At 62.9% G+C, this 44,711-nt stretch carries 43 protein-coding genes and 2 pseudogenes; 17 read left to right on the top strand and 28 right to left on the bottom strand.

Going from position 1 to position 44,711, the window contains the following annotated elements; translation table 11 throughout:
• The 5 genes and pseudogenes from I5W_RS27685 to I5W_RS27660 all read left to right on the top strand — a co-directional run.
• Positions 1–1,179 (top strand): annotated as a pseudogene (locus tag I5W_RS27685) (adhesin); the annotation flags it as partial.
• Between the two features lie 202 nt (positions 1,180–1,381).
• Positions 1,382–2,311 (top strand): amidohydrolase family protein, encoded by a 930-nt coding sequence (locus I5W_RS27680; RefSeq protein WP_044531672.1) that lies wholly within the window; start codon positions 1,382–1,384, stop codon positions 2,309–2,311.
• A gap of 272 nt (positions 2,312–2,583) precedes the next feature.
• Complete coding sequence (locus I5W_RS27670; protein ID WP_026051867.1) at positions 2,584–2,958, top strand: hypothetical protein; 375 nt, start codon at positions 2,584–2,586, stop codon at positions 2,956–2,958.
• Complete coding sequence (locus I5W_RS33785) at positions 2,952–3,530, top strand: Tox-REase-5 domain-containing protein (RefSeq protein ID WP_252717255.1); 579 nt, start codon at positions 2,952–2,954, stop codon at positions 3,528–3,530. Before I5W_RS27670 ends, I5W_RS33785 begins: the two co-directional genes overlap by 7 nt.
• A gap of 5 nt (positions 3,531–3,535) precedes the next feature.
• The gene (locus I5W_RS27660) at positions 3,536–4,258 is read left to right on the top strand and encodes an immunity 52 family protein (protein ID WP_044531669.1); all 723 of its coding nucleotides are present in this window, start codon (positions 3,536–3,538) and stop codon (positions 4,256–4,258) included.
• Positions 4,259–4,367: 109 nt separating this feature from the next.
• Here I5W_RS27660 and I5W_RS27655 read toward each other — a convergent pair whose 3' ends face one another.
• From I5W_RS27655 to I5W_RS27630, 6 genes are read right to left on the bottom strand one after another with little or no spacing between them, the layout of a single operon-like run.
• Positions 4,368–5,699 (bottom strand): MFS transporter, encoded by a 1,332-nt coding sequence (locus I5W_RS27655; protein WP_044531668.1) that lies wholly within the window; start codon positions 5,697–5,699, stop codon positions 4,368–4,370.
• A gap of 59 nt (positions 5,700–5,758) precedes the next feature.
• Positions 5,759–6,700 (bottom strand): hydroxyacid dehydrogenase, encoded by a 942-nt coding sequence (locus I5W_RS27650; protein ID WP_044531667.1) that lies wholly within the window; start codon positions 6,698–6,700, stop codon positions 5,759–5,761.
• Positions 6,697–7,386 carry an RraA family protein gene (locus tag I5W_RS27645; RefSeq protein ID WP_017449942.1) on the bottom strand — a complete coding sequence of 230 codons (690 nt, stop codon included), beginning with the start codon at positions 7,384–7,386 and terminating at the stop codon, positions 6,697–6,699. The genes I5W_RS27650 and I5W_RS27645 overlap by 4 nt, the downstream gene beginning before the upstream one ends.
• A 45-nt stretch (positions 7,387–7,431) precedes the next feature.
• Complete coding sequence (locus I5W_RS27640) at positions 7,432–8,352, bottom strand: SMP-30/gluconolactonase/LRE family protein (protein WP_044531666.1); 921 nt, start codon at positions 8,350–8,352, stop codon at positions 7,432–7,434.
• A complete protein-coding gene (locus tag I5W_RS27635) occupies positions 8,349–9,689 on the bottom strand; it encodes an MFS transporter (protein ID WP_044531665.1) in 1,341 nt (446 codons plus the stop codon). The genes I5W_RS27640 and I5W_RS27635 overlap by 4 nt, the downstream gene beginning before the upstream one ends.
• Before the next feature lie 11 nt (positions 9,690–9,700).
• A complete protein-coding gene (locus I5W_RS27630) occupies positions 9,701–10,648 on the bottom strand; it encodes an amidohydrolase family protein (RefSeq protein WP_044531664.1) in 948 nt (315 codons plus the stop codon).
• Positions 10,649–10,775: 127 nt separating this feature from the next.
• Between I5W_RS27630 and I5W_RS27625 the strand changes: the two genes are divergently transcribed.
• Entirely contained in the window at positions 10,776–11,663 is an 888-nt protein-coding gene (locus I5W_RS27625; protein ID WP_017449947.1) for a LysR family transcriptional regulator, read from the top strand.
• A gap of 167 nt (positions 11,664–11,830) precedes the next feature.
• Here I5W_RS27625 and I5W_RS27620 read toward each other — a convergent pair whose 3' ends face one another.
• A complete protein-coding gene (locus tag I5W_RS27620; RefSeq protein ID WP_044531663.1) occupies positions 11,831–12,931 on the bottom strand; it encodes a hypothetical protein in 1,101 nt (366 codons plus the stop codon).
• 288 nt (positions 12,932–13,219) lie between these two features.
• Between I5W_RS27620 and I5W_RS27615 the strand changes: the two genes are divergently transcribed.
• Positions 13,220–13,873: an HAD family hydrolase gene (locus I5W_RS27615; RefSeq protein WP_044531662.1), complete on the top strand. Its 654-nt coding sequence runs from the start codon at positions 13,220–13,222 to the stop codon at positions 13,871–13,873.
• A gap of 12 nt (positions 13,874–13,885) precedes the next feature.
• Here the strand turns inward: I5W_RS27615 and I5W_RS27610 are convergent, their stop codons facing one another.
• Entirely contained in the window at positions 13,886–14,458 is a 573-nt protein-coding gene (locus tag I5W_RS27610; RefSeq protein WP_252717254.1) for a TMEM175 family protein, read from the bottom strand.
• Positions 14,455–15,153, bottom strand: coding sequence for a YoaK family protein (locus tag I5W_RS27605; RefSeq protein WP_044531660.1), 699 nt, complete (start codon positions 15,151–15,153; stop codon positions 14,455–14,457). Before I5W_RS27605 ends, I5W_RS27610 begins: the two co-directional genes overlap by 4 nt.
• Before the next feature lie 350 nt (positions 15,154–15,503).
• Here I5W_RS27605 and I5W_RS27600 point away from each other — a divergent pair, with 350 nt between their 5' ends.
• On the top strand, positions 15,504–16,124 hold the full coding sequence (locus I5W_RS27600) for a response regulator transcription factor (protein WP_044531659.1): 621 nt from the start codon (positions 15,504–15,506) through the stop codon (positions 16,122–16,124).
• A gap of 44 nt (positions 16,125–16,168) precedes the next feature.
• Here I5W_RS27600 and I5W_RS27595 read toward each other — a convergent pair whose 3' ends face one another.
• From I5W_RS27595 to I5W_RS27565, 7 genes and pseudogenes are all read right to left on the bottom strand, one after another.
• Complete coding sequence (locus I5W_RS27595; RefSeq protein WP_044531658.1) at positions 16,169–16,747, bottom strand: PIN domain-containing protein; 579 nt, start codon at positions 16,745–16,747, stop codon at positions 16,169–16,171.
• Positions 16,747–17,232 carry a helix-turn-helix domain-containing protein gene (locus tag I5W_RS27590; RefSeq protein ID WP_044531657.1) on the bottom strand — a complete coding sequence of 162 codons (486 nt, stop codon included), beginning with the start codon at positions 17,230–17,232 and terminating at the stop codon, positions 16,747–16,749. The genes I5W_RS27595 and I5W_RS27590 overlap by 1 nt, the downstream gene beginning before the upstream one ends.
• Before the next feature lie 120 nt (positions 17,233–17,352).
• Entirely contained in the window at positions 17,353–18,210 is an 858-nt protein-coding gene (locus I5W_RS27585) for an AraC family transcriptional regulator (RefSeq protein WP_252717253.1), read from the bottom strand.
• A 157-nt stretch (positions 18,211–18,367) separates the two neighbouring features.
• Entirely contained in the window at positions 18,368–18,901 is a 534-nt protein-coding gene (locus I5W_RS27580; RefSeq protein ID WP_017449956.1) for a Dps family protein, read from the bottom strand.
• Between the two features lie 5 nt (positions 18,902–18,906).
• Positions 18,907–19,734: an alpha/beta fold hydrolase gene (locus I5W_RS27575; RefSeq protein WP_044531656.1), complete on the bottom strand. Its 828-nt coding sequence runs from the start codon at positions 19,732–19,734 to the stop codon at positions 18,907–18,909.
• Positions 19,735–19,882: 148 nt separating this feature from the next.
• The gene (locus I5W_RS27570; protein WP_044531655.1) at positions 19,883–20,305 is read right to left on the bottom strand and encodes a DoxX family protein; all 423 of its coding nucleotides are present in this window, start codon (positions 20,303–20,305) and stop codon (positions 19,883–19,885) included.
• Between the two features lie 13 nt (positions 20,306–20,318).
• Positions 20,319–22,201: pseudogene (locus I5W_RS27565) on the bottom strand (amidohydrolase).
• A gap of 297 nt (positions 22,202–22,498) precedes the next feature.
• Here I5W_RS27565 and I5W_RS27560 point away from each other — a divergent pair.
• The 5 genes from I5W_RS27560 to I5W_RS27545 all read left to right on the top strand — a co-directional run bounded on the left by I5W_RS27560 (position 22,499) and on the right by I5W_RS27545 (position 25,736).
• Positions 22,499–23,188, top strand: coding sequence for a hydrolase (locus tag I5W_RS27560; RefSeq protein ID WP_044531654.1), 690 nt, complete (start codon positions 22,499–22,501; stop codon positions 23,186–23,188).
• An 84-nt stretch (positions 23,189–23,272) separates the two neighbouring features.
• Positions 23,273–23,428, top strand: a complete 156-nt coding sequence (locus tag I5W_RS30670) for a DUF1427 family protein (RefSeq protein WP_083893644.1) — start codon at positions 23,273–23,275, stop codon at positions 23,426–23,428.
• 21 nt (positions 23,429–23,449) lie between these two features.
• Positions 23,450–23,692 (top strand): DUF1427 family protein, encoded by a 243-nt coding sequence (locus I5W_RS27555; protein ID WP_017449962.1) that lies wholly within the window; start codon positions 23,450–23,452, stop codon positions 23,690–23,692.
• Positions 23,693–23,703: 11 nt separating this feature from the next.
• A complete protein-coding gene (locus I5W_RS27550) occupies positions 23,704–24,102 on the top strand; it encodes a response regulator transcription factor (protein ID WP_044531653.1) in 399 nt (132 codons plus the stop codon).
• A gap of 74 nt (positions 24,103–24,176) precedes the next feature.
• On the top strand, positions 24,177–25,736 hold the full coding sequence (locus tag I5W_RS27545) for an ATP-binding protein (protein WP_044531652.1): 1,560 nt from the start codon (positions 24,177–24,179) through the stop codon (positions 25,734–25,736).
• A gap of 9 nt (positions 25,737–25,745) precedes the next feature.
• On the opposite strand, the gene I5W_RS27540 is transcribed toward I5W_RS27545, so the two are convergent.
• The 4 genes from I5W_RS27540 to I5W_RS27525 all read right to left on the bottom strand — a co-directional run bounded on the left by I5W_RS27540 (position 25,746) and on the right by I5W_RS27525 (position 28,473).
• Positions 25,746–26,648, bottom strand: coding sequence for a helix-turn-helix transcriptional regulator (locus tag I5W_RS27540; RefSeq protein WP_017449965.1), 903 nt, complete (start codon positions 26,646–26,648; stop codon positions 25,746–25,748).
• A gap of 116 nt (positions 26,649–26,764) precedes the next feature.
• Positions 26,765–27,403 (bottom strand): FMN-binding negative transcriptional regulator, encoded by a 639-nt coding sequence (locus tag I5W_RS27535; protein ID WP_044531651.1) that lies wholly within the window; start codon positions 27,401–27,403, stop codon positions 26,765–26,767.
• Between the two features lie 42 nt (positions 27,404–27,445).
• Positions 27,446–28,024, bottom strand: coding sequence for a nucleotidyltransferase family protein (locus I5W_RS27530; protein ID WP_044531650.1), 579 nt, complete (start codon positions 28,022–28,024; stop codon positions 27,446–27,448).
• On the bottom strand, positions 28,024–28,473 hold the full coding sequence (locus tag I5W_RS27525; RefSeq protein ID WP_017449968.1) for a PACE efflux transporter: 450 nt from the start codon (positions 28,471–28,473) through the stop codon (positions 28,024–28,026). Before I5W_RS27525 ends, I5W_RS27530 begins: the two co-directional genes overlap by 1 nt.
• 175 nt (positions 28,474–28,648) lie before the next feature.
• On the opposite strand from I5W_RS27525, the gene I5W_RS27520 reads away from it, so the two are divergent.
• Together I5W_RS27520 and I5W_RS27515 are read left to right on the top strand one after the other, a co-directional pair.
• Complete coding sequence (locus I5W_RS27520; protein WP_017449969.1) at positions 28,649–29,554, top strand: LysR family transcriptional regulator; 906 nt, start codon at positions 28,649–28,651, stop codon at positions 29,552–29,554.
• Between the two features lie 316 nt (positions 29,555–29,870).
• A complete protein-coding gene (locus I5W_RS27515) occupies positions 29,871–30,503 on the top strand; it encodes a disulfide bond formation protein B (RefSeq protein ID WP_044531649.1) in 633 nt (210 codons plus the stop codon).
• A 113-nt stretch (positions 30,504–30,616) separates the two neighbouring features.
• Here I5W_RS27515 and I5W_RS27510 read toward each other — a convergent pair whose 3' ends face one another.
• From I5W_RS27510 to I5W_RS27490, 5 genes are all read right to left on the bottom strand, one after another.
• Positions 30,617–31,687, bottom strand: a complete 1,071-nt coding sequence (locus I5W_RS27510) for a porin (RefSeq protein ID WP_083893643.1) — start codon at positions 31,685–31,687, stop codon at positions 30,617–30,619.
• A gap of 223 nt (positions 31,688–31,910) precedes the next feature.
• On the bottom strand, positions 31,911–32,999 hold the full coding sequence (locus tag I5W_RS27505; protein ID WP_044531647.1) for an ABC transporter ATP-binding protein: 1,089 nt from the start codon (positions 32,997–32,999) through the stop codon (positions 31,911–31,913).
• A gap of 73 nt (positions 33,000–33,072) precedes the next feature.
• Positions 33,073–34,884, bottom strand: coding sequence for an ABC transporter permease (locus I5W_RS27500; RefSeq protein WP_017449974.1), 1,812 nt, complete (start codon positions 34,882–34,884; stop codon positions 33,073–33,075).
• A gap of 126 nt (positions 34,885–35,010) precedes the next feature.
• Positions 35,011–36,117, bottom strand: a complete 1,107-nt coding sequence (locus tag I5W_RS27495; protein WP_044531646.1) for an ABC transporter substrate-binding protein — start codon at positions 36,115–36,117, stop codon at positions 35,011–35,013.
• Between the two features lie 79 nt (positions 36,118–36,196).
• Positions 36,197–37,171 (bottom strand): Bug family tripartite tricarboxylate transporter substrate binding protein, encoded by a 975-nt coding sequence (locus I5W_RS27490; RefSeq protein ID WP_044531645.1) that lies wholly within the window; start codon positions 37,169–37,171, stop codon positions 36,197–36,199.
• 304 nt (positions 37,172–37,475) lie between these two features.
• On the opposite strand from I5W_RS27490, the gene I5W_RS27485 reads away from it, so the two are divergent.
• Together I5W_RS27485 and I5W_RS27480 are read left to right on the top strand one after the other, a co-directional pair.
• On the top strand, positions 37,476–38,150 hold the full coding sequence (locus I5W_RS27485) for a response regulator (protein ID WP_017449977.1): 675 nt from the start codon (positions 37,476–37,478) through the stop codon (positions 38,148–38,150).
• Positions 38,150–39,607: a sensor histidine kinase gene (locus tag I5W_RS27480; protein ID WP_044531644.1), complete on the top strand. Its 1,458-nt coding sequence runs from the start codon at positions 38,150–38,152 to the stop codon at positions 39,605–39,607. Before I5W_RS27485 ends, I5W_RS27480 begins: the two co-directional genes overlap by 1 nt.
• Before the next feature lie 7 nt (positions 39,608–39,614).
• Here I5W_RS27480 and I5W_RS27475 read toward each other — a convergent pair whose 3' ends face one another.
• The 3 genes from I5W_RS27475 to I5W_RS27465 form a co-directional block, all read right to left on the bottom strand.
• Positions 39,615–41,384, bottom strand: coding sequence for a methyl-accepting chemotaxis protein (locus tag I5W_RS27475; RefSeq protein WP_044531643.1), 1,770 nt, complete (start codon positions 41,382–41,384; stop codon positions 39,615–39,617).
• A 209-nt stretch (positions 41,385–41,593) separates the two neighbouring features.
• The gene (locus tag I5W_RS27470; RefSeq protein WP_044531642.1) at positions 41,594–43,234 is read right to left on the bottom strand and encodes an HAL/PAL/TAL family ammonia-lyase; all 1,641 of its coding nucleotides are present in this window, start codon (positions 43,232–43,234) and stop codon (positions 41,594–41,596) included.
• A 47-nt stretch (positions 43,235–43,281) separates the two neighbouring features.
• Positions 43,282–44,544 carry an allantoate amidohydrolase gene (locus tag I5W_RS27465; RefSeq protein WP_017449981.1) on the bottom strand — a complete coding sequence of 421 codons (1,263 nt, stop codon included), beginning with the start codon at positions 44,542–44,544 and terminating at the stop codon, positions 43,282–43,284.
• Positions 44,545–44,711: the final 167 nt, after the last annotated feature.

Raw genomic sequence — 44,711 nt, 5'->3', positions numbered from 1 at the left:
GCGATGATCTCTTCTCACCACCTGGGCAGCTTCTTCGTGGGCGACCAGAAGGATCTGTACCAGGCCACGCCCTCCCCGGACAAGAGCCGCACCGGCATTGATCTGGCCAATATCGGCCTGCTCTACCAGATCGATACCAACCGCCCCAACAAGACCCCGACCATCCAGGTCGGCTATGACGGCGGTCGCGCCGCCGTGGGCGACGTGGTGGCGCTGTTCGAGGGCAGCACCATGCTGGCGCGCAAGGTCTTGACCAGTGACGATGTCGGTCCCGGCAACAAGGCCGTGAACCTGACAGTGGTGCAAAGCCTGGCGCCGGGCGAGCATGACATCGTGGCGCGCTACACCGATACGGCCGGCAATACCGTCAACGGCGCCGCGCAACACGTGTCGGTGCCCGCGGGCAGCGACGTGGTGACCCTGAGCAACCTGGCGGTACGGCATGGCGAACAGGGCCCAGCCTCGGCCCAGGCGCTCAACACCTCCGAGACCGGCTATGCCATGGTGAGCGAGGTCCTGACCTCGCAAGCCTCCGGTCACGCCGCCAGCGGGCCGGTCTTCTCCGGCCGGGTCGGCGGCGGGCGCGACACTGATCGCTACATCGTCACCATCGAGATGGGGGGCAAGGTGCTGGCCTTCGATGAAGTGGCGGCGGGCGATTTCTCCATCAGCATCCCGGCGGGTGCGCTGCCGGCAGGACTGTACCGCGACGTCAACATCACGGCCTCGCTCTCCAGCGGCTCGGCGCTCGGACAAAGCACCACGGTGCAAGGCCTGAAACTGGGCTGGTACTGGGCCCAGCAGTCAGCCGCCGACATCGTGGGCGGGGCCGGCAATGACGACATCCTGCTCGGCGCCACGCGCTTTTCTGCAGCCACCTTCGTCCAGACCGGCGCGGGAGACGATAGGATCATCGTCGGCTCCTTTGGCCGTAGCGCCAACCTGGCCGCGACCGTGACTGATTTCACGCTGGGGGCGGACAAGGTACAGGTGTTCAACCAGAACCTCACCGCGGCCAACCTGTCGAGTTTCGTGACGGCTTCGGCGGGCGTCAATCCCAACGACACGCGCCTGATCATCGATCTGGATGGGGCCGGATCGGGGACGCTGACCTATACGCTGATGTTGCAGAACGTGGTGTACAACAGCGTCAATACGGCCACCATTTTCGGGGTATGACGGCAGCAGGACGGCCTGCAGGGCGTGCCACGAAGCACCGTGGCCGCCCTGCGGCAATCATTCCTGCGAGTTATCGATGGCAAAACAAAAGCAAATAGTCCTCGCTAGCCCGCATCGCTAGACTCCTTGTCACAGACCTGCACGCCCGGCGCTTCACTAGCCGGGCGTGATTGCGTCCGACAACGAAAAACCAAGGAGACTCATGCTAAGCAGAAGACATTTCCTGGCCGGCAGCCTGCTGGCCTGTAGCGGCCTGCGCGCTGCACTGGCGCAAAGCGTTCCCAATTCGGCGGGGCAGCAGCCACCGCGGCTGGCGGCGCCGGCCCTGAGCTGCGACAGCCATCACCATATCTACGATGCACGTTTCCCGGTCTCGCCGCATTGGCGCGGGGGCCGCCCGGATGGCGCCACCGTGGCGGACTATCGCCTGCTCATGGCCAAGCTGGGCATCGCCCGTCACGTGGTGGTGCAGCCCTCTACCTATGGCAGCGACAATCGTTGTCTGCTCGACGCCCTGCACCAGTTCGGCACGCGTGCACGCGGTATCGTGGTCATCGAAGATGAGGTGCCGATGGTGCAATTGCAGGAGATGCACCAGTTGGGCGTGCGCGGCGTGCGCGTCAATTTCCTGTCGCCCCAGACCTGGGGCATCACCACGGTGGAGCGGCTGCGTCGTACTGCCGAAAAGATCGCGCCGCTGGGTTGGCATGTGCAGGTGTTGATGTCGGGAGCGCAGATTGCCGAGCATGAAGCGGTGCTGGCTGGCCTGCCCACGCCGGTGGTGATCGATCACCTGGGCCGCATCCCGCAGCCGGCCGGTCTGGAGCACCCGGGCGCGCAAGCCATCCTGCGCCTGCTGCGGCAGGGACATACCTGGATCAAGCTGTCCGAAGCCTACGCCGATACCTTGCAGGGTCCACCCGACTATCCCGATACCAGCCTGCTGGCACGCGCCTATGTGCAGACAGCACCACAGCGCGCGATCTGGGGCAGCGACTGGCCGCATCCGACCGAAAAGATCAAGCCCGATGACGCTGTATTGTTCGACCTGCTGTCCGCCTGGGCGCCGGATGCCGCCACCCGCGAACAGATCCTGGTGCACAATCCGGCCGCGCTGTTCGGCTTCACCTGATCCCCACCAACGTACAACGAAAAAAGCGACCTGATTCCTAAAATTTCTCGGTCATCAATCCTCGCATATATCCAAGAGACCTCTCGCACAACCCTCCCTTGGGGCAGGAACCAATTCGACCAAATCTTCTCATACCCGACCTGCTCAGCTTGAGCACCCCTTGAGCGAACACTAACTGTTCGGGGGGCGATACTAGGGCCTTCAATTTTTTGGCGATATCGTTGAGTAGCATTTGCTACTCAATGGTCGCCGTGTTCATATCAGTCGTCATCATGCTGACACTCACTGAAGATCAATATAAAAAATTCCTTGCTAGTGATGTTCAGAATTTCATCGCTGCTGTAGCCGATGAATTTCTTTCTGAACGTGAAGATATGCGCGGCAATCCAGGGCGTAGCGAGGTTATCTTGCGTATGCAATCTGCATACGACAATGGCCTTAATCTCGGATTCACGTCTACGGGACACCTTATTTACATGATGTACATGTCTGCTGATTACCCAAAGCTATTTGAGCGGCCGGAGACACAGCGGTATTTAAGCAAATCCGGTGCATTACCTGAACAGCGTCTAGATGAAATGAAATCCGTCTTGCGTCATCTAGGCAGTACGGTCAAGCAGCGGGAAGAAGAGAGCCGAGCATGGTAGCCCTAGCTGCAATCCCACTTGCTTCGGAAGTCCTTGGTTGGCTGGGTGCAGGTGCCGCTGGATATGCAACCGCGGATATCCTGGAACGCAATACACGTGCGAAGAAAGCGCAAAACTCGGAATTGTCAAAAGCGGCGGTTACAACGCTGTCGAAAGAGAAGTGTAGAGACTGTCCGCCAATAAATGGTTTCCTGTCACATCCTAATCACAGTATGTCTGATATCTCCCGAGATTATCAGGCGCGCGTAACGGGTTATGCGCCCGGAACTGAATGGAATTACGAGGACCGGGATTTTGATGGATTTCAACCAGACAAATGCTTGCTTCAAGAGGCTAAGGCGCAGTACACAAACTTCTTTGATGAAAAAACTCTGCGTCCCAAAGCCTGGTATGTAATGAGTGGGAAATACAGGAAACTAATGGACCAAGCTAGAGCGCAGCATCGTATCGTTAGTATGAGTTTTCCGGCCGCATTGAACTGGTATTTCATGGAGAAGACAATGTACCTCTCCATGAAAAGTGCTTTTGCAGAAGACGATCTGATTCGCATCAATTCAATTTATATGCCTTGAGATTTATGGACATCAAGTTTACTTATCGCTATGAGCAAAGCACGCTCCCGGATGTTTCTGGGCAGTTGAAAATGCTGTGGCGTACAGCCGTTTTGTTAGACCAAGTTGGCGTACCTATGGCCGACTGGTGCCCGCCCGCAGATACTCCGGAAAATTCATTGCGCAACAAAGCATTCGATGATGACGGTCCATCTCAAGCTGCATTAGCCATTTTCAAAGAGGAGGACAAAGACCGTGACGAGAAGGATGTTCGCTCAATGGCCGTTTGGAATGGACTTCTTGAAGAGGGCTCAATTTTGATGAATCACACTCTGGTTGTACGTGAATACCCTTCCAAGTCCACCTTCAGCCTCCAATCTACGTCTGTTCCGGCGCTAATGGAAAAGTCGAAGATGATTCAGGTAGTGAAGGGATTGTTGGAGATTTGGCCAGCACCTTTCATTTCCGTCACCGATCCGCCCTATGATGCGATACATAAGGTATTTGACGATCGTCCGGGCGTTGGCTGGATGCTTTATCTCCCCAAAGTGATTAAAGCTTCTCAGGTTCCTGAAGCGCAGGAGTTGATTCCCGTTGAGGACAGCACTGGGAAACAAAAAGGGACTATCGTCGTTAGTATCTTGGACGAGCCCTTTTCGGTGCAAAACGAGGAGCACATCAAGGTGGCTACCTCCATTGAAATCAGGCTCGTAGAGCAGGATTTGCTTCCTCGCCGTAGTGAAATGTGAGCCACATCGTCATGCGGTGGAATTTTGCCTCAAGTGCTAAAGGGGGAGCCTCAAAAAAGCCGCCTGCTTGCGCAAGGCGGCTTTTTGTTTTCTACAGCGCGGCGGCTGATCAATGCGCCGCTGGCTTGGCCGTCGCCGCGACCGTGGCAGCCGGTGTACGCGACTTGCGCGACAGGAACAGCAGGATCGCCACGCTCAATACCGACAGGCCCACCAGCGGCAGCAGCGCCAGCGCGAAGCTGCCGGTGGCGCCCTTGACCCAGCCATAGACGTTGACCATCAAACCGCCGCCAATGAGGTTGGAGACGGCATTGATGCCGGCCAGGCCGGCCGCCACCGAACCGGTCGCCAGCCAGTTGGTGGCCATGGCCCAGAACGGCCCCTTGAAGCAATAGGCACCGATCAACACCAGCGTCAGCATCAACACCACAGGGATCAGCGAGTGGATCAGCGTGGCGCAGGCCAGGCCGCCGCCGATGAGCATGAGCGGGATGGCGGTATGCCAGCGACGTTCGCCGCTGCGGTCCGAATGACGTCCCCACCACACCATCAGCACCGAGGCGATCAGGTAAGGGATGGAGTTGACCAGTCCAGTCTGCATCACCGACAGGCCGAACGACTTGAGCAGCTGCGGCTGCCATACGTTCAGGACCGAACCGGCCGCCGAGGCGCAGGCGCACACCAGCGCCATGCCCCATACATGTGGCTGGCTGAACAGCTTCCACAGCGGGATGTGCTGCTTGGCGGCGCGACTGGCAGCCTCGCGGTTCATGGTGGCCACCAGCCAATTGCGCTGGTGCTCATCGAGCCAGCGGGCCTGCTCCGGACGATCGGTCAGGAACATCAGGCAGACCACCCCCAGCAGCACGGTCGGCAAGCCTTCCAGCACGAACAGCCAGTGCCAGCCGCGCAGCCCGCCGATGCCATCCATCTGCAACAGCAAGGCCGACACCGGCGAGGCCACGAAGCTGGCCGCCGGAATGGCGACCATGAACAAGGCCACCATGCGCGCCCGGTAAGCCGAGGGCACCCAGTAGGTCAGGTACAGCACCACGCCGGGGAAGAAGCCGGCCTCGGCCGCCCCCAGGATGAAGCGCGCCACATACAGCGAATGGGGGCCCTGCACCAGTGCGGTACTGGACGAAATCAGGCCCCAGGTGATCATGATGCGCGCCAGCCACTTGCGGGCGCCAAACTTCTGCAGCGCCAGGTTGCTGGGCACCTCGAAGATGAAATAAGCGATGAAGAACAGGCTGCTGGCAAAGCCGAACATCTTGGGCGAGAGCCCGAGATCCTGATTCATCTGCAGCGCGGCCATGCCGATATTGCCGCGATCGATGAAGGCAAACAGATAGCACAGCATCAGGAATGGCAACAAGCGCCAGGTGACTTTGCGGACGGTTTCCCGCTCTAGCCGCTTTTGGTCTTGGATGGTCTCCATGTCTCTCTCTCGGAAGTGGGCGCCGCCTGTCTCGGCGGCTGGCCCGTGGTCATGATGGATCAGGCAGGCTGGGCCTGGGTGTTCAACACGGCCAGGATGTTGCTGGCCGCACCGGTACCCATGGCGATATAGGCATCCGTGGTCACGCCACCGATGTGCGGGCTCAGGATCGCATTGCCGACCTGCTGCAGCGGATGGGGCGCGGCAAAGGGTTCCTTCTCGAAGCTGTCCAGCCCGGCGGCCAGCAACTTGCCCGAGCCCAGCGCGGCGATCAAGGCTGGCTCATCGATCAAGCCACCGCGCGCGGTGTTGACCAGGATGGCGCCATCCTTCATGCGCGCCAACGACTGGGCATTGATCATATGCTTATTCTCGGCCGTCAGCGGGCAATGCAGCGAGACCACGTCGGAGTCGGCCAGCAGCGTATCGAGATCGACCAGTTGCACGCCCTGCGGTGCTTGCTTGGCATAGGGATCGTAGGCCAGCACCGGCATCTCCAGGGCCACCGCGACCGCGGCCACGCGGCGACCGATGGCGCCCAAGCCGACCAGGCCCAAGGTACGTCCCTTCAACTCCAGGCTCTTGTGGGTGGACTTGTCCCAGTGGCCGTCGCGCATCCGGCGATCCAGCCCGACCACGTTCTTGGCGCAGGCCATGATCAGCGCCCAGGTATGCTCGGCCACGGCCGGGGCATTGGCGCCGGCAGCGGCCTTGACCACGATGCCACGCTGCTGCGCAGCCTGGCTGTCGATGGTGTCGATACCGGTGCCGTGCTTGGAGATCACGCGCAGCGCCGGGCTGGCATCCATCACGCGCGCACTGACACCACCGTAGCGCACGATGATGGCCACCGGCTGGTGCTGTTGTGCCAGCTGCACCAGGTCATCCTCGGTCGGCTTGGCGCCAGCGTAGACCAGTTGGTAGTCGCGCAGGATAGCCACGGCTGCCGGCGCCAGGTCCACGCCGGTGACGATGATCACTTCCTTCTGGGCGGCGCTCACAGCGACTCTCCCTCGGCCAGCACGCCACCCTTGCGCAGCGCACCTTCCAGCCAAGTCGGACGCAGCGGGCCACCGCCACGGATTTCGGTCAGGCGCTTGGTTTCGTCAGCCACCTTCTTGGCCGCTGCGGCCAGCAGCGAGGCCGCCTTTTCACGCTCGACCACCACCACGCCATCGGCGTCGCCCACGATCAGGTCACCCGGCGCCACGGCGGTACCACCCACCGAGATCGGCCAGTTGACGCGACCGGCGATGTTCTTGGTGGGACCGTTGGGATTGGCGCCCACGGCATAGACCGGGAAGCCGATCTCGCGCAGCGCCTCGGTATCGCGCACCGAGCCATAGATGATGATGCCGGCCAGGCCGCTGGCCTTGCACTGCGAGACCATGATCTCGCCCATCAGTGCGCAGGTCTCATCGCCCTTGCCATCGATGACCAGCACATCGCCCGGCTTGGCGATGGCCATGGCGGCGTGGATCATCAGGTTGTCGCCGGGGCGCACTTCCACCGTCAGCGCCGGGCCGGCCACGCGCATGGAAGGCGACAGCGGCGCCACGCGGCTGCACAGGGTGCCACGGCGACCGGCCACGTCGGCCAGGATGGAAGCGGCAAATTCGGAAGCCTGGGCGACGATGGCGGCATCGACACGTTCGAAGTCGCGGATGAAATCGGGTTGCGTACTCATGATGATCCTTTACGGTAAGTTGACTATGCGTGATGACGCCGATGCTCAGGCGTGGGAATACATGGGCAGACCGGCCACCGGTACCTCGGCGCGCAGGATGGAACCGGTCTGGGATTCGGTAATGAACAGGCTCTTGCCATCCGGGCCACCGAAGGCCAGGTTGGTGGTGGAGATACCCGCCGTGGAACGGATGCGCAGCAAGGGTTCGGCGAACTTGGACAAGCGCCAGATGGAACCGAAACCGGTATGTGCGATGTACAGGCAGCTCTCCGCATCCAGCGCCAAGCCGTCGGGACCGGCCATGCCGCCATGCAGGTTGGCAAACACCCCGACCTTGCCGACCACACCGTTGTGATGCAGCGGAATGCGCCAGATCTGCTGGGCCCGCGTGACCGCCACCAGCAAGTGATTGAGCGCCGGATCGTAGACGATGCCGTTGGGGCTGGGGATGGTGTTGATCAGGCAGGTCAGTTGGCCATTGGGGTCCAGCCGATAGACCCGGCCGGTGGCGTCCTGCAAGCCGGTCTGGCCCTGGTCGGTGAAATAGATCTCCCCCTTGGGGCCGAACACCAGGTCATTGACGCCCTTGAAGCCTTCCGAGCCGACCGTCTCCAGCAGCGGCGTGACCGTGCCGGTAGCGGCGTCGAGTTGCACCAGGCCGCGCTTGTAGTCGGTGATGACGATGCGACCGTTCTTGTCGATCTTCAGGCCATTGGGCCAGCCCTCGTATTCGGTGATCAGTTCCCACTGGCCGTCCATGGAAATGCGGAAGATGCGGCCATAGGGAATGTCGGTCACATACAGTCGGCCCTGGCGGTCGAAGGACGGCCCTTCGAGGAAGGAATCGATGGGCAGGCCGCCGCGATTGGCATCGCCCCAGGCATTCTTGCGGGGGGTGCGGAAATGATCCGGCAGGCGGGTGAAGACGGTGGCATCGACCACCGGCGGCGGGGCAAAGAAGCTCATGATGTTTCCTTGGAAGTGGAGCGCACACGGGCAGGATCGCCCAGCGCCAGCGTGATGACCGCACCCAGCAGCAGCGCTCCGGCCACGAACAGCAGCGGATAGGTGAAGCCCTGGGTCGCCTCACGGATGAAGCCGATCACCGAGGGACCGACGAAGCCGCCCAGGTTGCCGATGGAGACGATCAGCGCCAGTCCGCCGGCCGCGGCGCGGCCAGTCAGGAAGCCCGAGGGAATGGCCCAGAAGGTGGCCTGGAACGAGAGGATGGACGCCACCGCCACGGTGATGGCCAGCATCTTCAGCAAGGGCGTATGCAGGAACGCCGAGACCGCCAGCGAAACCGCGGCCAGTACGATGGCTCCGGCCACGAACAGCAGACGATGTTCACTGCGATTGGCCAGCCGGGCCCACCACGTCATGGCAATGGCACCGGCCACGTAAGGCAGGGCCGCCACCAGGCCGACCTGGTGCGCAGGCAGGCCGAATTCCTTGATGATCTGCGGCAGCCACAAGCCGATGCTGAGCGAACCGATGATGCCGCAGAAGTTGGCGCCGGCCAGGGCGAACACGCGCCAGTTGGTGAAGGCATCCTTCAACTTGTTGCCGTGGCGCTGGGCCAGTACGTTCTGCTCGGTGGACAATTCATTTTCCAGCCACTGCTTTTCTGCCGGGTTCAGCCAGTTGGCCTTGGCCGGACGGTCCGGCAGCAGGAACAGGCACAGCACACCCAGCAACACCGCCGGCAAGGCCTCCAGCAACAGCAGCACCTGCCAGCCCTGGAAGCCCCACATGCCATGCAGCTCCATGAGCGCGCCCGACAGGGGCGAGCCGATGATGTTGGCCACCGGAATGCCGATCAGGAAGAAGGCGGTGGCCTTGGCACGCCAGGGCCCCGGGAACCACTGCGTGAAATACAGATAGATACCCGGCGTGAACCCGGCCTCGGCCATGCCCAGCAGGAAGCGCGCCAGGGCAAAGCTCTTGGGACCGACCACGAAGGCGGTGGCCATGGAGATCAGGCCCCAGGAAATCATGATGCGCGAGATCCACATGCGCGCGCCGAAGCGATGCAGGGCCAGGTTGCTGGGAATCTCGAAGAAGAAATAACCGATGAAGAACAGACCCGCGCCCAGACCGAACTGCGAGGGCGTCAAGCCCAGTTCCTTGTTCATGGTCAGCGCGGCGAAGCCGACGTTGATGCGGTCCAGGTAACTGACCACGTAGCACAGCAGGATGAAGGGGATGAGGCGACGCATCACCTTCTTCATGGTGGCCGGTTCGCTCACGGCGGCGGTAGTGACGGGCGCGCCGGCCATGGAATTGATCGATGCCTGTGACATGGAGGCTTCCCTTAGAAGTGGTAGAGACGGGCGGGGTTGTCCACCAGCACGGTATGGATCATCTGTTGCGATCCCAGCCAGCCAATCATGACGTCCAGCAGGCGCGCATCATCGGGCTTGTGCTGTTCGGTCGGATGCGGCCAGTCGCTACCCCACACCACCTGGGTGGGCGCAGCCTCGACCAGCGCGCGGGCCAGCGGCGCCACATCTTCGTAAGCAGGGGCGCCGCGCTTGCTGTAGAGATAGGCGCCGGACAACTTGACGCTGGCGCGCTGCTCGCGCATCAAGGAGGTCACCAGGTCGAACACCGGATCACCGGCGCCCGCCTGCAAGGGGATGCGGGCAAAGTGATCGAACACCACCGGCACGGCCAGGCGCGCCAGCAGCGCAGCATTGGCCAGCAGCACGTCATTGGACATGTTCACCTGCAGATGCCAGCCCAGCGCCGCCACCCGGCGCGCCAGCGGTTCCATCATCGCCACGGTGGTCACCGAACCCAGCGCCAGGTTGAAGCGCAGACCGCGCACGCCAGCCTGATGCAGGCGCTGCAGTTCCTCATCGCTGACCTGGTCGTTGACCACCGCCACACCACGCGCAGTGGCGCCGAACTGGGCCAGGGCATCGAGGGTGCAACGGTTGTCCACGCCGTAGGCGGAAGGCGTCACCACGACGTTGCGCGTGCTGCCCAGGCGTTGCTGTATCTGGCGATACATGGCCACGGTGGCAGGCGGATGCAGCAGCTTGGCGCCGGGCGCCCAGGGGAAGCGCGCATCGTAGATGTGCATATGGCAATCGCAGGCATTGGCCGGCAGGCGAGCCACGGGAAGTTCGCCGCCGGTCGAATGCGGATAGCTCACGTCCTGTGCCAGGGCGATGGGCATATAGGTGGCCGCGCCCAGGGCGCCGGCGAAGCGGATACTGCGACCCAGGAAATGGCGCCGCGAAGGCTGGTCAGGCATGGTACTGGTCTCCATATTGTCGTTGCCGCTGACGGGCAAGGTTCTTGTTTGGAGGGCAGTCTACGCGGCGGGATATTTAATGTATATTTGCTTTTATTTTAGATTCGATAACTTTGAGGAATGAATCATGGACTTCCGCGACCTCAAGTATTTTGCCGTCATTGCCGAGGAAGGCCATGTGGGACGCGCGGCCGAACGGCTCTTCAAGACCCAGCCGGCGCTGACCAAATGCATCGATCGTCTGGAAGAACAATTGGGCGCACCACTGTTCGAGCGGGCCGGTCGGGGTATCCGTCTGACCGCCGTGGGCCAGGCGCTGCTGAACCGGGCACGCCAGATCAGCCTGATGATGGATGAGACCGCGCGCGAGATCGGCGACTATGCCCACGGCCGCGAAGGCAACATCCGCCTGGGCTGCATTCCCACCCTGGCCGAGCACATCCTGCCGGGCCTGTGCCAGGAGTTGCTGAGAGAGGCACCCAAGGTCACCATCGAACTGAAGGTCTCGATGAACGACGTGCTGCTGGCAGGATTGAAGGCCGGTGAGCTGGATATCGTACTGGGGCCGATGATCCAGGAAGATGAGGTGTTCCATACCGAAGAGATCATGCAGGACCAGATGGTGGTCATGGCCAGTCCGCACCATCCCATCTTCGAGCGCCGCATCAAGCTGCGCCATCTACTGGAGTACCAGTGGGTGCTGCCGGCGCAGTCGGTGCTGAGTCGCCAGTGGCTGGACAATGTGTTCGATCGCCATCACCTGCCCCGGCCCACGGTGCAGATCATGCCTACGGTGCTCAACATGATCATGCCCTTGATCGAGCGCAGCAATCTGCTGGGCTTTGCTTCCAAGCTGAACCTGCAGGCCGGGCGCGGCCATCTGCGCGAAGTGGTCCTGAAGGAAACCACCATGCTGCGTCGCATGGGGCTGACCTACCGCCGCGACATCTACCTGTCACCCGCGGCCCAGCGGCTGCTGACCATCATCCGACGACGGCCGCTGATGAGGAAGTAGCAGGACCGTATCACGGCATGACAAAGGCCAAGGGCGGCCTTGCGGCCGCCCTTGGCGTTCTCACGGTGATGCTGCAACGTTGCTCAGAACAACAGGATCAGCAGCAGGATGATGGGAATCGGAATACCCAAGAGCCAGAGCAGAATGGCGCCCATGTCAGTCTCCTATCAAAGTTGGTGTTCGGGTCCGTCGACGCGGGGATCGTGCACCGGGTGACGCAGCACCGGCTCGCCATAGAGTTCGTTGCGGTCACGCAGGCGGCCGCCATAGGTGGCCAGCAGGCTGGCGATGAACGCCCCGCACAGCAGCGCCAGGAACATCCACAGCGACGCATAGGCCGCGGCCTTGCGAGCAGCATCGGCGGCTTCCTTGGCCTTGGCGGCAGCGTCATCGAGATTGCGCTGGTAGGCGGCAAAGGTGTCGGCGACGCGCTTTTCGGCATCGGCTTGCGCCAGGCCGGTGTGGCGCGCCACCAGTTGTCCCAGGTAGCGCTTGTCGTTGTCGGCCAGTTGCTGCTTGGCCAGCGAATAGCCGAACACGCGCGCCACTTCCATGCGCTGGGCCGAGCTCAGTTCACGGCCATCGGCGGGCGTCGGTGCGGCCAGCGGCGCCGCAGCAGAAGCGCTAGCGGCATCGCTGCCGGCAGGCGGAGTCAGCGGCGCGGCGGGCGCCGCACCGGCGCTTGGCACAGCGGCATTGCTGCCGGTGCGGAACATCGAATCGATGAAATAGCCCGAGGCGCGATCGGCCAGGTTACCCGCCTGTGGCGCACCGTCCGGCCCCATGGCCGCGGCAGTGGCCGCAGCGCCAGTGCCCAGCGCGCCACCTGCGGCACCCAGGGTCTTGGCGCCGCCGGAGATGACGCTGCCCACGGCCGAGCCCAGCAGGGCGGCGGTAGCCAGCGAAGCCACCGCCCACGCCAGCAGGCCATGCGCGGTGTCGCGGAAATACACTTCACGGGTATGCAGACCGGCCCACTTCACGCGCAGGCGTCCGGCCAGGAAACCGCCGATGGCGGAGGCAGCGATCTGCGTGAAGAGCAGCCAGCCGGCGGTCGAGTAGCCGATGGCCTTGGCCGAGATCCCTTGGCCGGACCACGGCGAGATCGAGGAAAAGCCCAGGCCGAAGCCCAGCATCACCAGGATGAAGGAAAGTGCGGCGGCGGCAAAGGCGCCGGCCAGGATGGCGCCCCAGGAGACGCCGGAGCCGTTGGGATTGACGGCTTCGCTGCTGGCCGGTGGGAGGGAGTGAAGGGTTGAGGTGGTCATGAATCTCCTCGCGTTTCTTGATGGATTGATCCCTGCAGCGTGCACAGGGCCGGGGGCATTGCCACCAACAGACTGTAGGGGCGCGCCGGGCCAGGCGCCATCGGCGCAGTTCGGCTGCTGGCGTAGGAAAGCGCGAAAAATGCCGAGAGAAATAAAGGAAGAGGGGAAAGAGGATGCGCAAGAAAGTGCACAGCACATCCGCAGCGGCTCTTATAGAATGGCCGCCTCAGCCCTGCCTGCAGGCATGGTTGGTTTTATCTTTCACCACTCAGCGAGTGCACAGCCCACATGACCATCACCCATTTCCTGTTCGACCTCGACGGCACGCTCATGGATAGCGACGCCCTGCACCATGCCGCCTTCAACACCATCCTGGCACGCTGGGAGCGCAGCATCGACGTCGATTACTACAAGACCCACATCATGGGCGCCTCCAATGCCATGATCTTCGGCCACCTGTTCCCCGGGATGCCGGCCTCCGAATACCAGCCGCTGGCCGAAGAGAAGGAGCAACTGTTCCGCTCGCAACTGGACCAGCAGGTCGCACCCACGCCGGGCATCGAACGCCTGCTGGAACACATCGCCCGCATCGGGGGCCGTAGCGCCGTGGTGACCAATGCCCCGCGCGCCAATGCCGAGCTGATGCTCAAGGCCACGGGTCTGGCCGGGCGCTTCGATACGCTGGTGATCGGCGACGAACTGGCGCGCGCCAAGCCCGATCCCCTGCCCTACCTGACCGCGCTGCAAGTGCTGGGTGGTCAGCCGCAGCAGGCGGTGGCCTTCGAGGATTCCAGCTCGGGCGTAACAGCCGCCAGCGGCGCCCAGGTCTGGACCTTCGGCATGTTGGGTGCATTGGATGAAACGCGCCTGCGCGCCGCCGGGGCCGATGCGGTGATCCGCGACTTCAACGCCGCTGCCTTGTGGGACAAGCTGGGCGCCTGATCGCCGGCGTGGTCAAGGACGCGCTTGCTCGAAGTGATGGTCCGGCAGGAACCACAACAGGGCCAGCAAGACGTAGATGGCGGTGGCGCCCAAGGGCGTGAGCAGGGACAGTGGAATGGCCACCGCATAGAGCAGGATGGACAGCGCATTCTTGCGGCCATGGCCGATCAGCGCCGCCAGCGAAGGATGGGCCGCTTCGCTATGGCGCAACGCCAGCTTGAGCAACAGGAACGACACCGAGCACATCAGCAGCACCACGCCATAGCAGGCCACCGGCGCGCTCTGGCGATGATGATGGGCCACCCATGAGGTGACGAAGGGCAGCAGCGACAGCCAGAACAGCAGGTGCAGGTTGGCCCACAGCACGCGGCGGTCGACCTGCGTGGCCAGTTGCAGCAGGTGGTGATGGTTGACCCAGTAGATGCCGATGTAGACGAAGCTCAGCACATAGCTCAGCAGTGGCGGCATCAGCGGCGCCAGGTCCTCCAGACTGGCGCCCTGGGGTGTCTGCAGGCCCAGCACCATGATGGTGATGGCAATGGCGATGACGCCATCGCTGAAGGCTTCCAGCCGCGACTTGTTCACTTGGCCAGCGCCGAGGGAGCAGGTTGGCGCCATTCCCAAACGATCATGGCCACCAGGATCAGCACCGGCACGATCAGCCCGGCAAAGCCGATGGCGTGATAGGCAAAGGCCGCCGCAATGGCACCCACGCCGAAGGACAGCACCGGCCAGACGAACTTGACGCAACGCTCGGTGGTGCCGGCATCGGCCGCACCGCGCAGCATGTCGACCACGTCGATCACCACCTGGGTGACATTGCCGGTCATCAGCGAGGTCGGCGCCAGATGCGCCAGCAACAGGCGACTGATGGCGCTGTGTACGCCCATGGAGGCGGTGCCCAGCAGGCCCGCGGCCATCACCCAGCCCGCGGTAGGCGACTGCACCGGCGTGGCCGCGATGCCGCAGAGCATGAAACCGATCAACAGTACCAGTTGCAGCAACAGCGACCAGGCCAGCGCCCGACCATGGGCGCGCTGGATGGCGGCGATGAACACACGCGCCACCGCCACGCCCAGGATGAAGGCCGGGAAGGCCAGGAACTTGAGCAGGATCGACATCTGCGAGGTATCGGCCAGGGCCGCACCGATCAGGATGAAGTTGCCCGTTACGTGCGCCGTGAACAAGCCGAACAGGGCGATGAAGCCCAGCGTATCGACATAGGCGGCGAGGAAGGCCAGTCCTGAGGACTGCAGGCGGTTGCGTGGGGCGACATTCATGAGGGTCTCGCTTCTTTGGAGGGCGGGGAGCCAGGCCGCACACCTTAGCATCGCGCACGCTGCGCGCCCATTATCTCTGTGGATAGGGCGCAGGAAAGAGGCAAGGAGCCGTCCACTCATTGCCAATGAAACCCTCCATGCCGCCATGATGGCCAGACCGGCAGAGCGGCAGATCGGCAGATGCAACAAAGGCGTTTTTTACAAAAAACAGCACATTCGTACAATCCAAACCCGACTCGAATGCAGATGATGGCAGGCAATGTACAGCATGGCCTGATGGCGCCCCTGACCGCCCTGTATCGGCCCTGCCTGCGCAATGATTTTTGCAACCCGGCAAGACGGATGGAACCATGGAAAGTACCGTATATGTCGTCGACGACGATGGCATGGTCAGGACGGCTCTGCTCAGACTGCTGGCTTCGGCCGGTTACACTGCACGCGGCTTCGCCTCGGCCGATGAATTCCTGCAGATGCCGCTGCCCGGCACCCCCTGCTGCCTGCTGCTGGACATGAAGATGCCCGGCGCCGATGGCTTTGACGTGGTGCATCGGCTGGAGCAACGGGGCGACGCCATTCCCGTCATCTTCATCTCGGGCTACGGCACCATCCCGGTGACGGTGCAGGCCATGAAGGCTGGCGCCCATGAATTCCTGACCAAGCCCATCGAAGATGAACGCCTGCTGGGTGCGGTGGAAGAAGCGCTGACCGTGGCCGGACGGCAGTTACACAAACGGGTGGAGCACGCGGCCAACGCCTCGCGCCTGGAAAAGCTGACCCCGCGCGAACGCGAAGTCCTGGAGCTGGCCATCGGCGGCCTGCTCAACAAGCAGATCGCCACCGAACTGGGCATCAGCGAAATCACCGTCAAGGTCCACAAGCGCCGCGTGATGGACAAGATGCAGACCAAGACCCTGGCCGACCTGGTGCGGGCGGCGGAGCGTTTGCAGATTCATTCGGCCAGGCAGCGTTGAGGGAAAATCTTCGATACGCAACCTCGACGCACGACCTGTTCCCCCTAGATCAATTCAATCGCCTCAGACAACCTGGATGCGATCTGCAATAGCCCTTGGCGCTCATAGGTACGCACCAGTTGCTCAGCGCTGACTACCGGTCGCTTCAAACCTTCGCGCAGTTCCTTGACCACGGTCAGGAAGCGAACCGGCTCCAGATCGTATTGGTGCAGCAGGAAGTCATCTGGATGCAGTACTTCGATGGCGTGACGTCCTACGATAGCGCGCGGAAAATCCTTGAGATTGAAGGTGACGATGGCATCGGCGTGCCCAACGATAGCCGCGGCCAGTACATGGCGGTCATCTGGATCGGGTAGGCTCAGACTGTCGATGAGAAATTGATAGTCCTCGATCATGCAGTCTTCGATGGACGCGTTCATCAGCGCCACCGTGTTCATCAATCGTGCCGCATCAATCTCCGGCCGTTGGTGTAAGAGATTGCGGGTCCATTCATCATGGATCGCAGCACTCCAGCGAGCCTGGAAACGCCCTGCTTCGGCCAAATGCAACAACAGATCCCGCAATGGCGCGGGATAGAGAACGCAGGCATCCAATATTGCCGTATATTGAACGAAGCCCGCCATTATGGGCCGTATCCCATGTCCAGATCCTGGGCCTGCTGCAACAGTGCTTTCAGATGTGCTTTCGATTGGCTGGCACGCTGTTCCTTGTAGCACAGTACATCTGCAAAACGGATTCGACGGTGCGTCCCGACCTTGTGAAAAGGAATTTTCCCCTCTTCCAGCAGCCGCACCAGATAGGGTCGGGAGACATTGAGAAAATGCGCCGCCTGCTGGGTGGTCAGGTCCAGCTCCCGTGGCATCAGGGTCACCGCCTGGCCTTGCGCCAGCGACCCGAGCATGTTGGCAAACAAGTGCAAGACCTTGGGGGGCAACTTCAGGATCGGCGAGCCATCCTCAATCCGCGCCCCCCCCTCTTCCAGCAAGGCGATACTGACGGCGTGAGAATGATCCAGTGCTTTGGTGATACAGCGCTGAGCAGCCTTGGCCAGCTCGACCTCTTCTCGGGTCTCAAGCGACATTTCAAGTGCAATGGTGGCTGTGGACATATTTTTCTCCCTGTTTCGACAATGGCATAGGCCATTGGATTGATTGATACAGAGGAAATATACGAAATATACGAAATAAACGCAACCTTACAAAAACAAGCGACGCAAACGATCAACCCACTACACCCGCCCTCGCATCCACACCACCGGCGCCACCCCCATGACCTGCTTGAACACCCGGCTGAAATGACTCTGGTCGGAAAAGCCACATTCCAGCGCAATGGCCGTCATGCCCTTGTCGCTTTGACGCAGCAGCCGGCAAGCCAGGGCGATGCGCTGGTGCTGCAGCCAGGCGTGGGGCGGCATCCCGAAGCTGAGCTTGAAGGCGCGGGCGAAATGGGCGCGCGAGAGATTGCACTGGGCCGCCAGCTCGGCCAGGGTCAGCCGCCGGGACAGATGAGCCAGGATGTAGTCGCGCACGCGTAACTGCTGCCAGCCGGCCAGCCGCGTGCTGCTGCGCGGGGCGGCCAGGTGGCCGTAACGCTGCGCCAGGTGGGTGTGCAAGGCCAGCGTCACGGTATCGATGAAGACCGTGTCGCCATCATTGGCGGCCTCGCCCAACATCGACAACATGGCTTGCACCAGATGCCATACCACCGGATCGCGCAACGCCTGGCCCTGCTCCAAGCCACTGATGCGACGTCCGCTGTCCTGGCTCAATTGTTCGATGGCGCTGCGCGGCAGGTGCAGGCGCACGTTGTCGTAGTCCGACAGGTGCTGGCAACGCCACTGCTCGCGCAGGTCGGTGATGGCCATCTCGCCGCGCCGGTGGCCGCCGGCATGGACCAGTTGCCGGCCGCGCCAGAGCTTGTGATGGCGGAAGTCCTGCAATTGCACGATGATCGAGAAGGCGTCATCCTCGGGAATGTCGATCACCGGCGCCTGCTCTGATGCCACACCCTGCGCCGCACGCACCAGCGTGATGTCGTCCTGCAGATGAAAGCGCTTCAGGCCACGGGAGGGTAAGGGCTGGGTCACGTGAAAAATCCATGGAAATGAAGGATAAAGAAACCGCCCCGCCACCATAGCGCGGGACAGAGCGGTCCACCAGACGCAGTGTGAAGGAAAACGCAAAAAAGGCAGGGCCGTCAAGCCCTGCCTCAAGTCCTGCCTTTGGCGTCGAAACCGGCCCGCCTCAGATCGAGGTGCGGCCCGATTCGAACAGGAACCAGGCCCGCTGCTCGGCCTCATCGATCCAGTTTTCCAGCAGGCTGGCGGTGGCCACGTCGCCGTGCTCATCGCACAGCTCATGCGTGGCCAGCATGAAACCGACCAGACGCAGATTGTCCTCGCGCAGTTCGGCCAGCATGTCCGAGGGCGTAACGAAGTCGGCATCGTTGTCGGCCAGCCGTTGCAGGCGACCGATATGCCCGGTGGAACGCAGGGTGGTGTCGCCGATCTTGCGCACCCGCTCGGCCACCGCATCGGTGATGGCGATGATCTGCTGGGACTGGTCGTCCAGCAGCAGGTGGTAGTCGCGGAAATGCGGGCCCGACATGTGCCAGTGGAAGTTCTTCGTCTTCAGATACAGGGCGAAGATATCGGCCAGCAGCATGGTCAAGGCACCGCCGATCTCCTTGCTGGCCTGCGCCGACAGCACGCCGGGGGTGGCCAGTGGTGCCTTGCGGCGTTGCTCCAGTTGCTGGCGTTGGGTAGCGTCCAGGCTCATGCTGCTCACCCCTTCAGGAAGGCCAGCAGGTCGGCGTTGACCTGGTCCTTGTGGGTGGCGCACAGGGCGTGCGGGGCGCCGCTGTAGATCTTCAGTTGCGCGCCCGGCACCATCTCGGCGACCAGCTTGCCGGTGGTCTGGAAGGGGACGATCTGGTCGTCGTCACCATGGATGACCAGGGTGGGGAAGTTGAATTTCTTGATGTCTTGGCGGAAGTCGGTACCGGAGAAGGCGCTCACGCAATCCAGCGTTCCCTTCAGCGAAGCCAGCATGGCGATGTTGAAGGTCTGGGCCAGCACCGCCGGGCTGACCGCGTCAGACTTGCCGGGACGATTGGTGCCGAAGAAGACGGCGGCGAAGTCGCTGATGAACTGCGCGCGATCCTTGAGCAACCCCTCCTTGATGCCGGCGAAGACCTCGGCCGGCACGCCCTGCGGGAAGTCCGGGGCCTGGCCGAAGATCGGCGTGACCGCCCCCAGCAGCGCGGCCTTGGCCACGCGCTTGCTGCCGTGGCGACCGATGTAGCGGGCGACGTCGCCGCCGCCCATGGAAAAGCCCACCAGGGTCGCGCCTTGCAGGTCCAGCTTGTCCATCAGCTCGGCCAGGTCATCGGCGAAGGTGTCGTAGTCGTAACCGTTCCAGGGTTGGCTGGAACGACCGAAACCACGGCGATCATAAGCGATGACGCGATAGCCGCGCTCAGCCAGGAAATTCATCTGGTATTCCCACATGTCGCCGTCCAGCGGCCAGCCGTGACCGAAGACGACCGGTTGGCCGCTGCCCCAGTCCTTGTAATAGATTTCGGTGCCGTCGCGGGTGATGATGGTGCTCATGGTGTTACTCCTTGATGAGGTGTGAGGGGGACATGTCGATTGCTGCGCCCTGCGTGGAGCAGCCGCCTTGCGCATGGAAAGGCGACCGGGAGAAAACTAAGTTTTTCAGCTACTGGGACTTACAGACTGCACGGTAGAAACTTAATTCCTACTGCTGGGCTAGCGCGCGTCCCAGGCGCCATTGGCCCGGACCGCACAGCGCGATGGCAGTGAAGATCACCAGCAGCAGCCAGCCGAATTGACCTTCGGCAATGCTCCAGTCCGGGTGCACGGCCAGCATGGCCACCAGCAGCACGCCGATGATGGGCAGGCAGGCCAGGCGGGTGAACAGGCCCAGGGCGATCAGGACCGGGCACAGTGCTTCGGCCAGGATGGCCGACCAGAGTGAAACCGTCGGGCCCATGCCGAAGGGGTCTTCGATCACGCTCAGTTCATGCGCGTAATGCATGAGCTTGGGCAAGCCATGCACGTAGAACAGCATGAAGCTGCCGGCCAGGCGCAAGAACAGCAGACCCAGGTCCAGGGGCGGCAGCGGCAATGCCTGCCGGTGGGTAGGATGACGCGTTTGCATGATCAGCCCCCCATCAGAACGCGAAGCAGCTGCAACCTAACGCGCCCCAGAAACCGGCGAAGTTGGAGACCGGGACGCTGGACTTGCGCGCCACGTCATGGGCGTGCCCGTGGACGCCGCAGGAGCCCACGCAGGCATGGGGCAGCGTGGTCTTCTTCTGGCGCGCGGCATCGCTCTTGGCCACGGCCCGGTAGTGCCCCGGCACCTTGGCCACCGGCGACCACTCGGGCAGTACCGGGATCTCGCCCGGACCGTGCGCCGAGAACGGGCCGGCGCCATAGACCACCTTGCCATCGACCACCGTCATGACCGATTCGATGCTCTTGATCTCATCTTCATGCACGCTGAAGAAGTCCGCCGAGAGCACCGCCAGGTCGGCCAGCTGGCCGGTCTGGATGCGGCCCTTCTTGGCCTGCTCGCTGGAGAACCAGGCGCTGCCGGCGGTCCACAGTTCCAGTGCGGTTTCGCGCGGCAAGCGGCCCGCCGCGCCATACAACTTGGCGCCGCCCACGGTGCGGCCCGAGACCAGCCAGTACAGGGCGGTCCAGGGGTTGTAGCTGGCCACGCGGGTGGCATCGGTGCCGGCGCCGACCGGCACGCCCATTTCCAGCATCTTGGCAATCGGCGGCGTATGCTCGGCCGCCTCGGCGCCATAGCGGTCGATGAAGTATTCCCCCTGGAAGGCCATGCGATGCTGGATGGCAATGCCGCCACCCAAAGCACGGACGCGCTCGATGTTGCGCTCGGTGATGGTCTCGGCGTGGTCGAACATCCAGTGCAGACCATCGAAGGGGATGTCGCGATTGACCTTTTCGAACACGTCCAACATGCGCGAGATCGATTCGTCATAGGTGGCGTGCAGGCGGAACGGCCAGCGATTGGAAACCAGGTGACGCACCACGCGTTCCAGTTCCTGTTCCATGCCCTCGGCCAGATCTGGACGCGGCTCCAGGAAGTCCTCGAAGTCGGCCGCCGAAAACACCAGCATTTCACCGGCGCCGTTATGACGCAGGAAGTCGTCGCCGTCACCCGGCTTGACCATGCCGGTCCACTTCTGGAAGTCAGCCAGTTCGCCGCCCTTGCTCTGGGTGAACAGGTTGTAGGCAATGCGAATGGTCAACTGACCATCGGCAGCCAGCTGGTTGATGATCTGGTAGTCATCGGGATAGTTCTGGAAGCCGCCACCGGCATCGATGGCACTGGTCACGCCCAGGCGGTTCAGTTCGCGCATGAACTGGCGGGTCGAGTTGACCTGATATTCCTGTGGCAGGGTCGGGCCCTTGGCCAGGGTGGCGTACAGGATCATGGCATTGGGACGGGCGATCAACATGCCGGTCGGATGGCCCGAGGCGTCGCGCACGATCTCGCCGCCCGGTGGGTTGGGCGTGTCCTTGGTATAGCCCACGGCCTTGAGCGCGGCACGATTGAGCAAGGCGCGGTCATACAGGTGCAGCACGAAGACCGGGGTATCGGGGGCGGCGGCGTTCAATTCGTCCAGCGTGGGCATCCGTTTTTCGGCGAACTGGAATTCGGTCCAGCCACCGACCACGCGCACCCATTGCGGATGCGGAGTACGCGCGGCTTGGTCCTTCAACATGCGCAGGGCATCGGCCAGTGAGGGCACGCCTTCCCAGCGCAGTTCCAGGTTGTAGTTCAAGCCACCGCGGATGAGGTGCAGGTGGGAGTCGTTCAGGCCAGGGATGACGGTGCGGCCACCCAGGTCGATCACCTTGGTATGGGCTTGCTTGCTGCGCATCACATCGGCGGCGCTGCCGACATCGAGGAATTTGCCGCCACCGATGGCAACGGCCTCGGCGATGGGATTCTGCTGGTCGACGTGTGGATCTTGCCGTTCAACAGGATCAGGTCAGGGGTAGGACTGGCTGCGGTGGTCATGGAGGCTCCGGGCATGGAATAGGGCGATTACGGCGATGAAGAGGGGCGTATTGCGTACATGGTGAGCCACTGTGTTGGCAGCAACGCCCATCCCATACGCTTTTATTGGTGCTGGCAGTGTGCAAAAACGCCGTGCCAGCGTCTAGCTATACGAACAGATAATGGCAGCGCCCGTCCCGCTTGCCTATGATCGCCTCCGGCAGCCTGACTCCCGCTGCCCGCTGGCTGGCGTGGTCTCCCCGGCGCCAGACCAGCACTCTCCTCCACATACACACACTACCCACCTACGGAACGATCATGACCACCAATACCAAGCTCGACGTGCTGACCCCGACCAACTGCCAGTTCATCATCATCGACCACCAGCCGCAAATGGCCTTCGGCGTGCAATCGATGGACCGCCAGGTGTTGAAGAACAATGTCGTCGCCCTGGCCAAGTCGGCCAAGGTGTTCAACATCCCCACCATCATCACCACCGTGGAAACCCAGGGTTTCTCCGGCTATACCTACCCGGAACTGCTGTCGGTGTTCCCCGAGCACGACATCCTGGAACGCACCTCGATGAACTCCTGGGATGACCAGAAGGTGCGCGACGCCCTCAAGGCCAACGGCAAGAAGAAAGTGGTGGTGGCGGGCCTGTGGACCGAAGTCTGCAACAACAGCTTCGCCCTGTGCGCCATGGCCGAAGGCGACTACGAAATCTACATGGTGGCCGATGCCTCCGGCGGCACCTCCAAGGAAGCCCACGACTACGCCATGCAACGCATGATCCAGGCCGGCGTGATCCCCGTGACCTGGCAGCAGGTGATGCTGGAATGGCAGCGTGACTGGGCCCGCAAGGAAACCTACAACGCCGTCATGGACATCGTGCGCGAACACTCCGGCGCCTACGGCATGGGCGTGGACTACGCCTACACCATGGTGCACAAGGCCGAACAACGCCCGCACGGCAACCAGAAGACCCTGGCTCCGATCGCGGCCAAGTAAGTCCGCCTTGCACGCCGCCGCCCTGCCCGCTCTCCGTGTACAGCGCAGGCGCGGCGGCGCGCCATCTTCATGAGGAGCCGGGCCATGTCCGCTTATCTGATTTCCCTGGGCGCCGGCATGTTGATCGGCGTCGTCTATGCGCTCTTCAAGGTGCGCTCACCGGCGCCCCCGGGCATCGCCTTGATCGGCCTGTTGGGCATGGTGCTGGGCCAACGCCTGCTGCACTGGCTCGGTACCTGAATAGCTGAGGTGAGAGTACGCATGAAACCTTATCTGATTTCCCTGTTGATGGGCGTCCTGGCTGGCCTGATCTACGCTGCCCTGCAGGTGCAGTCGCCAGCACCACCGATCATCGCGCTACTGGGCTTGCTGGGCATGTTGATCGGTGAGCAGGTGGTTCCCATCGTGCGCCGCAAGCTGGCCGGCGAACCCTTGACGGCCTCGTGGTTCCACCGGGAATGCATTCCCAAGATCACCGGCACGCCCCCACCCGAACAGAAGTAAGCCAACGCATCATGATGAGCGAAGGGGACGACTTCTCGCCATCGCATCCTCCCATCGCGGTGATCGATGACGATCTGGGGGTGCGGGCTGCCTTGTGCAACCTGCTCGATTCGGCGGGATACCGCAGTTGCAGCTTCGACTGCGGCGAAGATTTCCTGGTCAGCCCCTGCCTGGAGCAGGCTTGCTGCGCCATCGTCGACCTCGGCCTGGCGCGCATGAGCGGCTTCGAGCTGGCCGAGCAACTGGCGCAGCTGCGGCCGACGCTGCCGCTGCTGTTGATCTCGGCGCAGGTCACGCCAGCGCAGCGCCAGCGCGCCCTGGCGCTGGGCTTTCCACTGCTGACCAAGCCGGTCGATGCCGACACCCTGCTGGTGTTGCTCACCGCCACCCTGCTCTACGGCCGTACCTGAAAACGGCGGATCGGGCACAATGCGGCTTTAGCCCGCTTGCCCACCTTTGCCCCCTTGCCCGCCAGGAGACCGCCTTGCCGTCCGCCCCGCCTGTTCCCGACGACAACGATGCCCTGCTGCACACGCTGCGCGAACTGTGCGCCTTGCTCGATCCGGCCCAGTTGAAGCCGGCCATCACCCGCGCCGTGTGCTGCCTGGCCGGTGCGCGGCGTTGCCTGCTGGTGCAGCAAGCTGCCGGCTTGCCGCTCATCGAGACCGAGGCGCGCCAGGATGGCCTGCACGTCTGCCATCCCCAGGAGCACCGCATCGCCACTTCACGCGAACTGCAAGCAGCGCAACTGGTACTGCCACTGCATCACGACGGTCAGACACGCGGCGCACTCTACCTGCATTACGACGCCCAACCCACGCCGGCCCTGGCGCGCTGCGCCCACCATATCGCCGCCCACGCGGCGGTGGCGCTGGCCAATGCCGAGCGCCACGCACGGGCCTTGCGGGAAAAGGAACAATTGCTGTGCGCCGAGCGCGAACTGCGCACCAGCCAGGAATTGCTCAAGCAAGGCGAACGCTTCAATCACGCCGGCAGTATGCGTTACCTGGTGCGCGAAGACCTGATGTTCTGTTCCGACGAACTGTGCCGCATCTATGGCCTGGCGGCCGGGCGCAATTGCATCACCTACGAAGAATTCGCGTCCATCCTGCACCCGGATGATCGTCAGGAAGTGCTCGATACCATCAATGCCGCCGTGGCCATGGGGGGCACCATCCGCGTGGAGCATCGCATCTGTCGCCAGGATACCGGCGAGATACGCTATCTGTCGGGCATCGGCAAACCGGTCTGGGTCGATGGCACTTTCACCGAATACATGGGCACGGCCACCGACATCACCGTGCGACGCCAGGCTGAATACGCCATCCGCGCCGCCCAGGTGGACGTGGAACGGGTCGCCCGCGCCAACACCGTGGGCCAGTTGACGGCTTCCATCGCCCATGAAATCAACCAGCCCCTGATGTCCATCGTCTCCAATGCCGGCGCCAGCCTGCGCTGGCTGAATCGGCCGGTGCCCGAGCTGGAGCACGCCCGCGCCGGGCTGCGCGACATCATCAGCGAAGGCCAGCGTGCCGGCGGCATCATCAGTGGCTTGCAAGACCTGACCCGCAAGCGCGCCCCGGAATTCGAACGGGTCAATCTTCATGCGCTGATCCGCCACAGCCTGACGCTCTCGCGCAGCCAACTGGAGCAGCGTGAGGTATCGCTGACGCTGTCACTGATGCCGGCCGATGTCTTCGTGTTGGGTGATCCGGTGCAGTTGCAGCAGGTCATGCTGAACCTGGTGATCAATGCCATCGATGCCATGGCCAGCGTGGCCCCGAACGCCCGCCTGCTGGGCATCAGCGCCAGTTGCTGCAACGAGCAGCGGGTCGAGGTCAGGGTGCAGGACAGTGGCGTAGGCATTGCCGCCGAGGCCATGCCGCGGGTCTTCGATGCCTTCTACACCACCAAGGAAAATGGCATGGGCATGGGGCTGGCGATCTGCCGTTCCATCATCGAGGCGCATCGCGGACGCCTGCGGGTGATGGCCGCCGCGCCCCAGGGAACACTGTTCTTCTTCGATCTGCCGCGCATCCCTTGATGGTGCCGGTCAGCGCAATTTGCGCCGCCAGGCCCCGGGCGTAGAGCCCACCACCTGCGAGAACACGCGGCTGAAATGGCTCTGGTCATAGAAGTCGCACGCCAGCGCAATCTCGGCCAGCGAAAGCTGGGTATGGCGCAGGTATTCACGCGCCATTTCCACCCGCTGCACCAGCAGCCACTGGTGCGGCGTATAGCCGGTGCTGGCCTTGAAGGCGCGCAGGAAGTAACTGGCTGACATATTGCACTCGCGCGCGATGTCGGGAATGCAGAGATTGCCCTTGACCTTCTGCAACAGCATTTCCTTGGCGCGCTCTTCATGCAGGCGCGACAGCCGCACCGCACGCGTGGTGGGCAGCGTCACGCCGCCATAGCGTTGCAACAGGTGGGTGCCCATGGCCAGGCCCAACTGGTCGATGAACAATTGATTGTCCGGATCGGGCCAGGCCAGTGCCGGTGCCAGCGCCCAGGCCAGATGCGCCAGCACCGGGTCGGCCTGGCCGGTGACGGTGGACAGGCCGCTCACGCGGCGACCGCGCAGCTCATCACTGGCCGCGGCAAACCATGACAAGGGCAACTCCACCAGCAGGAAGTCGAAAGGCGTCTGCAGGTCGGCGCGGTAGTCTTCGGAAAAATCGCGGGTATAGACCGCGCCGGGTGCGAAGTCGAACTGGGTGCGCTGGCGACCACGGAAGATGCTGCGCTGATGCCGCGGCGCCAATGAGATCCCCACCAGGAAACCGCGGTCGGAGGCCGGCGTATAGACCTGCGAAACCTCCTGGCCTTCGACCCGCTTGCGATAGAAACTGAACTCGCTACCCTGCAGTTCCTGGCTTTGCTTCAAGTGCGTGGCCGAGCAACCCAGCGAATCGCTGCGCACGGCATGGGGAGAGACAGTAGCGAGTGCGGACATGGACGGCTTCTTGGAATGCGATGTGAGGCGTCTGCACGCCGATGCTGCGGATTCTACACAGAGCCGGCATTTCGTGTGCGAGGATGCGCGAGTATTGCTTCCTTGCTCACGCTTGTTCACTGTTGCTTGAGCGCAGCCTGTTCCTGCATGGCTTGCCCCAGCGCCGTGTGACCCGCCGCCTTGAGTGCATTGGCCGCGCCTTCGATGTCGCGCACTTCCTTGTTCTGGCTGAGCTTGCGCTTGCCTTCCAGGCGCGTGATTTCGATTTCGATGCCGACGATGGCTTGCAGCAGGGCATCGGTGAAATCGGCTGGCGCATCCGACATCTTCCAGGGCTGTGGCTGGCTCGCCTCGTGGGTGCGCGTGAGCCGCGCCACCACGCCGCGCACATAGCGCTCATCATCGCGGATGGTGACCCGGCCATGGGCATGGGCCACGCTGTAGTTCCAGGTCGGTACCTGGCGATGCGCCTCATGCTTGCTGGGGTACCAACTGGGCGAGATGTAGGCATCGCCCGCCGAGAACACCACCAGCACCGCATCGCCATCGGCCAGCTCGCGCCACAGCGGATTGGCCCGTGCCACGTGCAGATGCAGCGTGCCCAGCGAACCCTGCGCGGGATCGAGATGGCATGGCAGGTGATTGGCATCGAGCCCGCTGGCGGTGTGGGAGACCAGCACGCCCAGCGGATGGGCTGCGATCAACTGGTGCAGGCTGGCCGTGTCGTTGTCGGCGAAGTGGGCGGGGATGTACATGGTGTGAGTGTGCGCGTTGGGATGGGAGGCAATGGGAGCGCTCTATTCTATTGCATCGGCTGCATCGGCAAGCTTGAGCAGTGGCCAATGCTGCAGCCACCCGCGCGTATGTACCCGTTGCGCGAACTGTGCATACTTCGGTCCGGCAAACGCACCGGCCGGACGCAACACACCTTGCCACAAATCCTGCAAGCCCAGTGGCGCGGCCACCTCGATGGCACCTTGTGAGCCACATCGCACGGCCACGGCCGTGGCAGTCTCCGGCCAATAGCGCAGGGCATCGGTAGCAGAGGTATAAGGTGCATCGCCATTGCGCAGGTGCATACGCGCCTGGTTGCGCACCGACCATTGCGGGCCGGGACAGCATTGCGACAGGACGGTTTCCCACTCCCGGTCGCGCTGTGGAGAACACTGCTGCGGATCGAACCAGATCACGTCGATATCACTGCGGGGCAGGCTGGCGGAACGATTATGCAAGACATCCCAGACTGCATTGCGCACGAAGCCCGCTCCTATCCAGGCATCCGGCAAATCCAGTTCACGCACCGCGTGCAGCAGTCGCAGGCGTGGCAAATCGGCCGCGATCAATTGCTGCAACTGACGCACCAGCAGCTCGTCCATCAGCGCGTCTGCGCCGCCGGCGCGGTGAGCGGCATGGCCGAACTGGGCAGTCCGAAGATGCGGTCGAACAGCAGGTTGAACAGATAGGTATAGATCATGAAGAAGACGATCAACCCAAAGTCCAGCGCCAGTGCTTGCCACAGGCTGATGCCCAGCCACCAGGCGAACAGCGGCACCAGCATCACCACCAGCCCGCCTTCAAAGCCGATGGCGTGTGCGGCGCGCCGGGCGAAGTTGCGGCCACGGCGGGGCTGGCGCGCTTCCCAGCGCTCGAACAAGGTATTGAAGATGAAATTCCAGAGGAAGGCGATGGTCGAGGACACCACCGCAGCCGCCAAGGAATGCGTGCTGTCGTGGCCGGCGAACACGGTCAGGCCGACGGTAGTGAAAATGATGGCCAAGCCCTCGAAAAGGCTGGCATAGACCAGCTTGCGTTTGAAACCTTGCATGACATTCTCCTGATACTGCAGATACGGCAGAGGCTGCGCCTGTGAATAAGACAAACTGAAACCAGCGCGCCTGGCCTTGCGATGAAAAGCATTCTATGATGAGTTTTTTGATAGAAGAAGTCGGCTTCTTTCAGTTTTACTGATAGGTTGCCGACCACCCTGCAAGGATGCTGCGATGGCTTTCTCCAGTGACAACGTCAAGGTCTTCCTGGCCGTGCTCGACAGCGGCTCCTTCTCGGCCGCTGCGCGCCAGTTGGGGCGAGTGCCCTCATCGGTGAGCATGACCATCAGCCAGCTCGAAGCGGAGCTGGACCTGCAATTGTTCGACCGTACCGCGCGCGACGCCCGCCCCACCGAACTGGCGCGCGCGCTGGAGCCGGATGCGCGCCTGCTGGCCAGCACCCTGCGCCAGCTCGATGCCCACGCGCTGGCCATGCACCAGGGGCTGGAGCGCAAGCTGACGCTGGCCATCGCACCGGAGTTGCTCTCGGTGCCCTGGGCCAGGCCGCTGGCGGTGCTGGCAGCGGAGTTTCCTTCGCTGGAGGTGGAAGTGCTGTCCTCACCGCAGGCCGACGCCATGCAAATGCTCTATGACAATACGGCGCAACTGGCGCTGGTGTTCGAGCGCCATGCCGGTGATGACAGCGAGGCTTTCCAGGAATTCAGCAGCGAGATGATGGTGGCCGTGATCGCCCCCGACCATCCGGCGCGGCTGCGCAAGAAGCGCAAATTGCGCTACGAAGACCTGTACGACATCCGCCAGATCGCCGTGGCCAGCCGCGATGCCAGCATCTCGGACCCGCGCTTTTTCCTGGCGCGCCACATCTGGCGCACCGACAACCACCTGGCCACCTTGTCGCTGGTGCGTGAAGGCCTGGGCTGGGCCTATCTGCCGCACAGTCTGGTGCAGGCGCAGATCGAGGCCGGCACGCTGGTGGTGATCGACTTCGACAACATCAGCAACCAGCAGCGCATGTGGGTGGACGTGGTGTGGAGCAAGGACCGGCCCCTGGGATTGGGGGCACAACGCTTTATCGCACTGATGCGGGAAATGGCGCCAAGCCGGCGCAAGCGCAAGTGACCCCGGCCACTCAGAATAAACTCAGTAAATCTCGATTTTTTTCGAGGTTTTCGAGCGAGATTTTGGCAGGCATTCGGCTACGATTGGATAAAAAACTCACCTACAACCTCCCGGATATGAATCCGGGCCAACGCCGGGCTGTCTCATGTTCCTCTATCTTCCTTTCCTGCTGGCCTTCCTGACCGTCCTCGGGATTTCTTTCGGCTGGAAATCATTAAGCAATAAACTATGGTTGGCAACGATGGGGCTGACTCTGTGGCGCTTCAGCCCCTACCTCCAGCTCCCCCCGGGCCTGGTCCTGTAATCGCGTCGTCCCATGGATCGCTCCGTCGTCTTCACGCCGCGTGACCCCGTCCTGCCGGGCGGGATCTTTCTCAATTGCCTGTCCCTGCTGGCCGTCAGTGGCTGCCTGGGGCTGCTGCTGTACTACCAATGGATGCTGCTGGAACCGGCCTGTCCACTATGCCTGCTGCAGCGTATGGGCATCATCCTCACCGGCATCGGGTTCCTGCGTAACCTGCGCTTCGGCGTCAAGAGTGCGCATTACGGGGTGGCGCTGCTGGGAGCGTTGCTGACCGGCGTGGTGGCCCTGCGTCAGTTGTCACTGGAGGGGATGGCGGGCCAGCAGGCGCATGGGGCGCTGATGCTGGGCCTGCATTTCTACACCTGGGCGATCCTGTTCTCGCTGGTGGCGCTGGTGGTCATCGCCGGTCTGCTGGGTTTCAAGAGCGCCGAATATCCGGCCACCCTGTTGCTGCTGCAAAGCGCCGAAGCGCCGAACGAACCGCGCCGCATTCCCTGGGGGCGGATCGTCGTGGGTGCCATCTTCGTGCTGCTGGTAGGCGCGCAGATGGTGCTCAGCATGACTGGCTGCAATCGCAGCGCCTGCGATGACAACCTGATCGATCGCCTGCAACTGCCCGGCGCAGACCAACGCAAGTCGCCATAAAAAAAAACGGAGCACACCTGCTTGCTGCAGGTGGGCTCCGATCAAAACGGCTCAAGACTAAGGCGGCCCGATAGCGCTAACACGAACCGGGCCACGCTTCCCTACCTGGTGCGTCAGAAGCGGTGCTGCATCCCCAGGGTCATACCGAACTGGCTGTTGCCAAAGGCCACGTCATCCCGCGACAGGCCCACCAGCTGATTGTTCTTGGCCTTGGCATAGGCCGTGCTCAGGTACAGGTCGGTGCGCTTGGACATCGCATACTTCAAGCGCAGCGAGTACATGATCGGGTCCGCATCCTTGGCCACGTTCTTGATGTTCTGGTAGTAGATGGCGCCGATGACCGTCATGGCAGGCGTGAACTTGTAGCTCACGCCGCCCCAGTAGAAGTCGCTGCGCTGGTCGGTGGCGCCGCTGGCCAGGGTCTTCTTGTAGTAGCGGTAGCCCAGGTTGAACTTCCAGGCATCGGCCAGTTGGTAACCCGCTGCCAGATGGGCGCTGGTGGCACGGTCATAGGCGGTATTGACGGTGGTGGTGCTGTTGTTGCGGTCATAGGTGGCGGCCAGGCTGAACGGACCCGAACCCCAACCCAGGCCGACGCCGTACTTGGCGCCATTGCTGGTCTGGCCGGCCACTTCACCGAAGCCGTACATGGCGCCGATCTTCACGCCGCTGAATTCGCCCTGGTACTTGACCAGGTTCGACACGCCGGTCGGCATCCCATCCTTGCGGCCACCGGTGGCACCGGCCGAGGTCACCCACGAATAGTTGGCCGAGTAACCCATGGGGTCGAATGGCACGATGAAGTCATAGGTGGTCGAGTAGGAGCGACCTGCCACCACACGCCCGAAGCCCCCTTCCAGGCCGACGTTGGACTGGCGGTTGAAGATCTGGTTGGCATCGCCATCGAAGCCACCGGTATCGAGCTTGAAGCCGTTTTCCAGCTGGAAGATAGCTTTGAGGCCGCCGCCCAGGTCTTCGCTACCGCGAAAACCGATGCGCGAGGTGTTCATGTTGCCCGAGCTCAAGCGCACCACGCTGTTGCCCGCGGCGTTGGCCTTGTTGAGATATTCCACACCGGTATCGATGAGGCCATAGATGGTCACCGAGGTCTGGGCCTGGGCGCCGCCGGCGGCCAGGGTAGCGAATGCTGCCAGCATACTGGCAGCGAGATGATTCCTTTGCACTGAGGTCTCCTTGGTTGAGAGCTTGATGGATTGCGTCGATACGGATGCGCCGCGCGACGTCTTCTGGTCATGCGCCCGGCCACGCGGCAAGCCGGGTGTTACAGGAGGAAGCGACAACGGGTAGTCATCGCTTCCGGGTCTTCATCGATCAAGATGAAAGGGTCAAAAAACTAAGTCGGTGTATCGCCAAAACTTAGTATTGTGAAATGCTCACCTAAGTTATTCAGAATGCCCACAGCGCCTGTTCCGGCAGCGACAACCAGTATTGGCCCTGATCCAGGCGCTGCGGTGCATAGGCGCGCAGGCCGACCGATCCGGCTGGTCCGCCCTCGACCTTGAACAGGCATTCCCAGCGGTCGCCCAGGTACATGCAGGTGGACAGCGGCAGGCGAATCGCATTGTCGGTCTGCTCGCCCGAGATACGGACCTGCTCGACGCGGATGATGCCGGTCAGTTGCTCGCCCGGCTTGGCGTCATCGCGCCCGCGCAGGGTGGCCACGGCGGTGCCGCCATCCAGTTTCAGGGTCACGCGCTCGCCCTCGCGGCTCACCACTTCGGCGGCCAGCTTGTTGTTGCTGCCCATGAATTCGGCGGTAAACAGGGTATTGGGGGTCTGGTACATGCTTTGCGGCGTCCCCTGCTGTTCGATGCGGCCATTGTTGAGCAGCAGGATGCGGTCGGAGATGGCCATGGCCTCGCCCTGGTCGTGGGTCACCATCAGGGCCGACAGGCCCAGGCGCACGATCAGTTCGCGCAGGAAGGCACGGGCTTCCTCGCGCAGCTTGGCGTCCAGGTTGGACAGCGGTTCGTCCAGCAGGATCACCTGCGGGTTGTAGACCAGCGCGCGGGCAATGGCCACGCGCTGCTGCTGGCCACCGGAGAGCTGGTGCGGATAACGTTCGCCCAGGTGACCCAAGCCCAGTTGCGAGAGCACTTCCTTGACGCGCTTGGCGATCTCGGCCGAGGGGGTTTTGCGCAGCTTCAAGCCATAGGCCACGTTGTCGGCCACGGTCTTGTGCGGCCACAGCGCATAGGACTGGAACACCAGGCCCAGGTTGCGTTCTTCGGCCGGCATCTCGAACTGGCGCGCGCCGTCGAAGACGCGGCGGCTGCCGATGTCGATGGTCCCGGCCTTGGGCGACTCCAGCCCGGCCACGGCGCGCAGCAAGGTGGTCTTGCCGCTGCCCGAGGGTCCTAGCAGGGCCACCACTTCGCCGCGCTGCAATTGCATGGAAACACCCTTGAGGATGGGGTTGGCAGAGGCGCCGGTCCCGTAGTCCAGGTGCAGGTCGTTGACGGAAAGTTCAGTCATGATGATTCCTTAGAATGCGCTATCAGGAGGCCGGCGCATCCATGGCGCCGGCCGGTGCAATTGAGAGACAGGCTCAGTCGTGCAGCTTCACGCCGAAGCGCAGCGCAATGCCCAGGCCCACGGCCACCAGCGTGATGTTGATGAAGGACAGCGCCGCCACCAGTTCCACCGCGCCCGCGGCCCACATGGAAACGATCATGGAGCCGATCACCTCGGTGCCGGGCGAGAGCAGATAGACCCCGGTGGAGTATTCGCGCTCGAAGATCAGGAACACCATCAGCCAGGCACCGACCAGGCCGTAACGCACCAGCGGGATGGTGACGTCGCGGGTGACGCGCGAACGCGAGGCGCCCACGGCACGTGCGGCTTCTTCCAGTTCCGGGCCGACCTGCAGCAGGGCGGTATTGATCAGACGCAGGCCATAGGCCATCCACACCACCGAGTAGGCCAGCCAGACCGAGAAGATGGTCGAGCGCAGGCCGCGCAGGGCGGGAATGAAGCTTTCTACCAACCATAGGGCGATGGGGTTGTCGATACCCTTCAGGGCCGAGTCCAGCAGTGAAGGAACGAACAGGAATACCCACAGGAAGGACAGGCCGGCCAACAGGCCAGGCACCGCACGCGGCACCAGCACGCTGTAGTCGAGAAAGCGCGTCACGCCATCCTGCTTGCGGTGCATGGCCAGGGCGATGGCGGTATAGCAGGCCACCGCCAGGGCGCCGCCGATGACGCCGATCAAGACCGTATTGATGATGCCGCGCACCAGCGAGGGTTGATCCCACACGTTCAACAGGTTGTCAAAGGTCAGCACCTCCAGCAGGCTCACACCATCACCCCAGTGCGAGACGAAGGTGCGCAAGCCGATGCCCGAGAGCGGAATCACGACGGTGAAAAGCAGCCAGCCGGCGATCAAGGTGAAGGCCACCCAGCGCCATTTGCCCAGCGGCAGCGCCTTCTGGCGTGCGCCTTTGCCCTTGATGGCGACGTACTTGTTGGCCGAGCGCAGCAGCCAGCGCTGCAACATCACCAACGGCATGGTCACCGCCACCAGGCACACGGCCACTGCCGCCATCAGGTGATAGGAGGGCGTACCCAACTTGTTGGTGAGCTTGTAGAGATAGGTCGGCAGCACCAGGTGGCCTTCCGGGTCGCCCAGCACCAGCACCAGGCCGAACACCTCGAAGCCGAGGAAGAACACCAGCACGCCGGAATAGGCCAGCGCCGGGGTGATCATCGGCAGCGACACGTTCAGCGCTACCTGCAGTGGCGAGGCACCGGCCACGCGGGCCGCTTCTTCGACGTCCGAACCCAGGCTCTTCAAGGCTGCCGAGGCATACAGGTAGACGTGCGGCACGTGGGTCAGGCCAGCGATGATGACGATGCTGGTGAAGGAATAGATGTTCCAGGGATCGCCCTCGAAGCCGAACACCGACAACAGATTCTTGACCCACACGGTATAGAAGCCCACCGGGCCCATCGAGACCACGTAGCCGAAGCCGATCACCATGGGCGAGACGAAGATGGGCACCATCAGTGCCGGGGCGATGAAGCTGCGGCCCGGCAAGTCGGTGCGCACCATCAGGAAGGCCAGCATCCCGCCCAGGGGCACGGCGATCAAGGCCAGGCCGGTGGCCAGCGTCAAGCCATTGATGAAGGCTTGGCGGAAATCCGGATCATCGAAGATGAAGCGGTAGGAATCGAAGGTCAGTTCCTTGACCGGTGCAAAGAACGGGGCCGACAAGAAGCTCTGGTAGAAGATCAGCAGCAGCGGCACGAAGATGGCCAGGGCCGTGAGCAGCACGACCAGGCCGCGCGGCCAGTTCAGCCGGAATCGGCGAGTCGGCGGCGCTTGCTCGCTGCGCGCTAGGGTAGTGGTGGTTTGCATGTTGCGCCTCTCGATGGGGCTGGTGGATCCGCACCGGCCAGCGATGACGGAGGTAAAACGGTCCCGATGGAGACGCCTTGCGGCGCGCTCCATGCGGATCAAACGTGACTTTTTGCGACGGTCGCCTTACTTCTTGGTGGCGTCCTTCCACTGCTTCAGGAAGTCCAGGCGCTTCTTCTGGTCCAGGTATTCCAGCAGTTCGGTGGACACCGGCATGGGCTTGAGGGAGTCGCCCAATTGCTTGGTCAGTTCGGCCGAGGTGGTGGTACCGGTCACGTCAGCGCGGATGGCGAAGAGCTGGGCATCATTGGCGATGATGGTCTGGCCGCGCTTGGAGAGCAGGTAATCCACCCACAGCTTGGCGGCATTGAGGTTCTTGCCAGCCTTGTTGATGAAGATCACGCGCGAGAGCACCAGGTTGTAATCCTTGGTGAAGGCCACGCCGATGGAAGGATCCTTCTTGGCACGCACCAGGGCGTAAGGGCCGAGGATGTTGTAGCCGATCAGGTTTTCACCGGAAGAGATGCGTTCCAGCATGGTGCCGGTGGAGGATTGCACGCGCGCCGCCACCCCGCCCATCGCCTTGGCAAAGTCCCAGAATTGCGGGTTGTATTTCAGGTCATAGGTCATCAGGCTGAAGCCGACGCCGGACTTTTCGATATCGTAGGTGGTGACCTTGTTCTTGAACTTGTCCTGCTTGCTGGTCAAGAGCTTGGTGAACTCGGCATGGCTGGTCGGCACTTCGGCTTCGCTCACCAGGCGCTTGTTGTAGACGATGGCGGCGGGCTCGAAGGTGGTGCCGTAGGCGGTGTCCTTCCAGTTGGCCCAGGCCGGCAGGGCGGCGGCTTCGGGCGACTTGTAGGGGACCGCATAACCTTCGGCGGCCAGCTTGACCTGCAGGTCCATCGAGGCCGACCACATCACGTCAGCCGTGGCGCCACCGGCCGCCGCTTCGGAGATGAAACGGTTGTAGGCTTCGGTGGAATTCATGTCGTTGTATTCCACCTTCACGGCCGGATAGAGCGCGCTGAAGTCCTTGATCAATGCTTCGGCAGCCTTGGAATCGGTGGTGCTGTAGATCACGACCTTGCCTTCCTTCTTGGCGCCTTCGATGACCTTGGCATAGTCGGCGGGATAACCGGCCGGGGTATCGGCGTGCGCCACACCGCTGAAAGTGACAGGCAAAGCGAGGGCCAGGCCGAGCGCAATGCTCAGGCGACGTTTGTGCAACATGGGTTCTCCTTGATGATGAAACGGACCTTGCGCCGGCCGGGCTGCAGAGCACGCCTGACGGCGTGTGCAGCCCTGCTTGTCAGCGCACCAGGCCCAACTCCTGGGACTGCTTGCGATAGCGCGCAACGGTCTGCGCGATGTACTCCGAGAGCGGCTTGCCGGTCATGGCAAAGGCTTGCAAGCCGCCGATGCTGCGCTGGCGATCGAATTCGGGATCGGCCAGCGCCTGCTCAAAATACTGTACCCAGCGCCGGTAATCGGCATCGCTGGTATGCGGACTCATGTAGAAGCCGCGGATGATCGGCCAGACCACGTCATAGCCTTGTTCGCGTGCGGTCGGCACATCCTGCAGCGGGCCTGGCAGGCGCTTTTCGGACAGCACCGCCAGGATCCGCACCTTGCCCTCGGCAATGAAATAGGCCGCCTCCGAGGCGTCACCCGAAATCACCTGCACGTGGCCGGCCTGCAAGGCCGCAAACGAATCGCCCCCACCCTCCAGCGCCACGAAGTGGAACTGGCGCGCACTCATGCCGGCGCGCTGCACCAGCATGGCCATCTTCAGCCAGTCCTGGCTGCCCACCGTGCCTGACAGGCCGATGGTGGTATTGGCCGGATCCTTGCGGATCGCCTCCAGCAACTGCTTCAGGTTGCGCCAGGGCGCATCGCTGCGCACCGCGATCATGCCGTGGTCGATACCGATACCGGCCACCCAGCGCACATCGTCGACGTTGGCGCGGCCATACTTGCCTTGCGCCAGTCCCAGCAGCGAACCACCGGAAAACGCCACCAGCGTCTGTGGCCCGCCGCGCCGGTGCGACACCACCGAACTCCAGGCCACCGCGCCGATGCCACCGGGCAGGTAAGCGAGCTTGAACGCCTCCTGCTGGCCCTGTTCCTGCATCACCCGGCGCAACAGCTTGCACGAGGCATCCATGCCGCCGCCTGGCTTGGCCGGGACGATGCACTCCAGCGCCAGCGCGCACGGCACCACGCACGCCAACAGACATGCGACCAGGAAAGGACGGCCAACAGAGCGCCAGCGACTGGCCCGCATGACGGTCAACAGCGCAAGAAAAGTGATGCGGGACGAACGGTACCGGCGCGGCCGGCCCCCAGGGCGGTCATGATGTGTCTCCTGCATGGTCTTTTTTGATATGGGCGCATCGTACAAGAAAAGGCTTTCAGTCGGCTTTCAGTGAAACTGACAGTGCGGCTTTCTCTCCACAGGGAACGCTGCACGTTGGCGCAATTGCGGTATCGGGCATTTCAAAGGCCGCCAGCCATCTGTTAGCATCCGCGCTGGAGACAGGCGCTACGGCCCTACCGTACTTACCTCAATAAAAGTCAAAGGCAGCATCATGCGCATCCTGCTGGTCGAAGACCATATCGAACTTTCCCGCTGGCTGGCCAAGGCCATGCGCGACGCTCACCTCACCGTCGAGTGCGCCCACAACGGCGCCGATGCCGACAGCCTGCTGCTGACCCAGGATTATGCCCTGGTGATCCTGGACCTGACCCTGCCGCGCATGGATGGCCTGGAAGTGCTCAAGCGAATGCGCGCCCGCGGCAGCCGCACGCCGGTGCTGATCCTGACCGCTCGTGGCGGCCTGGCCGACCGCGTCAGTGGCCTGAACATGGGGGCCGACGACTACCTGGCCAAACCCTTCGAACTGGAAGAACTGGAAGCCCGCGTGAAGGCCTTGCTGCGCCGCTCGCAAAGCCAGGAAGCGGTGACCGTGGCCTGCGGCGCGCTCAATTTCGATACCGTCTCGCGCACCTTCACCTATGGCGGCGAACTGCTGGCCCTGACCCCGCGCGAACATGCCGTGCTGGAAGCGCTGATCATGCGCCAGGGCCACACCGTGCCCAAGGACAAGCTGTTCCAGCAAGTGTTTTCGCTGGATGACAATGCCAGCGTAGATGCCATCGAAATCTATATCCATCGCCTGCGCAAGAAGCTGGAACACGATGGCCCCGGCCGGGTCAGCATCACCACCCTGCGCGGCCTGGGTTACCTGTTGCAGGCGGCGTGATGGGTGCAGCGGCGCGGCGCCTGGGCAACCTGCGCAGCCAGCTGGTGCGCTGGCTGTTGGTCCCGCTGACGCTGCTGGTGGCCTTGGACGCGGTCTCGGTCTACTACAACGCGCTGGAAGTGGCCGACCTGGCCTATGACCGTTCGCTGCTGGCCTCGACCCGGGCGCTGGCCGAACGGGTCTCCATTGTCGATGGCCGGGTCACGGCCGATGTGCCCTACGTGGCGCTGGACAGTTTCGAGACCGATACCCTGGGCCGCATCTACTACAAGGTCACCGGACTGAATGGCGAACTGGTGTCCGGTTACGACGACCTGCCGCCAGTGCCGGCCAACGTCAAGCGCTCGCAAGCCTATCCGGCCCTGGTGCGCTTTTACCAGGCCGATTACCACCAGCAGCCGATCCGCATCGCCGCCCTGCTGCAACCGGTGTATGACGACAGTATGCGCGGCATCGCCTTGATCCAGGTCGGCGAAACCATGGAGGGGCGCAATGGCATGACACGCAAGATCCTGTTCGACACGCTCTGGCGACAAGGCACGCTGGTGACGGTGGCGGCCTTGCTGGTGTGGTTCGCGGTGCGCTTCGTGCTGCGCCCGGTAATGCAGTTGAAGGGCGAGGTGGAGTCGCGCGCGCCGACCGACCTGTCCGGCTTCGATCCGGCCCTGGTGCATAAGGAAATGCGGCCGCTGGTATTGGCCATGAATGGCTACATGGGCCGTCTGCAGGCGCTCATCAGCGGGCAGCGACGTTTCATCGCCGATGCTTCGCACCAGTTGCGCACGCCGCTCACGGTATTGAAGACGCAATCCGAACTGACCCTGCGCGAGTTGCGCCGCGAGCACCTGGATGCCGCCGAATTACGCGAACTGGTCCAGGGCATGGCGCGCACCACCGATGCCGCCGTCCACCTGGCCAATCGCTTGCTGACCCTGGCGCGGGCCGAGCATGGCGCCGCCGAAGGTGGCACGCGGCCGCTCTCGCTCACCGATGCGGCGCGCCAGGTGGCGCTGGAGTTGTCGCAACAGGCGGTGGCGCGCGAGATCAGCCTGGCTTTCGAGGAAGAGGGCGACATCGCAATCGATGCCAATGCCTTGCTGCTGCATGAATTGATGGTCAACCTGCTGGACAACGCCATTCGCTACACCCCGGCCGGCGGCCAGGTCACCCTGCGGGTGCGCGCGGCCAGTGCGCCGGGGCAGCCGACCTGCGCCCTGCTGGAAGTGGAAGACAATGGCCCCGGCATTGCGCCGGCCGAACGCGCACGGGTGTTCGAACCGTTCTACCGGGCCAGTGCCACCCAGCACGTCAATCCAGAGGGGACCGGGCTGGGGCTGTCCATCGTGCGCGAAATCGCCGCCATGCACCACGCCAGCGTGACGCTGGACACGCCGGCACTGGGAAGCGGGCTATTGGTGCGCATCGCCTTTGCGGGCGGCGTGGAAGTACGGGTGTGAACAAGCCCTAGAACTGTTCCCAGTCGCCATCATCGGCGGCCATGGCCTTGTTGGCGCCCTTGGCGCTGGCCGCAGAAGCGGCGGCGGCTGGCTTGGCCGGCAGCGCCTTGGGAGTCGGCACTGTCGGTACCTGCTTGGGCGCAGCAGCAAGCGGCTTGTGCGGCGCCGGGGTAGGGGCTGGGGTGGGCTTGGGTGCTGGCTTGCGCGCGGCCTGCGCACGCCCGGCATCGTTGCTGCTGAGTTTGAAGACGCTCACCGTCGCGGTCAGTCGCGAGGATTGTTCCTGCAAGGATTGCGCAGCCGCTGCCGCTTCTTCCACCAGGGCCGCATTCTGCTGGGTCACTTGATCCATCTGGGTAATGGCATGGTTGATCTGCTCGATGCCATCGCTCTGTTCATTGCTGGCCGCCGAGATCTCGGCCACCACGTCCGTGACCCGCTTGACGCTGGCCACCACTTCACCCATGGTGCTGCCGGCCTGTTCCACCAGGCGGCTGCCATTGTCCACGCGCGTGACCGAGTCGTCGATGAGGGCCTTGATCTCCTTGGCGGCCGAGGCGCTGCGCTGGGCCAGCGTGCGCACTTCGGACGCCACCACCGCAAAGCCGCGCCCCTGCTCGCCGGCCCGGGCCGCTTCCACCGCCGCATTCAAGGCCAGGATATTGGTCTGGAAGGCGATGCCATCGATGACGCTGATGATGTCCACGATCTTCTTGGAAGCCTCGTTGATCTCGCCCATGGTCTGCACCACCTGGCCGACCACGCTGCCGCCCTGCACCGCCACTTCGGAGGCGGTGGCGGCGAGCTGGTTGGCCTGGCGTGCATTGTCGGCGTTCTGCTTGACGGTGGAGGTCAGCTCTTCCATGGCCGATGCGGTTTCTTCCAGCGCACCGGCCTGTTCCTCGGTACGCGAGGACAGGTCCAGGTTGCCGGTGGCAATCTCGGAGGACGCCGTATTGATGGTATCGGTCCCGCTGCGCACCTCGCTGACGATGCGGTGCAGGCTCTCATTCATGGTCTTGAGCGAGGCCAGCAACAGGCCGGTTTCATCCTTGCTGGTCTGGCCGATCTGCACCGTCAGGTCGCCCTCGGCCACGGCGCTGGCCACCTTGACGGCTTCATTGAGCGGACGGGTGATGGAGCGGGTGACCAGCCAGGCGGCCAGCGCGCACAGCACGATGGCAATGCCCGACAAGACCAGCATGAGGGTGACGGCCGAAGAAGAAATTTCCTTGCCCTGGGCCACGCTGGCATCCATCAGGGATTTCTGGTAGTCCACGAATTTGTCGAGCACCCTGAAATATTCGTCCTGCCGCGGGATGACTTCCTTGAAGAGATACTCGATGCCCTCGTCTTTCTTCTGTTGCTTGATCAGATCGCGCAATTTGTCGCGCGGACCGCTGTAGGCATTGCGGGCTGCGATCAGGTCCGCGAACATTTCCTTGCCCTTGGGCGTGTTGATCATCTTTTCGAGCTTGCCCAATGCCTCGACGGTGCGACTGCTATTTTCCTGGCCGGCGCCCAGGTATTTGGCGGCTTCCTCGGCATTGCGCGCCAGCAGTGCATTGCGCAGGTTGCGCGCGGCAGCGTTGACGTTGTCGCTAACGTCATTGGTCAGCGAAATCTTGACGTAGCGGTCATCGACGATCTGACTGGTGGCTTCACTGACGCCGGACAGGCTCTTCATTGCGGTGCCGGTGATGAGGCACATGACAGCGATCAGAATGGCAAAGCACACTGCCAGGCGCACGCTGATCTTCACATTCTTTACGTTCATTACAATCCCCCGATTGATGCTGATGAGTTTTGCGGGTGGATAGTGTTGCCACGCTCGATCCGCAAAAGCCGATTCCCCCGCGGCAACAGGTCTTGCCATGATGCCGGCCCCATACAGAACTGCAGCAAAAAAGCCGCCGTCCAGTTGATACTGAACGGCGGCTTTTCAAAAGACTTAAGACCAAGGTCTTAAATTATCACTTCATGGGATCAAAGGAAGTCACCGATGGCTGCAATCACCGCATTGCGCACCGACCCGCTGACCACGAAATCATGCGCAGCCTGCACGTCATCATGGAACCAGCGATCCCCATCCAGGCAGGCCGGAATCTGGCGGCGGATTTCCGCATAGGCGGCCTGCGTGCCCTGGCCCAGCGTGAAGTCTTTCAACAGATCTTCGGTCATGGTCAGCGCCTGCGCCGCCAGCAGCATTTCCACGCCGACGATGTACTGGGTGTTCTGCACCACCGTCATGGCCTTGCGGGCGCACCAGGTAGAGTTGGAGATGTGGTCTTCGCTATTGCCCTTGGAGGGAATGCTGTCCACGCTGCCCGGCATACACAGGGTACGGTTTTCCATCACCAGTGAACTCATCGAGCATTGCACCACCGGATAGCCGGTATTGACGCCACGGATGCCGCTCATCAAATTGCGCGGCAAGCCCCACGACAGGGTCGGGTCGATCAGGCGCGCGATGCGACGCTCGCAGATGCTGCCCAGGTCGGTGATGGCCATGGCCAGCAGATCCATGGCCTGGGCCAGGTACTGGCCGTGGAAGTTGCCCCCGGAAATAATTTCGAAACCTTCGCCATCCTCCTTGTTGAAGATCAGCGGATTGTCGGTGGCGGAGTTGGTTTCCTTCTCGATGATGGTATCGATATAGTCCAACGCATCGAACACCGGACCATACACCTGCGGTGCGCAGCGCAACGAATAGACGTCCTGGATGCGGGCGGTATAGGGGATGTCGGTGCGGCGCAGTTCATCGGGCAATTGCACGGCGCGGGCGTCATGCGTGGTACGGGTGGAGCCTTTCAGGAGCGTGCGGATCACCGCCGCTGTCTTGATCTGTCCGGCATGGGGACGCGCCTGCTGGATGCGCGCATCGAAGGCCGACATCTCGGCGCGCATCGCCTCCAGCGTCAGGCCCAGCGACAGGCAGGCATCGGTCAACAGCTTGCGGGCGTCGTGCGCGGCCAGGATGGCTACCGCCAGCGAGGCGGTGCAACCATTGATGAGGGCCGAGGCATCCTTGGCCTTGAGGTCGAATTTCACCGGCCCGATACCGGCCTGCTCGATGGCTTGGGTAGCGCGCATCCGCTGGCCCTGGTACATCACTTCGGCTTCATCGAAACCGGCGATGGCCGCCGCCAGGTAGGCCAGCGGCGCCAGGTCGCCGGACGCGCCGACCGAGCCCTTCTGCGGCATGATGGGATGGATGCCGGCATTGATGAAGGCCAGCAGGCGATCCACCACTTCCACGCGCGGCGCCGAATAGTTGGAGGCGAAGGCATTGGCGCGCAACAGCATGGTGGCGCGGCTGACTTCCTCGGAGAAGGGTTCGCCGATGCCGGCGCTATGGGCGCGGATCATCTGGGTCTGGAACAGTTCGATGTGCTCGACCTTGATGCGGGTGTCCTTCAACAGGCCCACGCCGGTATTGAAGCTGTACATCATGGGCGCTTCATCGTGCATCCAGGTGCTTTCGATGTAGTCGCGGCTTTGCTTCAAGGCCGCGCGGGAAGACTCGGCCAGGGCCACCTTCAGATGCGGTGCGCGGGCGACGCTGACCACTTGCGCCGCGGTGAGCGTGAAACCATCGATGGTGATGGTATTGGTATTGATAGGCATGGGGAGGCTCCTTGATCCGTCTATGAGGGGTTCCTGAGCGCGACGGCTCAAGGCTGGAATTGTTCGACCAGATGACTGAACACCTGGGCAGCGATGCAGGCGTCGTCCGTGGTCATGGTTTCATCGGGGTGATGGCTGATGCCACCATTGCCACAGCGCACGAAGAGCATGGCCACCTCGCACAGCGGCGCCAGCGCCATGGCGTCGTGACCGGCACCGGAAGGCAGATGACGCACCGGCCAACCGACGGCCTCGATGGCCTGAGCCAGTGCCGCCTGCAAGCGCGGTGCGCAGGGCACGCTGGCGGCCTCGTGGGTCCGGCGCAGCACCACCTCGACCTGGCGCCGGGCCGCGATGCGCTCGATCTCGGCAGTGACGTCGGCGACTGCGGCCAGGCGGTCGCCATCGTCCTCGGCCCGGATGTCGATGGAAAAACTGGCCAGGCCCGGCACCACGTTGGCCGCGCCCTGCACCACGTCCAGGATGCCCATGGTCCCCACCAGTCCCGGCTTGATGCCGCAGCGACGCTCGATGTACAGCCCGATCTCGGCGGCGGCCATGGCGGCATCGCGGCGCAAATGCATGGGCACGGTGCCGGCGTGTCCGGCCAGGCCGCGCACTTCGCCCATGAAGCGGGTCGCGCCCGAGATTGCGGTCACCACGCCGACCGGCAAGTTCTCGTTCAGCAATATCGGGCCCTGCTCGATATGCACCTCGACGAAGGCCGCCACCGAACCACGCGGCCAGGCGTCGGCAGCAATGCGGGCCGGATCCAATCCCACGGCCTGCATGGCTTCACGCATGGAGATGCCGGCGCTATCGAGATGGTCCAGCACTGCCTGGTCAAAGCTACCCGCCACCGTGCGACTGCCCAGCAGGGTGGCCTTGAAGCGCACGCCCTCTTCCTCGGCAAAGCCGATCACCTCGATCGGAAACGCAAAGCGCCGCCCCGCCCGGTGCCACTGGGCAATGCAAGCCAACGGCAAGACGATGCCCAGGTTGCCGTCATATTTGCCGGCATTGCGCACGGTATCGAAGTGCGAGCCAGTGACCAGGGCCGGGGCCTGTTCATGGCCGGCCGCGGCTTCGTAGCGGCCGATCACGTTGCCGGCATTGTCGCGCCGCACGCTCATGCCGGCCTGCTCCATCCAGTGCGCCAGTTCGCTGGCGGCGGCCTGGTGCATGGGCGTGAGGTAGGTCCGGGTCAACATGCCGGGCGTTTCCGTGTGCCGGGCCAGTTGTTCGGCCCATTGCATGGCCTGCTGGCCGGCCTGGCGAAAAGGCTGCGCCATGGCATGGATGGCATTCATTCACGTCTCCTCGTGCTCGCCCGGCTCCGGGATGGATCGGGACTCGAAAAAATTCGTCTTTTTTATTGTATTCAAAAATTGTATGCAATATAGTGATCTCGCGCCACCGGGAGCAAAAAGATCACCTGCGTTGGCAACATTCCAAAAAACAAGTCAAGGAGACAACG

The sequence above is a fragment of the Herbaspirillum sp. B65 genome (assembly GCF_000333555.1).
Classification (GTDB): domain Bacteria; phylum Pseudomonadota; class Gammaproteobacteria; order Burkholderiales; family Burkholderiaceae_D; genus Herbaspirillum; species Herbaspirillum rubrisubalbicans.
Note: the sequence above shows the minus strand (reverse complement) of the source record. Positions and strands in the feature narration are given on the sequence as shown.

What these genes read in the sequence shown, in the direction of transcription:
- I5W_RS30670 (WP_083893644.1), top strand. Translation starts at nt 23,273, where the DNA reads ATGTCCGCTTATCTGATTTCCCTGGGCGCCGGCATGTTGATCGGCGTC.
- I5W_RS27605 (WP_044531660.1), bottom strand. Translation starts at nt 15,153, where the DNA reads ATGAATGTCGCCCCACGCAACCGCCTGCAGTCCTCAGGACTGGCCTTC.
- I5W_RS27570 (WP_044531655.1), bottom strand. Translation starts at nt 20,305, where the DNA reads ATGCAAACGCGTCATCCTACCCACCGGCAGGCATTGCCGCTGCCGCCC.
- I5W_RS27555 (WP_017449962.1), top strand. Translation starts at nt 23,450, where the DNA reads ATGAAACCTTATCTGATTTCCCTGTTGATGGGCGTCCTGGCTGGCCTG.
- I5W_RS27470 (WP_044531642.1), bottom strand. Translation starts at nt 43,234, where the DNA reads ATGCCTATCAATACCAATACCATCACCATCGATGGTTTCACGCTCACC.
- I5W_RS27535 (WP_044531651.1), bottom strand. Translation starts at nt 27,403, where the DNA reads ATGTACATCCCCGCCCACTTCGCCGACAACGACACGGCCAGCCTGCAC.
- I5W_RS27660 (WP_044531669.1), top strand. Translation starts at nt 3,536, where the DNA reads ATGGACATCAAGTTTACTTATCGCTATGAGCAAAGCACGCTCCCGGAT.
- I5W_RS27670 (WP_026051867.1), top strand. Translation starts at nt 2,584, where the DNA reads ATGCTGACACTCACTGAAGATCAATATAAAAAATTCCTTGCTAGTGAT.
- I5W_RS27595 (WP_044531658.1), bottom strand. Translation starts at nt 16,747, where the DNA reads ATGGCGGGCTTCGTTCAATATACGGCAATATTGGATGCCTGCGTTCTC.
- I5W_RS27475 (WP_044531643.1), bottom strand. Translation starts at nt 41,384, where the DNA reads ATGAACGTAAAGAATGTGAAGATCAGCGTGCGCCTGGCAGTGTGCTTT.
- I5W_RS27550 (WP_044531653.1), top strand. Translation starts at nt 23,704, where the DNA reads ATGATGAGCGAAGGGGACGACTTCTCGCCATCGCATCCTCCCATCGCG.
- I5W_RS33785 (WP_252717255.1), top strand. Translation starts at nt 2,952, where the DNA reads ATGGTAGCCCTAGCTGCAATCCCACTTGCTTCGGAAGTCCTTGGTTGG.
- I5W_RS27530 (WP_044531650.1), bottom strand. Translation starts at nt 28,024, where the DNA reads ATGGACGAGCTGCTGGTGCGTCAGTTGCAGCAATTGATCGCGGCCGAT.
- I5W_RS27495 (WP_044531646.1), bottom strand. Translation starts at nt 36,117, where the DNA reads ATGTTGCACAAACGTCGCCTGAGCATTGCGCTCGGCCTGGCCCTCGCT.
- I5W_RS27645 (WP_017449942.1), bottom strand. Translation starts at nt 7,386, where the DNA reads ATGAGTACGCAACCCGATTTCATCCGCGACTTCGAACGTGTCGATGCC.
- I5W_RS27525 (WP_017449968.1), bottom strand. Translation starts at nt 28,473, where the DNA reads ATGCAAGGTTTCAAACGCAAGCTGGTCTATGCCAGCCTTTTCGAGGGC.
- I5W_RS27615 (WP_044531662.1), top strand. Translation starts at nt 13,220, where the DNA reads ATGACCATCACCCATTTCCTGTTCGACCTCGACGGCACGCTCATGGAT.
- I5W_RS27635 (WP_044531665.1), bottom strand. Translation starts at nt 9,689, where the DNA reads ATGTCACAGGCATCGATCAATTCCATGGCCGGCGCGCCCGTCACTACC.
- I5W_RS27515 (WP_044531649.1), top strand. Translation starts at nt 29,871, where the DNA reads ATGGATCGCTCCGTCGTCTTCACGCCGCGTGACCCCGTCCTGCCGGGC.
- I5W_RS27590 (WP_044531657.1), bottom strand. Translation starts at nt 17,232, where the DNA reads ATGTCCACAGCCACCATTGCACTTGAAATGTCGCTTGAGACCCGAGAA.
- I5W_RS27580 (WP_017449956.1), bottom strand. Translation starts at nt 18,901, where the DNA reads ATGAGCCTGGACGCTACCCAACGCCAGCAACTGGAGCAACGCCGCAAG.
- I5W_RS27640 (WP_044531666.1), bottom strand. Translation starts at nt 8,352, where the DNA reads ATGAGCTTCTTTGCCCCGCCGCCGGTGGTCGATGCCACCGTCTTCACC.
- I5W_RS27620 (WP_044531663.1), bottom strand. Translation starts at nt 12,931, where the DNA reads ATGACCACCTCAACCCTTCACTCCCTCCCACCGGCCAGCAGCGAAGCC.
- I5W_RS27485 (WP_017449977.1), top strand. Translation starts at nt 37,476, where the DNA reads ATGCGCATCCTGCTGGTCGAAGACCATATCGAACTTTCCCGCTGGCTG.
- I5W_RS27480 (WP_044531644.1), top strand. Translation starts at nt 38,150, where the DNA reads ATGGGTGCAGCGGCGCGGCGCCTGGGCAACCTGCGCAGCCAGCTGGTG.
- I5W_RS27500 (WP_017449974.1), bottom strand. Translation starts at nt 34,884, where the DNA reads ATGCAAACCACCACTACCCTAGCGCGCAGCGAGCAAGCGCCGCCGACT.
- I5W_RS27560 (WP_044531654.1), top strand. Translation starts at nt 22,499, where the DNA reads ATGACCACCAATACCAAGCTCGACGTGCTGACCCCGACCAACTGCCAG.
- I5W_RS27575 (WP_044531656.1), bottom strand. Translation starts at nt 19,734, where the DNA reads ATGAGCACCATCATCACCCGCGACGGCACCGAAATCTATTACAAGGAC.
- I5W_RS27540 (WP_017449965.1), bottom strand. Translation starts at nt 26,648, where the DNA reads ATGTCCGCACTCGCTACTGTCTCTCCCCATGCCGTGCGCAGCGATTCG.
- I5W_RS27600 (WP_044531659.1), top strand. Translation starts at nt 15,504, where the DNA reads ATGGAAAGTACCGTATATGTCGTCGACGACGATGGCATGGTCAGGACG.
- I5W_RS27630 (WP_044531664.1), bottom strand. Translation starts at nt 10,648, where the DNA reads ATGCCTGACCAGCCTTCGCGGCGCCATTTCCTGGGTCGCAGTATCCGC.
- I5W_RS27625 (WP_017449947.1), top strand. Translation starts at nt 10,776, where the DNA reads ATGGACTTCCGCGACCTCAAGTATTTTGCCGTCATTGCCGAGGAAGGC.
- I5W_RS27505 (WP_044531647.1), bottom strand. Translation starts at nt 32,999, where the DNA reads ATGACTGAACTTTCCGTCAACGACCTGCACCTGGACTACGGGACCGGC.
- I5W_RS27680 (WP_044531672.1), top strand. Translation starts at nt 1,382, where the DNA reads ATGCTAAGCAGAAGACATTTCCTGGCCGGCAGCCTGCTGGCCTGTAGC.
- I5W_RS27490 (WP_044531645.1), bottom strand. Translation starts at nt 37,171, where the DNA reads ATGCGGGCCAGTCGCTGGCGCTCTGTTGGCCGTCCTTTCCTGGTCGCA.
- I5W_RS27655 (WP_044531668.1), bottom strand. Translation starts at nt 5,699, where the DNA reads ATGGAGACCATCCAAGACCAAAAGCGGCTAGAGCGGGAAACCGTCCGC.
- I5W_RS27520 (WP_017449969.1), top strand. Translation starts at nt 28,649, where the DNA reads ATGGCTTTCTCCAGTGACAACGTCAAGGTCTTCCTGGCCGTGCTCGAC.
- I5W_RS27465 (WP_017449981.1), bottom strand. Translation starts at nt 44,544, where the DNA reads ATGAATGCCATCCATGCCATGGCGCAGCCTTTTCGCCAGGCCGGCCAG.